At 72.6% G+C, this 55,965-nt stretch carries 56 protein-coding genes (2 of these 56 cut by a window edge); 18 read left to right on the top strand and 38 right to left on the bottom strand.

Annotated elements, in window-relative coordinates; translation table 11 throughout:
• The 11 genes from EV384_RS09045 to EV384_RS08995 form a co-directional block, all read right to left on the bottom strand.
• Positions 1–842 carry the 5' portion of a cation diffusion facilitator family transporter gene (locus EV384_RS09045; RefSeq protein ID WP_130331929.1) on the bottom strand. It extends 160 nt beyond the left edge of the window, so 842 of the gene's 1,002 nt are visible here — the first part of the coding sequence; the start codon lies at positions 840–842; its stop codon lies off the left edge, out of view.
• Entirely contained in the window at positions 839–2,035 is a 1,197-nt protein-coding gene (locus tag EV384_RS09040) for an SIS domain-containing protein (protein ID WP_130331927.1), read from the bottom strand. Before EV384_RS09040 ends, EV384_RS09045 begins: the two co-directional genes overlap by 4 nt.
• Positions 2,032–2,244 carry a Trm112 family protein gene (locus tag EV384_RS09035; protein ID WP_130331925.1) on the bottom strand — a complete coding sequence of 71 codons (213 nt, stop codon included), beginning with the start codon at positions 2,242–2,244 and terminating at the stop codon, positions 2,032–2,034. The genes EV384_RS09040 and EV384_RS09035 overlap by 4 nt, the downstream gene beginning before the upstream one ends.
• A 186-nt stretch (positions 2,245–2,430) precedes the next feature.
• A complete protein-coding gene (locus EV384_RS09030) occupies positions 2,431–3,417 on the bottom strand; it encodes a hypothetical protein (protein WP_130331923.1) in 987 nt (328 codons plus the stop codon).
• Positions 3,418–3,543: 126 nt separating this feature from the next.
• On the bottom strand, positions 3,544–4,230 hold the full coding sequence (gene nfi, locus EV384_RS09025) for a deoxyribonuclease V (RefSeq protein ID WP_130331921.1): 687 nt from the start codon (positions 4,228–4,230) through the stop codon (positions 3,544–3,546).
• Between the two features lie 48 nt (positions 4,231–4,278).
• Positions 4,279–4,929 carry a tetratricopeptide repeat protein gene (locus tag EV384_RS09020; protein WP_130331919.1) on the bottom strand — a complete coding sequence of 217 codons (651 nt, stop codon included), beginning with the start codon at positions 4,927–4,929 and terminating at the stop codon, positions 4,279–4,281.
• Between the two features lie 22 nt (positions 4,930–4,951).
• Positions 4,952–5,539, bottom strand: a complete 588-nt coding sequence (locus EV384_RS09015; protein WP_130331917.1) for a DinB family protein — start codon at positions 5,537–5,539, stop codon at positions 4,952–4,954.
• A 98-nt stretch (positions 5,540–5,637) separates the two neighbouring features.
• Positions 5,638–5,940, bottom strand: a complete 303-nt coding sequence (locus tag EV384_RS09010; RefSeq protein WP_130331915.1) for a hypothetical protein — start codon at positions 5,938–5,940, stop codon at positions 5,638–5,640.
• Positions 5,912–9,973: a toxin glutamine deamidase domain-containing protein gene (locus EV384_RS09005; protein WP_130331913.1), complete on the bottom strand. Its 4,062-nt coding sequence runs from the start codon at positions 9,971–9,973 to the stop codon at positions 5,912–5,914. The genes EV384_RS09010 and EV384_RS09005 overlap by 29 nt, the downstream gene beginning before the upstream one ends.
• An 18-nt stretch (positions 9,974–9,991) precedes the next feature.
• A complete protein-coding gene (locus tag EV384_RS09000; RefSeq protein ID WP_130331911.1) occupies positions 9,992–10,348 on the bottom strand; it encodes a hypothetical protein in 357 nt (118 codons plus the stop codon).
• 5 nt (positions 10,349–10,353) lie between these two features.
• Positions 10,354–10,767: a YbaB/EbfC family nucleoid-associated protein gene (locus EV384_RS08995; RefSeq protein ID WP_130331909.1), complete on the bottom strand. Its 414-nt coding sequence runs from the start codon at positions 10,765–10,767 to the stop codon at positions 10,354–10,356.
• An 80-nt stretch (positions 10,768–10,847) separates the two neighbouring features.
• On the opposite strand from EV384_RS08995, the gene EV384_RS08990 reads away from it, so the two are divergent.
• A complete protein-coding gene (locus EV384_RS08990; RefSeq protein ID WP_130331907.1) occupies positions 10,848–12,080 on the top strand; it encodes an SUKH-3 domain-containing protein in 1,233 nt (410 codons plus the stop codon).
• Positions 12,081–12,125: 45 nt separating this feature from the next.
• On the opposite strand, the gene EV384_RS08985 is transcribed toward EV384_RS08990, so the two are convergent.
• From EV384_RS08985 to EV384_RS08970, 4 genes are all read right to left on the bottom strand, one after another.
• Positions 12,126–12,350 (bottom strand): hypothetical protein, encoded by a 225-nt coding sequence (locus EV384_RS08985; RefSeq protein WP_130331905.1) that lies wholly within the window; start codon positions 12,348–12,350, stop codon positions 12,126–12,128.
• A gap of 188 nt (positions 12,351–12,538) precedes the next feature.
• Positions 12,539–12,811 carry a helix-turn-helix domain-containing protein gene (locus tag EV384_RS08980; protein WP_207232270.1) on the bottom strand — a complete coding sequence of 91 codons (273 nt, stop codon included), beginning with the start codon at positions 12,809–12,811 and terminating at the stop codon, positions 12,539–12,541.
• Between the two features lie 32 nt (positions 12,812–12,843).
• Complete coding sequence (locus EV384_RS08975; protein WP_242623989.1) at positions 12,844–13,149, bottom strand: type II toxin-antitoxin system RelE/ParE family toxin; 306 nt, start codon at positions 13,147–13,149, stop codon at positions 12,844–12,846.
• 75 nt (positions 13,150–13,224) lie between these two features.
• Positions 13,225–14,664, bottom strand: coding sequence for an aldehyde dehydrogenase family protein (locus EV384_RS08970; RefSeq protein ID WP_130331899.1), 1,440 nt, complete (start codon positions 14,662–14,664; stop codon positions 13,225–13,227).
• A gap of 142 nt (positions 14,665–14,806) precedes the next feature.
• Here EV384_RS08970 and EV384_RS08965 point away from each other — a divergent pair, with 142 nt between their 5' ends.
• Both EV384_RS08965 and gabT read left to right on the top strand, forming a co-directional pair.
• Entirely contained in the window at positions 14,807–16,243 is a 1,437-nt protein-coding gene (locus EV384_RS08965) for a gamma-aminobutyraldehyde dehydrogenase (protein WP_130331897.1), read from the top strand.
• A 69-nt stretch (positions 16,244–16,312) separates the two neighbouring features.
• Complete coding sequence (gene gabT, locus EV384_RS08960) at positions 16,313–17,584, top strand: 4-aminobutyrate--2-oxoglutarate transaminase (RefSeq protein WP_130331895.1); 1,272 nt, start codon at positions 16,313–16,315, stop codon at positions 17,582–17,584.
• A gap of 78 nt (positions 17,585–17,662) precedes the next feature.
• On the opposite strand, the gene EV384_RS08955 is transcribed toward gabT, so the two are convergent.
• Positions 17,663–18,154 (bottom strand): hypothetical protein, encoded by a 492-nt coding sequence (locus EV384_RS08955; RefSeq protein WP_130331893.1) that lies wholly within the window; start codon positions 18,152–18,154, stop codon positions 17,663–17,665.
• A gap of 113 nt (positions 18,155–18,267) precedes the next feature.
• Here EV384_RS08955 and EV384_RS08950 point away from each other — a divergent pair, with 113 nt between their 5' ends.
• The 3 genes from EV384_RS08950 to EV384_RS08940 are packed head-to-tail and all read left to right on the top strand — an operon-like array spanning position 18,268 to position 20,572.
• Positions 18,268–18,675 (top strand): GntR family transcriptional regulator, encoded by a 408-nt coding sequence (locus tag EV384_RS08950; protein ID WP_130340374.1) that lies wholly within the window; start codon positions 18,268–18,270, stop codon positions 18,673–18,675.
• Between the two features lie 20 nt (positions 18,676–18,695).
• Positions 18,696–19,586, top strand: a complete 891-nt coding sequence (locus EV384_RS08945) for an ABC transporter ATP-binding protein (RefSeq protein WP_130331891.1) — start codon at positions 18,696–18,698, stop codon at positions 19,584–19,586.
• Positions 19,583–20,572, top strand: coding sequence for a transporter (locus tag EV384_RS08940; protein WP_130331889.1), 990 nt, complete (start codon positions 19,583–19,585; stop codon positions 20,570–20,572). Before EV384_RS08945 ends, EV384_RS08940 begins: the two co-directional genes overlap by 4 nt.
• A gap of 143 nt (positions 20,573–20,715) precedes the next feature.
• On the opposite strand, the gene EV384_RS08935 is transcribed toward EV384_RS08940, so the two are convergent.
• The 3 genes from EV384_RS08935 to EV384_RS08925 all read right to left on the bottom strand — a co-directional run bounded on the left by EV384_RS08935 (position 20,716) and on the right by EV384_RS08925 (position 22,787).
• Complete coding sequence (locus EV384_RS08935) at positions 20,716–21,438, bottom strand: RlpA-like double-psi beta-barrel domain-containing protein (protein ID WP_130331887.1); 723 nt, start codon at positions 21,436–21,438, stop codon at positions 20,716–20,718.
• A gap of 148 nt (positions 21,439–21,586) precedes the next feature.
• Positions 21,587–22,447: an SCO6745 family protein gene (locus tag EV384_RS08930; protein WP_130331885.1), complete on the bottom strand. Its 861-nt coding sequence runs from the start codon at positions 22,445–22,447 to the stop codon at positions 21,587–21,589.
• Positions 22,448–22,568: 121 nt separating this feature from the next.
• Positions 22,569–22,787, bottom strand: coding sequence for a hypothetical protein (locus EV384_RS08925; RefSeq protein WP_130331883.1), 219 nt, complete (start codon positions 22,785–22,787; stop codon positions 22,569–22,571).
• Positions 22,788–22,922: 135 nt separating this feature from the next.
• On the opposite strand from EV384_RS08925, the gene EV384_RS08920 reads away from it, so the two are divergent.
• The 3 genes from EV384_RS08920 to EV384_RS08910 are packed head-to-tail and all read left to right on the top strand — an operon-like array spanning position 22,923 to position 26,149.
• Positions 22,923–24,206, top strand: a complete 1,284-nt coding sequence (locus EV384_RS08920) for a GAF domain-containing protein (RefSeq protein WP_130331881.1) — start codon at positions 22,923–22,925, stop codon at positions 24,204–24,206.
• Positions 24,207–24,245: 39 nt separating this feature from the next.
• Positions 24,246–25,751 (top strand): aldehyde dehydrogenase, encoded by a 1,506-nt coding sequence (gene adh / locus EV384_RS08915; protein WP_130331879.1) that lies wholly within the window; start codon positions 24,246–24,248, stop codon positions 25,749–25,751.
• A complete protein-coding gene (locus tag EV384_RS08910; protein WP_242623988.1) occupies positions 25,751–26,149 on the top strand; it encodes a DUF779 domain-containing protein in 399 nt (132 codons plus the stop codon). The genes adh and EV384_RS08910 overlap by 1 nt, the downstream gene beginning before the upstream one ends.
• A 96-nt stretch (positions 26,150–26,245) precedes the next feature.
• On the opposite strand, the gene speB is transcribed toward EV384_RS08910, so the two are convergent.
• The 7 genes from speB to EV384_RS08875 are packed head-to-tail and all read right to left on the bottom strand — an operon-like array spanning position 26,246 to position 33,952.
• Positions 26,246–27,259: an agmatinase gene (gene speB / locus EV384_RS08905; protein WP_130331877.1), complete on the bottom strand. Its 1,014-nt coding sequence runs from the start codon at positions 27,257–27,259 to the stop codon at positions 26,246–26,248.
• The gene (locus EV384_RS08900) at positions 27,256–28,458 is read right to left on the bottom strand and encodes a saccharopine dehydrogenase family protein (protein WP_130331875.1); all 1,203 of its coding nucleotides are present in this window, start codon (positions 28,456–28,458) and stop codon (positions 27,256–27,258) included. The genes speB and EV384_RS08900 overlap by 4 nt, the downstream gene beginning before the upstream one ends.
• Positions 28,458–29,879, bottom strand: a complete 1,422-nt coding sequence (locus EV384_RS08895) for an NAD(P)/FAD-dependent oxidoreductase (RefSeq protein ID WP_130331873.1) — start codon at positions 29,877–29,879, stop codon at positions 28,458–28,460. The genes EV384_RS08900 and EV384_RS08895 overlap by 1 nt, the downstream gene beginning before the upstream one ends.
• The gene (locus EV384_RS08890) at positions 29,876–30,703 is read right to left on the bottom strand and encodes an ABC transporter permease (protein WP_165439891.1); all 828 of its coding nucleotides are present in this window, start codon (positions 30,701–30,703) and stop codon (positions 29,876–29,878) included. The genes EV384_RS08895 and EV384_RS08890 overlap by 4 nt, the downstream gene beginning before the upstream one ends.
• Positions 30,703–31,614 carry an ABC transporter permease gene (locus tag EV384_RS08885; RefSeq protein ID WP_130331869.1) on the bottom strand — a complete coding sequence of 304 codons (912 nt, stop codon included), beginning with the start codon at positions 31,612–31,614 and terminating at the stop codon, positions 30,703–30,705. Before EV384_RS08885 ends, EV384_RS08890 begins: the two co-directional genes overlap by 1 nt.
• Positions 31,611–32,762, bottom strand: a complete 1,152-nt coding sequence (locus tag EV384_RS08880; RefSeq protein WP_130331867.1) for an ABC transporter ATP-binding protein — start codon at positions 32,760–32,762, stop codon at positions 31,611–31,613. The genes EV384_RS08885 and EV384_RS08880 overlap by 4 nt, the downstream gene beginning before the upstream one ends.
• A 5-nt stretch (positions 32,763–32,767) precedes the next feature.
• A complete protein-coding gene (locus tag EV384_RS08875; protein ID WP_130331865.1) occupies positions 32,768–33,952 on the bottom strand; it encodes a polyamine ABC transporter substrate-binding protein in 1,185 nt (394 codons plus the stop codon).
• 207 nt (positions 33,953–34,159) lie between these two features.
• Between EV384_RS08875 and EV384_RS08870 the strand changes: the two genes are divergently transcribed.
• From EV384_RS08870 to EV384_RS08855, 4 genes are all read left to right on the top strand, one after another.
• On the top strand, positions 34,160–34,672 hold the full coding sequence (locus tag EV384_RS08870) for an Lrp/AsnC family transcriptional regulator (RefSeq protein WP_130331863.1): 513 nt from the start codon (positions 34,160–34,162) through the stop codon (positions 34,670–34,672).
• 148 nt (positions 34,673–34,820) lie between these two features.
• Complete coding sequence (locus tag EV384_RS08865; protein WP_130331861.1) at positions 34,821–36,167, top strand: aspartate aminotransferase family protein; 1,347 nt, start codon at positions 34,821–34,823, stop codon at positions 36,165–36,167.
• Positions 36,152–36,955 (top strand): pyridoxamine 5'-phosphate oxidase family protein, encoded by an 804-nt coding sequence (locus EV384_RS08860; RefSeq protein ID WP_130331859.1) that lies wholly within the window; start codon positions 36,152–36,154, stop codon positions 36,953–36,955. Before EV384_RS08865 ends, EV384_RS08860 begins: the two co-directional genes overlap by 16 nt.
• Complete coding sequence (locus tag EV384_RS08855; RefSeq protein WP_207232269.1) at positions 36,955–38,331, top strand: NAD(P)/FAD-dependent oxidoreductase; 1,377 nt, start codon at positions 36,955–36,957, stop codon at positions 38,329–38,331. Before EV384_RS08860 ends, EV384_RS08855 begins: the two co-directional genes overlap by 1 nt.
• A 165-nt stretch (positions 38,332–38,496) precedes the next feature.
• Here the strand turns inward: EV384_RS08855 and EV384_RS08850 are convergent, their stop codons facing one another.
• On the bottom strand, positions 38,497–38,865 hold the full coding sequence (locus tag EV384_RS08850; RefSeq protein WP_130331855.1) for a DUF3499 domain-containing protein: 369 nt from the start codon (positions 38,863–38,865) through the stop codon (positions 38,497–38,499).
• A 154-nt stretch (positions 38,866–39,019) separates the two neighbouring features.
• Here EV384_RS08850 and EV384_RS08845 point away from each other — a divergent pair, with 154 nt between their 5' ends.
• Positions 39,020–39,469 carry a metallopeptidase family protein gene (locus EV384_RS08845; protein WP_088963879.1) on the top strand — a complete coding sequence of 150 codons (450 nt, stop codon included), beginning with the start codon at positions 39,020–39,022 and terminating at the stop codon, positions 39,467–39,469.
• 166 nt (positions 39,470–39,635) lie between these two features.
• Here the strand turns inward: EV384_RS08845 and EV384_RS08840 are convergent, their stop codons facing one another.
• The 6 genes from EV384_RS08840 to EV384_RS08815 all read right to left on the bottom strand — a co-directional run bounded on the left by EV384_RS08840 (position 39,636) and on the right by EV384_RS08815 (position 46,401).
• Positions 39,636–39,896, bottom strand: a complete 261-nt coding sequence (locus tag EV384_RS08840; protein WP_013284161.1) for a WhiB family transcriptional regulator — start codon at positions 39,894–39,896, stop codon at positions 39,636–39,638.
• 495 nt (positions 39,897–40,391) lie between these two features.
• Positions 40,392–40,730 carry a phospholipase gene (locus EV384_RS08835; RefSeq protein WP_130331853.1) on the bottom strand — a complete coding sequence of 113 codons (339 nt, stop codon included), beginning with the start codon at positions 40,728–40,730 and terminating at the stop codon, positions 40,392–40,394.
• Positions 40,731–40,741: 11 nt separating this feature from the next.
• On the bottom strand, positions 40,742–42,139 hold the full coding sequence (locus tag EV384_RS08830; protein WP_130331851.1) for a DUF4331 domain-containing protein: 1,398 nt from the start codon (positions 42,137–42,139) through the stop codon (positions 40,742–40,744).
• A 102-nt stretch (positions 42,140–42,241) separates the two neighbouring features.
• Complete coding sequence (locus EV384_RS08825) at positions 42,242–42,517, bottom strand: hypothetical protein (protein WP_130331849.1); 276 nt, start codon at positions 42,515–42,517, stop codon at positions 42,242–42,244.
• 170 nt (positions 42,518–42,687) lie between these two features.
• On the bottom strand, positions 42,688–45,219 hold the full coding sequence (locus EV384_RS08820; RefSeq protein WP_130331847.1) for a bifunctional FO biosynthesis protein CofGH: 2,532 nt from the start codon (positions 45,217–45,219) through the stop codon (positions 42,688–42,690).
• 210 nt (positions 45,220–45,429) lie between these two features.
• Positions 45,430–46,401 (bottom strand): hypothetical protein, encoded by a 972-nt coding sequence (locus EV384_RS08815; protein ID WP_130331845.1) that lies wholly within the window; start codon positions 46,399–46,401, stop codon positions 45,430–45,432.
• A gap of 99 nt (positions 46,402–46,500) precedes the next feature.
• On the opposite strand from EV384_RS08815, the gene cofD reads away from it, so the two are divergent.
• Complete coding sequence (cofD, locus tag EV384_RS08810; protein ID WP_130331843.1) at positions 46,501–47,502, top strand: 2-phospho-L-lactate transferase; 1,002 nt, start codon at positions 46,501–46,503, stop codon at positions 47,500–47,502.
• Positions 47,499–48,587, top strand: coding sequence for a coenzyme F420-0:L-glutamate ligase (locus EV384_RS08805; RefSeq protein ID WP_130331841.1), 1,089 nt, complete (start codon positions 47,499–47,501; stop codon positions 48,585–48,587). Before cofD ends, EV384_RS08805 begins: the two co-directional genes overlap by 4 nt.
• Before the next feature lie 58 nt (positions 48,588–48,645).
• On the opposite strand, the gene EV384_RS08800 is transcribed toward EV384_RS08805, so the two are convergent.
• Together EV384_RS08800 and EV384_RS08795 are read right to left on the bottom strand one after the other, a co-directional pair.
• Positions 48,646–49,650 (bottom strand): ArsR/SmtB family transcription factor, encoded by a 1,005-nt coding sequence (locus tag EV384_RS08800; RefSeq protein WP_130331839.1) that lies wholly within the window; start codon positions 49,648–49,650, stop codon positions 48,646–48,648.
• Positions 49,651–49,922: 272 nt separating this feature from the next.
• Positions 49,923–50,960, bottom strand: coding sequence for a hypothetical protein (locus EV384_RS08795; RefSeq protein ID WP_130331837.1), 1,038 nt, complete (start codon positions 50,958–50,960; stop codon positions 49,923–49,925).
• Between the two features lie 39 nt (positions 50,961–50,999).
• Here EV384_RS08795 and EV384_RS08790 point away from each other — a divergent pair, with 39 nt between their 5' ends.
• Positions 51,000–51,611 (top strand): NUDIX hydrolase, encoded by a 612-nt coding sequence (locus tag EV384_RS08790; protein WP_130331835.1) that lies wholly within the window; start codon positions 51,000–51,002, stop codon positions 51,609–51,611.
• A 57-nt stretch (positions 51,612–51,668) separates the two neighbouring features.
• On the opposite strand, the gene EV384_RS08785 is transcribed toward EV384_RS08790, so the two are convergent.
• Positions 51,669–52,760: a mannose-1-phosphate guanylyltransferase gene (locus tag EV384_RS08785; RefSeq protein WP_130331833.1), complete on the bottom strand. Its 1,092-nt coding sequence runs from the start codon at positions 52,758–52,760 to the stop codon at positions 51,669–51,671.
• 64 nt (positions 52,761–52,824) lie between these two features.
• Complete coding sequence (locus tag EV384_RS08780; protein ID WP_130331831.1) at positions 52,825–53,970, bottom strand: glycosyltransferase family 4 protein; 1,146 nt, start codon at positions 53,968–53,970, stop codon at positions 52,825–52,827.
• A gap of 151 nt (positions 53,971–54,121) precedes the next feature.
• Here EV384_RS08780 and EV384_RS08775 point away from each other — a divergent pair, with 151 nt between their 5' ends.
• Complete coding sequence (locus EV384_RS08775; RefSeq protein WP_130331829.1) at positions 54,122–54,811, top strand: TIGR03089 family protein; 690 nt, start codon at positions 54,122–54,124, stop codon at positions 54,809–54,811.
• Between the two features lie 104 nt (positions 54,812–54,915).
• On the opposite strand, the gene EV384_RS08770 is transcribed toward EV384_RS08775, so the two are convergent.
• A protein-coding gene (locus EV384_RS08770; RefSeq protein ID WP_130331827.1) for an acetoacetate--CoA ligase crosses the window boundary here: on the bottom strand, positions 54,916–55,965 show its 3' portion. It continues 939 nt past the right edge of the window; only the last 1,050 of its 1,989 coding nucleotides appear in the window; its start codon lies beyond the right edge, outside the window; it ends in the stop codon at positions 54,916–54,918.

The following is a 55,965-nucleotide window of genomic DNA, read 5'->3' as shown; positions in this document are numbered from 1 at the left end:
ACGGCGTTGATCCCCCGGGCCAGCGATTCGGCGCTGTCGCACGGCGAAACGGCGATCTTCGCGGCCACCATCAGCTCCTCCGGGCCGAGGTAGAGCGTCTTCATGTGGATGATCCGCTCGACCTCCGGACCGTCGGTGACGGCCTGCTCGATCTTCGCGAGGTCGTGCTGCTCGGCGCCCTCACCGAGCAGCAGGCTCTTGGTCTCGATGGCGAGCACGATCGCGATGGTGACCAGCAGGACACCGATCGCCGCCGTGCCGGCCGCGTCCCACATGCCGTCGCCGGTGATCAGGGTCATCCCGACGCCGACGAGCGCGAGGACCAGACCGATCAGCGCGCCGAAGTCCTCCAGCAGCACCACGGGAAGCTCGGGGGCCTTGGCCCGGCGGATGAACCGCACCCACGACTGGCTGCCCCGGATGAGGTTGGACTCCTTGATCGCGGTGCGGAAGGAGTAGGTCTCCATCCCGATCGCGATCACCAGGACGGTCACCGGCACCCACTGCCAGCTGGTGATCGGCTCCGGGTGCTGCGCCTTGTGGTACGCCTCGTAGAGGGCGAACAGGCCACCGACGCTGAACAGCACGATCGAGACGATGAACGCGTAGATGTAGCGCTCCCGGCCGTACCCGAACGGGTGCTGCGGGGTCGCTTCCCGCTTGGCCCGGCGGCCGCCGAGCAGCAGCAGGCCCTGGTTGCCCGAGTCGGCGACCGAGTGGATCGACTCGGCCAGCATCGACGAGGAGCCGGTCAGGATCCAGGCGATGAGCTTGGTGACGGCGATGCCGATGTTGGCCAGCAGGGCGGCGACGATCGCCTTCGTCCCGCCATTTGCGCTCACTGGTTTGCCAGCTCCTTCATCTCCGTGATGGCCGGGACGGCCATCGGGTCCAGCCCGTGTGCCAGGGCGAGGTAGACCGAGGCGAAGTCCGGCACCGCCATCAGCGAGGCGAGCCGTTCCAGCGCGGAGCCGCCCTCGGCGGTGACCACGTCGCAGCGCACGCCGCGCCGCTCGGCGAGGGTCTGCACGGCGTCGGCCCGCCGCTCCTCGACCGCGAGCGGCTCGTCGGAGTCGTCGTCGGCGTTGAGCCCGCCGTCGCGCAGCAGCACCAGCCGCAGCCGGGTGGCGTCGGGGTCGGGCTCGTCCGGGTCGGCGAAGATGTCCCGCTCTCCCTCGACCAGCCCGCCGAAGACGCCGTCGAGCAGGCCGACGCGGCCGCGACCGGCCTCGCCGAGCGCGCCGGTGACCACCGGGTAGCGGGCGTTGGCCGACAGCGTGTCGCCGAACCGGCGGGCGGCCACGGTGGCCAGCGGGGACGACCCCCAGACGATCGGGATCGAGCCGGCCAGGCCCAGGGCCAGGGACTTCGCCGGGTTGACGAAGGACTCGGCGGTGGGGCGGCACCGGTCGGCGTCCGCGTCGAGCCGGGCCGCGGTCTCGGCCAGGTCCGCCTCGTTGACCTTCACGAGCCCGAGCGTACGGGCGGCGAGCAGGACCGGCACGGTGAGCGCCCAGAGACTGGCCCGGGCCGGGGCACGCCGGGGCACCGGAATGAACGGCGCCCGGGCCCGCTCGGCCACCGACTGGAGCTGGGAGTCCGGGGCGCCGACGGCGACCAGCCGGGCGCCCCGCCGGTGCGCGGCCTCGGCGGCGCCGAGCGCCTCGGGGCTGCGGCCGGAGGCGCTGACCGCGATGACCACGTCCGCCGCGCCGACCCAGCCGGGCACTCCGGCGCTGCGGTGCGGGATGACCGGCACCGGGCAGCGCGGGCCCGCGACCGTGGCCAGCACGTCCCCGGTCCGCCCGGCGGTGCCGATGCCGGCGATGACGACCGCCCGCGGCCGTCCCTCGTCGGCGAGCAGGCCCAGGTTGGCCTCGGCGGCCAGCGCGGCCGACTCCCGCACCTGGGCGCCGGCCGAGGCGGTGAACCGGAGCATGCCGCCCGGGTCGTGCTCGGCGAGCGCGTCCGGATTGTCCAGCAGCGCCTCGTCTGCGTGCCGGCGCCCGCTGACCCCGGCCGTACCCTCCATCACCGCTGCGGCGCGGAGCCGCCGCGCGCGTCGTCCGCCGCGGGCCCGCCGCGCGCCTCGTCCAGCAGCAGCACCGGCACGTCGTCGCGGACCTCGAAGATCCGACCGCACTCGGTGCAGGTCAGGGTCTGGGCCTGCGCGTCGTAGTCGAGGGGGGCGTGATGCGTGTCCGGGCAGGCGAGAATCTCGAGCAACTGCGGGTCCAGGGCCACGGCGCGGCTCCTTCCACGTATGCGGTCTCACCGGTCGGCGGTGCCGGCCGGCGCACGCGATCTTATCGGCGAACCGCGCCGGACACCGCGCCACGGAACCAGATCATCCGCCGCCCGGCGCTGCGCTCCGCACCACACGCGGTCATCACGACTGAGCGTAACGGAGCGCGGCGGGCCCGTCCCGGCTCAGCCGGGCAGGCGGGGCATGAAGGTCGTGGCGTCGCCGCCGGCCGGCGCCGGCGGCTCGCCGCCGGGCTGCTGCCCGCCGGCCGGACCGCCGTAGACGTTGCCGGTGGGGCGGGGCGCCGGCGTACCGCCGTAGCCGCCGGGGGTTGCTGGCTGCTGCCCGTACACCTGGCCGCTCGGGGTGCCGTAGGTGGTGCCGCCGGAGCTGCGCGGCAGCGGAACCTCCTGGTAGCCGGCGGGCTGGTCGACCTGCTCCGCGCGGTTGCGGCGGACCAGCAGCACGATGAGGGCGATGCCGACGAGCACCAGCGCGATGCCGAAGAACATGATCGGGGAACCTCCGGAGGAGTTGTCGGCGGCGCTGCTCTGCCCGGCGGCCGGATCGAGCGCGGCGGCCGCGGCGCTCGGCGGCTCGGTCGGCTCGGCGCTCGGCGTCGGGCTGGGGCTCGGCGAGGGCTTCCGCGACGGCGTCGGGGAGGGCGCGGCCGCTGCCGCACCCACCACCCTGGACGAGTCCGAGGCGCGGCCGAGCAGCCGGCCGACCGCGTTCGTCGCCTCGCCCACGACGGTCAACCGACCGCCGGGCGCGCCGGCCAGGAAGGCGACCCGGTAACGGACCGTGATGCTCTTGCCCTTGCAGAGGGTCGGGTTGGCCGGCGAGGTACGGGCCGTGGCCACCGTGCCGCCACCACCCCCGACACCCACCGCCTGCCACTGCCCACCGATGTTCGCCTGCACCTGGACCTGGTCGGCCTGGATGCCGTCGAGTCGCAGCCCCAGCCCGGTCCGCAGCAGGACGCACCCGTCGGTGCGCTTGCGCACCTCGACCGCCACCGTGCCGGGCGATCCACCGACGGTGAAGCGGTCCGCCGAACGCACCTCCACCCGGTCGCCCTCGGCGAACGCCGGGGACGCCCCGACGGTCACCAGGCCACCCAGCAGCGCGCCCACCGTGGCCAGCCGCACCGCGTGCCGCCGAACCGACATGTCCACCTCACCGTTCCTCGCCCCGGCGGGGCCCCGCGGGTCAGGTTACTACCGGGCCAGGGTGGCGCCTGCTCATTGAGCGCCCCGGATGTGCGCGGCGCCACCCTGCCCCTCGGCCCGGTCCGGTCAGGTCGAGGCGGCGGCGAGGGCGTCGCGGCAGAGCCGGTCGGCCGTCCGGGTGGTCTCCGGCAGCCGGTAGCGCGGGGTCAGCGCCAGCACCCGGTCGACGGCGTTCGCCAGGCTCATCCGGTGGCCGACGCTGACGAAGACCGGCTTCACCCCGTCCCGGGTACGCAGCACCCGGCCGACCACCTCGCCGCCGTCCCGCAGCGGCGTCCAGGCGCCCCGACGTGGACCCGGCTCGTCCCATTCGCCGACCAGCGGCGTCTTGCCCACCCCGATCGCGGGCAGGCCGGTGACCACGCCGAGATGACAGGCCAGCCCGAACCGGCGCGGGTGGGCCAGCCCGTGCCCGTCGCAGACCAGCAGGTCAGGCCGGACGGGCAGCCGGTCCAGGGCGTCGAGCAGCGCGGGCAGCTCGCGGAAGGCGAAGAGCCCGGGCACGTACCCGAAGGCGGGCCGGCCGACGCTGACCGCCGAATCCACCACGGCCAACGTCCGGGCGTCCAGCACCGTGACGGCCGCCGCGAGCCGGTCGCCGCTCTCCGCGTACGCGACGTCGAGGCCGGCGACCGTCGCGGGCGCGGTCGGTCCCGGCCCGGCCAGGTCGGCCAGCGGCCGCAACTCCTCCTGTACGCGCAACGCCTCCGCGACGCTGCCGGGCGGCACGTACGGCACGCGGCCGGTCGTCACGGCCGCTCGGTGTCCCGGCGACCGGCGGCCAGGAGTGGTGTTTGGCACTCAGGCGGGGAGGAGGTCACCGCGGGCCTCGTCGACCCAGCGCAGGACGCCGTGCGCGCCGGCGGCCTCGGCGACCGCGGCGGCCTCGTCGATGAGGGCGAGCGCCTGCTCGGGTTGGTCGGCCTCGGCGGCGAGGTAGCCGAGCCCGACCAGGTTCGCGGCGACCCCGGCCTGGAAACCGATCTCCCGGCGCAGCCGGGTGGACTCCTCCATCAGCTGCCGGGCCCCGTCGAGCCGGCCGGCGGCCTGCTCGGTGAAGGCCAGATGCCGCAGCACGTACGACAGGGTCATCTTGTCGCCGGCCTCGGTCGCCAGCTCGCGGGCACGAGTGAAGGCCGGGGCCGCGGTGTCGTTGTCGCCGCGGATGACCTGGTGGAGGCAGCCCACCCAGAACAGCGCCTCGCCCTCCCCGCGCCCGTCGCCGAGCGCCCGGTACAGCTCGGCGGCCCGCTCGAATAGCCCCAGCTCGCGCGGGTCCTCGCCCTCTTCCTCCAGGAAGCGCGCGTGCAGCACCCGCCCGCGGGCGAGCGCGAGATCCGCCTCCACCGCGTCGAGCGTCCGCTCGGCGACGGCCAGCGCGGCACCGTCGCCGGCGAACACCGCGTTCTCGTAGAGCTCCCTGGCCCGCTCGATCCGGTCCTCGACGCCCATGCCCGCTCCCTGTCCTCGTCGGTTACTGACCCACTCGCCCGTCGATGCGCTCACGCAGCAGATCGGCGTGACCGCAGTGCCGGGCGTACTCCTCGATCATGTGCAGCAGCAGCTCACGCAGCGAGATCTCCTCCCCGTCCGACATCCGCGCCCGGACACCGAGATCCGCCGTCGCGGCGACCAACTCGTCGGCGAACGCGATCTCGGCCCGCCAGCTCCGCCACGCCTCCTCGACCACCGCCGGGTCCCCCACCGCGTCGTCGAACGCGCCGTCGCGCTCACCCTCCGGCGAGTAGAGCTTGGGCACGTCCTGGCCGGCCATCACCCGCCGGAACCAGCTCCGCTCGACCTCGGCGAGGTGCCGCACCAGGCCGAGGAGTGACATCTTCGACGGCCGTACGGACCGCCGGGCGAGCTGCTCGGCGTCGAGGTCGGCACACTTCAGTTCGAGGGTCAGCCGATAGTCGCGGAGGTACCCGACGAGCATCGACCGTTCATCGTGGTAGCCGCCCTCGGAGCGCGGATCGTCCTCCGGGCGGACGAACATGTTCGACCAGGCGAACTGGGGAGCGGGCTGGTCGGTCTCGGTGGTGGTACGCGCGTCAGACATGCCCGGACCCTCGCCGACGCTCCACCCTCCCGCAACGCATATACCCACGTACCTGATCACTCGACGGCGAGGCCGCGGTATCCACCGACGCTGCACCCTCAGGACCGATCGCCATCTGCCGGGCCCTCCCGTGTGAAGACCGACCGAATCGACACTTCGTCGGGCAGGGGAACTCCACCGGTCATGCCGGGAACCAGCCGGTCCGCCGTCTGGCGGTCGACCTCGTCGTACCTATCGAAGTTGCGATGGTCATCGAGAAAGCGGGCGGCAAGCCCTGGGTTGTAGGTCCACGCCCGGTGGCGGTGATCCCACACCATCGCATGTCCGTTCGTGGCGTCCACCACGAAGAGTCCCGCCGGTTCGCCGCGCTGGTCAGTGCGGTAGAGCACGTAATACGTCAACATTGGCTTCCCCCAGCCGACCGTAAATCTCCTGTGGGATTGGGAAGTCCTTCGCGGTGAGCCCGTACCCGCGAACGACGTCAGCGAAGGTACGCCCTTCCGCCCGGAGCTCCGTCAGATACTGCTGCCACACGGCGCCGTTCACCGAAATCCACTTGGCGAACGTCGCGTCCTTGGCCGGGAAGCGCAGCGACAGCTCCCATGGAACGTCGTCCGGCGTTCCGTGCGCGCGATTGATCGCCAGCATCCGCAGGAAGGCCTCGACGCGCTGCGACGGCGACTCGTCGAGGCGACGAAGGCGTTCGTAGGAGTGGTGGGTCTCGAGCCACGCAGCCCGAGAGGCCTCGCTGTGCAGTTGCAGCTCGAAGAGCTGGCCGCCCGGGGACCTGACCGTGCAGTTGAAACCGTAAAAGCGATTACCGGCGCGCCAGAAGTTCTTGCAGTCGACGTCCCGTACCGCGAAGCCGGCCGCACTGAGCTCCGCCAGCACACCTTCGACCGCCGCCTGGTACCGGTCGCCCCCGGGCGCGACGAACGCGAACCGCAACACGTCGTTGACCTGCCGTCCGAAGTCCTCGACCGGGACACCCACCGCGGCAGCCTCGTCCAGGAACTTGCGGGCCAGAGACGCCCGGCTCTTGACCCGGAACTCCTGGTCCCGAAGCTCAACAGGTCGCTCCAGCTGCAACCTGGCCGTCACCCGGTGCCCGATCGCGGTCAGCTCGCTCTGCACGCTGTCCGCCGCCGCCTCCGCACGCTCGACCAGGCCGTCGAGCGTCGACATCTCGCCCGGCGACAAGCTGTCCCGTAGGTGTGCGAACCCGTCAGCAGCCGCCGAGCCGGGAGGGATCGGGTCCTGCGCCCGGCTGGCGGAGGCATCCGCCTCCCAGAGCAGGTGGACGTGGTTGAAGTCCGGCACGTCGTCGACCGCGTCGCGCGGGGTCGGTGGTGGCACCGGTGGTCGCGACGGATCAGGTCGCGGCGGCGGGTCGGGCAGGACGCTGAACTCGCCGGGTGGTCGGCCGGCCAGCGGCATCGGACGACCGTCCCGGTCCAGGACCAGCGCGTCAATCCCGACCACGTTCACCAGGCCCACGGCACCGTCGTGCGTGTAGAGCGGGCGATCCCAGACGTGCCCGTTCTGCGGGTCGAGGTAGAGCACGGTGCCGTTCTGATTCAGTGCCACCCACGCATGCGAACCGCCGCCCTCCCAACTGGTGATGAGGAAGGCGTAACTGCCGTGCCCACCCAGGAGCAGATGCTCGTGGAGGTCGCGATAGCCGCTCTCGACCGCCTGCCTTGCCCCGAAGCCGGTCGCCGCGTCGGTCTCCCCGCACAGCTTCTGGAACCGGCCTCCGGTGACCTCCTCAACGCGTCGAGGGCCGTCCGCCTCACCGCCGACCGGGCGGCGGACGTCCCCCTCCAGATAGCCGTCGAAGGTACGTGGCGCGGAGACCCTGGGCCGGCCGTGCAGCCACGTGTCGTAGAGCGACAGGGTGCAGTCGAGGCAGTTGAGGCCCCGGGTGGCGTCGGCCTGCGGGCCGCCGTCGTTCGCGAGCTGGAACCAACCGCCGTACCGTGGGTCGGCGGTCCGCACGACGCTGCCATCCGGGTTGCGCGGCATTTGCCGTTCGAGGTCGGTCTGATGCAACGCGAGCGGCGGGCGCAGCCCACCCCGGACGCCGAATCGGCGGGAGCGGTCGATCGGCGGCGGATCGTCGTCTCCGGTCAGTGCCGACCGGTCGGGCGTCTCGACCGCACCGGGTGCGAGGTCGGCGACGTCGTCGTTGATCCGGTAGAAGTCCGCGTCGTCCTCGACCGTCAAGTGCGCGGGCACGACGGACCCGTTCAGCACCGTCTCCGCCATCTCCAGCGACTGGTGATAGAGACGCTCCCTGAGCCGCGCCTCTCCCCGGTGCTGATCCGCCATGTAGTGGTGACCCGATGACATCAACTCACGCGCCTGCCTGATGAGCCAGCGCGCGGCCTCATAGTGCTGGTCGGCAGCCTCGCGAAGCTCCTTGGCCAAATCGTGGCGCCGCTTGTCCTCGAACCACGCCCGCTGCGCCTCGAAGTAGCCCTGGTAGCGGCGTCTATCCAGGCCTTCGCGGTCGGCAGCGCGTTGAGCGACGAACTGCTCCGGCGTACGCGGGCGGGGCGGCAGCGGGTTGAACGGCCCCGGGAAAGCCGGAGAGGCGTCGTCCGTGTGCCGGGGTGGTCCGGGTGCCAACGCCTCCAGCATCGGAAATCGCGGTGATGGCGACGGCGACTGCTGCGGGACAGGCGGACCGGCGTCACGGCCTGACACGGCCGGGGCGGGCGTGGCGACGTGGGTTGGTCGCGACGCGGAGGTCGGCACGGCCGGCGTTGTCAAGGTGCCGACCGGGGAGCGGCCGGCCGTGGTGTTGCTGCCGCCGGTGCGAGGTGGCTCAGTGCCCACCGGCACGGCTCCGCCCGCCACCGGCTGTGACGCTGGTCCCGGCACCCCTGTGGACGGGAGGGCGACGGCGACGGGTGCCCGGTTCGGGCCCGCCAACGGCTCTGCCGTCACCGCGGATCGCAGCGGAGTGCTGTCGACACTCGTCCGCGGGTGCGCCGGGTCCGCATCAACGGACGCCGGGACCGTAGAAGCCAGGCCCGGGTCGACGGCGGCCGACGAGAGGGTCGGCGTCATCCCCGCCTCCGCCGTGACGGACGAGTGCGGGACCGCGACCGGCTCCACGGCGACCGAGGCGGACGCGACCAACGCCGGATGCGAAACAGCAGGGGCCGAAGCGCCCAGGACGGCGTGCCCGTCGACCGAAGGCGTCCCGACCATCGCGGCAGCGACCGGTCCGGAGCGCTGGTTCGGCACCTGCGACGAAACCGCTTCGCTCCCCGGGCCGGCACCGGCCGTCGGTGTCGCGGCGGCGGGTCGAACCGCGCTCTGACCGAGGGTGTCCAGCCCTGGCGAGTCCGGGCCGGGCGCGAGGGCAGCCGTACCGGTGAGGTCCGTCGGCGGCAGGCTCGTGCCGGCGAGGGCGGTCATCCGCCCGTCGAGCCGGTGCTGCAGCGCCCTGTCCGCCTGGCTGGTCGTCGCGCCACCGCCGCCGGCGACGGCCGCCCGCGTTAGGTCCTCCAGCGAGGCCCCCTGCCCGGTGACCAGGCCGGCGGCACCCTCGGCGAGGGTCTCGCCGGTCATCTCCCGACCGAAGTGCTCGCCGATCTCGGCGAACCGCCCGTTGGCGTGCCGGCCCAGGCCGGCTAGCGGCGCCACCGTGCCACCGGCGAAGCCACCGGCCGCCGACATACCGACATCGGCGACGTCCAGGCCGTGCCGACGACCGGTCGAGTTCTGGTACGCCTGGGCGGCGAGGCTGACCCCGGCCTCCTGTCCCGCCTCGACGAGCCCACCGAGCGCGGCCCGACGGGCGAAGCCGCGTACGCCGCTCTTGACGACCTCCTTCGCGGCCCGCTCGCTGGCCTCCTTGAGGCCCTCCTTCAGGGCCTTGCGGGCGAGCTGCGCCATGAGCCGCTTGAAGATCTGCTGCACCACCATCCTGGTGGTGGTGATCGCCACGCCGGCCGCTGGCGAGGCTGCGCCGACGGTGAGCACCGTCACGACCGCCAGCGAGAGCAGCTCGACGACCAGGATGCCCAGCTCTATCCAGACTTCGAGCTTGGCGCCCTCGATGTCGCAGCCGCACGACTCGACCAGCTGCCCGAGCTCGCCGGTGACCGCGAGTAGGACGGGCAAAGGCGCCTCGTCCCCCTCGGCCACCCGCCGCCACACGGTGTCAAAGGCCTCGGCCACCGCGCCGATGCCGCCGTAGCCGCTGCGCACCTCGGACGCCGCCGAGGTCGCGTCGTCGCGCGGTCCGGCCAGAACGGCGGCAACCCCGTACCACTGATCGGCGAGGTCCCAGACGGCGCGCTCGTTTCCCTCGGGCCATTCCACCCCGACGACCCAGTCCAGGGCCTCGTAGATCCAGCCGGGCAGGTCCCAGGGGCAGTAGTCGAGCGGGTGCGGGATCGGGCTGGGCAGCAGGCTCACGCGCGGATCCTCCGGAGGTCAGCGCCGGTGCCGCTGCGGGAACTGGTGCTGATCGGGGATGCGGTCGAGCTGGCGAGCGGTGGCCTCGTCGTTCTCCACGGTCGCGGCGACGGATCGGGCCACGTCGGCGCCGAGCCCCTCCAGGGAGCGACCGACCATCTCCCAGGCACGCAGCAGCGTCTCCTCGTAGCGGCGGTACTGCTTCTCGAACGCCGCGCCGATGTCGTCCCGACCCCAGGGCCGCTCGGCGCTCGCGTCCGCGATCGCGCCACCGGCCTGTCGCCGGGAGGCGCTGACCGCCTCGCCCGCGAGCGTCAGGTCCGCTCCGCCGCGCCGGGCGCGGTCAGGGTCGAGCCAGAGCTGTCCGTCGGTCACGGCGGTCACTCTGCAGACCGGAGGACGGTGTCGGCGCGGCTCAGCAGGGCAGTGAAATCGTTGGTACGGAGGAACTCCACCGACGGCGAGCCGGCCGGCAGATAGCCGGCGACCAGGTCCTGGGTCGCGGTGACGGCTGCGGCGGAGGCCCGGTGGATCGTCGTGGTGATCTTCCGACTCAACGCCCTGGCATCGCGGTCGTGAAAGACCGAGGGCTCGACCTCCACACTGATCAGTTCGCCCCGCGCGCCGACAATCGCGATCACCTGCCCGTCGTCGGAGCGCTCGGTCACCCGTAACTCGGCGAGCTTGACCTGAAGCTCGTCCAATCCGGACCGAATTCGCTGGTACTGGCCGTACACCTCGTCGAACCGCGCCCGTAGCGCGCGGTTGACGTCCCGGTCCACACTCTCGGTCAACGCCGCCCCTCTCCGTCACGGTCGGTAGGGCAGACCATACCGGGTGCCACGGAATCCGTGGGGTCCGGTAATTTCAGGCCGTGATCGAGCGTCAGCAAGCCGAGCAACTGGCCGCCGTGTGGGCGCAGCGGGACTCCGAACGACTGGGGTTTCCGTGCACGCCGGTGGTCGAGGAGTTCGATCTGGGCTACCTCATCACCTCGCAGGTCGCCACCGAGGCGCGCGCGCTCCCCGGCGACCTGCCGACGACCATCGTCGACAAGCAGACCGGGGATGTCTCCACCTGGCCGCGACTGCCGTTCCCCGCCGTCGAGCAGATGTACCGGCAACGTCGGCCGCCCGAGCCCCGCGCTCCCCGAACGGTGGACCCGGCCAGCCAGCTGCTCCGCGAGATAACCCGACTGCCCACGCCGGGCGCCGCCGCCCACCTCACCCTCGACGGTCGCGTCCACCGGGCCTTCGGCGCCAAGGGCGAGGTCGAGCTGCACCACCACCCGCTGGTCCGGGCGTACCTCGACGAGCTGCCACCCGGGCACCTGGTACGCGGCGGCGAGCGGCACGCCGAGATGATCGTCGTCTCTGACGTCCTGCATGAGTACGACCATCAGCGCGTTGCCGACGGTCTTTCCCAGGCCACCCTCGAAGAGGCGAAGACCTTGCTGGGCGCTGCCCGAGTCGAGGTCTTCCGCATCCGTGAGTCCAACGATCCGGCAGGTGGACCCGCCCAACTCCCCTGCGACTCGTGCATCAACTTCCTGGTGCATTTCAACGCGCTGCCCTGGTCGGACCTCGCGTATACCAGCGAGTGGCGTCCGGCGCCGCAGTCAGTCATGGACCCGGAGCGCTTCCCCGGCGAAGTCGGACAGGCGCTGATGGACGCGGGCTGGGAAGTAAGCATGTTCAATGCGGCGCTGGCGGCTGGTGCCATCGCGGAAACATGCGCGATCACCGGGCGGCATCACCGTCACGTGCCTTTTCCCGCGGCAGAGGAGGCTTTGAAGGCCTTTCCCACCATCCTGAGCCGCCGGCGTGGGCCCGGCCAGGAGGTATGGATCAACCGGTTCACGACCAATCCTCTGCGCAGCGCACACAGCGCCGACACGTTGGCCGACTTCGGGGCCGTCCTCGGCGTGCGGCTCTTCCCGCTGGGAAGCGAGCGCGGTGACAGCATCATCGCCGTCGACGAGCACGGCCGGATCTTCGCGCTCGACCAGGCCGGCGAATGGTTCCTTGGCCCGGACATCGACGCCGCCCTGACCACCCTGCTGCTCGGCCGGGCTCCCACCCTGGTACGCGACGACGGGACCTGGTGAGCCCCGGCCGCGAGGGCGACCGGGGCCGGACCAAAACGATCCGACTCAGGTGACCCGGCGGAGGTCTATCCAGAACGTCAGGTCGTGCGGCTGGTAGTCGACCACGTCGCTGGTGATCTCGTCGTCGCTCACGATGGCGTAAAACGTTCTCCTTCGGCCGCCGGCCGAGCCGATCCTGCACGCGACGGTCTCCGATTCGAACCCGCTCGCCGGATCGGCGCCGGATGCCGCCGAGCCACCCGAGCCGGTGATGCCCGCCACCGCGAGCACGGCGACCGTCCCAGCAGCCGGCGGGGCCGTGGGTGCGGCCTCCCGCGTGCCGAACGAGCCAGCCGCAGCTGGAGCGGGTCGAGGGACTCACTCCGTGCGTTGTTCGTGCTGTGCCCACGGCACCTTCGGTGAAGGATTGGGTGAGGCGGAGTCGAAAATTCTCGATCCGGCCACGGCTGTGATCCGCACTAGCTGAGGACGACCTGCTCGTCTCCGAAGTCCGCGACGATCTGCAGCTTGCCACCGAGGCCAGCCACGTATCGCGCGATGGTTCCGAACTCAGTGGTCGACAGCTCACCCTTCTCGATGGCCGAGACCCGAGCCTGGGAGACCTCCATCCGGCCGGCCAGCTCGGTCTGGCTCACGCCATGACGTTCGCGCACCTCCTTGAGGCGCTCGGCGCGTATCTCTCCGAGCATCCGCTCGGTGTGCTCGGCGACCTTGGCCTCATCCAGGTTCATGCGGGAGCGAGTATCCCGCCAACTGGGTGCCATCAGCGTTCCCCCTTCAACTTCCGCAGGTGTTCGGCGAACAGCTTGTCGGCCTCAAGGATGTTGGTCTCGTACCAGCCCTTCCAGTTGCCAGCCTTGTTCCCGGCGACCAACAGGATGGCCGCCCGGTTCGGATCGAAAGCAAACAAGATACGTATCTCGGTACTTCCCGACGAGCCCGGTCGGAGTTCCTTCATGTTCTTGTAGTCCGAACCCTTGACGCGGTCCACCAACGGCCGCCCCAAGGTCGGGCCCTCACGGGCAAGGATGTCAATGGCAGCCGCCACCTGGTTGGCGGTCTCACACACCCGAATTATAGCGCTTCTACAACGCCTGTGTTGTAGAACTTTCGAACCGGCTCTGCGCTGAGGGCAGGAGGATCACTACAACTCCACCCCGGTCAGGACCATGACGCGCGGCTCGGTGTAGTCGTCCATCGCGCTGCGCAGCCCCTCCCGTCCGACCCCGCTCCCCTTCACCCCGCCGTACGGCATCTGGTCGGCCCGGTACGACGGCACGTCCCCCACGATCACCCCGCCGACCTCCAGGCTGCGCGCGGCGGCGAACGCGGTCTGAAGGTTGTGCGTGAACACCCCCGCCTGCAACCCGTACGCGGAGTCGTTGACCGCGGCGAAGGCGGCCTGGTCGCTCCCGACCGGCCCGACCACCAGCACCGGCCCGAACACCTCCTCGGTGCACACCTTCGCGTCCGCCGGTACCCCGGAGAGCACGGTCGGCGGATAGGTCGCGCCCTCCCGCCGGCCACCCACCTCGATGGTGGCTCCGGCGGCAACGGCCTCGTCGACCCACGCCTCGACCCGCTCGGCGGCTTCGAGTGACACCAGCGGCCCGACGTCCGTCAGCGGATTCGACGGGTCGCCCGTCCGCAGCGCCTCCACCGAGGCGATCAGCCTCGGCAGGAAGCCGTCGTAGAGCCACTCGTGCACGTACACCCGCTGCACCGCGATGCAGGACTGCCCGGCCTGGTAGTTGGAGAAGGTCGCGATCCGGTGCGCGGCGAAGGTCAGGTCCTCGTCGGAGTTCCAGTCCTCGCAGATCACCGCCGCCGCGTTGCCGCCCAGCTCCAGGGTCACGTGCTTCTCCGGCGCCTGCCGGCGGATGGCTGCGCCGACCGGTCCCGAGCCGGTGAACGACACCACCGGCAGCCGCGGGTCGGCGACCAGTTCGGCGGCGCGCTCGTTGGGCAGCGGCAGCACCGAGAACATCCCCTCGGGCAGCTCGGTCTCGGCCAGGATCTCGCCGAGCAGCAGCGCCGAGAGCGGGGTGGCCGGGGCGGGCTTGACGATGATCGGGGCGCCGACCGCGATGGCCGGGGCGACCTTGTGCGCCACCAGGTTGAGCGGGAAGTTGAACGGCGCGATGCCCAGCACCGGCCCCTTCGGCACCCGCCGGACCAGGGCGATCCGCCCGGTGGCCGCCGGGTCGGTGTCGAGGCGTTGCAGCTCGCCGGAGAAGCGCCGGGCCTCCTCGGCCGCCCACCGGAACGTGGACACCGCGCGCCCGACCTCGGCCTTCGCCCACTTGACCGGCTTGCCGTTCTCGGCCGTGATCAGCGCCGCGACCTCGTCGGCCCGTTCGGCGAGCCGGCGGGAGACGTGGTCCAGGGCCGCCGCGCGGACGTGCGCGGGCAGGGCCGCGGCCTGCGCCGCCACCCCGGCCGCTGCCGCGACGGCGGCTTCGACCTGGTCGGCCGTGGCGAGCGTGGTACGCCCCACCGTCCGGCCGTCGTAGGGGTGGGTGACGGTCAGCTCGCCCTCGCCGTGAGCGGGGCGGCCGGCGACGAAGAAGGCTCTCGGCTCCACACCTCGGCAGCGTAGACGACGCAGGCCCGCGCGGAAACAGTTGCTCAAGGCCTTGTGGGCCGCGAATTCAGTAGCGAAGATGGCAGACAGATTGCGATTACCTCCGCTGACCTCACCCCCGGCCATCCCTCGGAGACTTCTGATGAGCGACCAGCAGCAGCTGCGCAACTTCGTCAACGGCGAGTACGTCGACGCGGTGGACGGCGGCTACGCCGACCTGATCGACCCCTGTACCGGCGAGGTCTTCGCCCAGGCGCCGGTCTCCGGTGCGGCGGACGTCGACGCGGCCATGAAGGCCGCCGCCACCGCCTTCGAGAGCTGGCGGGACACCACGCCCGGCGAGCGGCAGAAGGCCATGCTCAAGCTCGCCGACGCGGTGGAGGCCCGGGCCGCCGAGCTGGTCGACGCCGAGGTGCGCAACACCGGCAAGCCCCGCCAGCTCACCGCCGACGAGGAGCTGCCCCCGGCGGTGGACCAGTTCCGCTTCTTCGCCGGCGCCGCCCGCCTCCTCGAAGGCCGCTCGGCCGGCGAGTACATGGCCGGCCACACCTCCTACGTCCGACGCGAGCCGATCGGCGTCTGCGCGCAGGTGGCGCCCTGGAACTACCCGCTGATGATGGCGGTCTGGAAGATCGCCCCGGCCCTGGCGGCCGGCAACACGGTGGTGCTCAAGCCGTCGGACACCACGCCGGTGTCGACGCTGCTGCTGGCCGAGATCGCGTCGGAGTTCTTCCCGCCGGGCGTCTTCAACGTCGTCTGCGGTAACCGGGACACCGGTCGTGCCCTCGTGGCGCACCCGACCCCGCAGCTGGTGTCGATCACCGGCTCGACCCGCGCCGGCATGGAGGTCGCCTCCGCCGCCGCGCCGGACCTCAAGCGGACCCACCTGGAGCTGGGCGGCAAGGCCCCGGTGGTGGTATTCGACGACGCGGACATCGCGGCGGCGGCCGAGGCGATCGCGGTCGGCGGCTACTTCAACGCCGGCCAGGACTGCACCGCCGCCACCCGGGTGCTCGCCGGCCCCGGGATCTACGACGACTTCGTCGCCGCCCTCGCCGAGCAGGCCCGCAACACGAAGACCGGCGCGCCGGACGACGAGGACGTGCTCTACGGCCCGCTGAACAACGCCAACCAGCTCGCCCGGGTGCGCGGCTTCGTGGACCGGCTGCCGGACCACGCGAAGGTCGACACCGGCGGTTCGCAGGTCGGCGAACGCGGCTACTTCTACGCCCCGACGGTGGTCTCAGGGGTCCGGCAGGCCGACGAGATCATCCGGGACGAGGTGTTCGGCCCGGTCATCACGGTGCAGCGCTTCTCCGACGAGGACGAGGCGGTGCGCTGGGCCAACGGCGTCGACTACGGCCTGTCCGCCTCGGTTTGGACCAAGGACCACGGCCGGGCGATGCGGATGACCCGCCGGCTCGACTTCGGCTGCGTCTGGGTGAACACCCACATCCCGTTCGTCTCGGAGATGCCGCACGGCGGCTTCAAGCACTCCGGCCACGGCAAGGACCTCTCGGTCTACAGCCTGGAGGACTACACCCGGATCAAGCACGTCATGCACAACATCGAGGGCTGACCACCTGTGAGCGCGAGGAGCGAGCCGGGCTTGCGAGCCCCGCAGTCGCGAACGAAAGAAGGCTGAGCCTTGACTTCTTCTGAGGAGCTGCACAAGCGGCGCGGGGCTGCGGTCGCGCGTGGCGTCGGCAGTGTCATTCCGTCCTACGTGGACCGCGCCGGCGGCGGCACCATCACCGACGTCGACGGGCGGGAGTGGATCGACTTCGCCGCCGGCATCGCGGTCACCAACGTGGGCAACTCCGCCCCGAAGGTGGTAGAGGCGGTGAAGGCACAGGTCGAGCGCTTCACCCACACCTGCTTCATGGTCGCCCCCTACGAGTCGTACGTGGCGGTCTGCGAGCAGCTCAACGCGCTGACCCCGGGGAGCTTCGAGAAGCGCTCGGCGCTCTTCAACTCCGGCGCCGAGGCGGTGGAGAACGCCGTCAAGATCGCCCGGCACGCGACCGGGCGGCCGGCGGTGGTGGTCTTCGACCACGCGTACCACGGCCGGACCAACCTGACCATGGCGCTGACCGCGAAGAACATGCCGTACAAGCACCGGTTCGGGCCGTTCGCCGGCGAGATCTACCGGGTGCCGATGTCGTACCCGCTGCGCGACGGCGGCCTGGACGGCGCCACGGCGGCCGCACGGGCGATCGAGATGGTGGAGAAGCAGGTCGGCGCGGAGAACGTCGCCACGCTGCTGATCGAGCCGATCCAGGGCGAGGGCGGCTTCGTCGTACCGGCGGAGGGGTTCCTGCCGGCGCTGCGCGAGTGGGCGACATCCACCGGGGTGGTCTTCATCGCCGATGAGATCCAGACCGGGTTCTGCCGGACCGGCGAATGGTTCGCCTGCCAGCACGAGGGCGTCGAGCCGGACCTGGTCACCCTGGCCAAGGGCATCGCCGGCGGCCTGCCCCTCGCCGCGGTGACCGGGCGGGCGGAGCTGATGGACGCGGTGCACGTCGGCGGCCTCGGCGGCACGTACGGCGGAAACCCGATCGCCTGCGCCGCCGCGCTCGCCGCCATCGAGACCATGCACGAGCTGGACCTGGCCGCGGCGGCCCGGCGGATCGAGTCGGTGATGGGCGACCGGCTGCGCGCCATCGCCGCGCGCGACCCACGGGTCGCCGAGGTACGTGGCCGAGGCGCGATGCTCGCCGTGGAGCTGGTGCAGCCCGGCACCCTGACCCCGGACCCGGCCGCCACGGCGGCGGTCTCGGCGGCCTGCCACGCCGCCGGCCTGCTCACCCTCACCTGCGGCACGTACGGCAACGTGCTCCGCTTCCTGCCCCCGCTGGTCATCTCCGACGACGAGCTGGCCCGGGGGCTGGACATCCTGGACGCCGCCTTCGACTGACCGGCCCACCCAGCCGTCAGCCCTCGGCCCGTGGGACACCGTGGGTGTCACCTCCAGGAGGTGCCCACGGTGTCCCGCTCACCGCCGTCGCGGTCTGCGTCCGGCGGGTGGGTGCGCTCGCACCCACCCGCCAGTCAGACGCAGATCCAGCAGTACGCCGCCGCGTCGACGATCGCCTGACGGGGCCACCCGCCGCAGCTCTCCGACGAGCTGGGCGACAATTTCCAGCTCCGGCTCACCCATCCACTCCTCGGCAGTGGCCCAGCCCGCGGCGACCGCATCGATCCGGTCGTCCGGCAGCGCCGCCAGTTCGGTGACGAACTCCGACACGAGCCGGATCAGGTAGGGCCCCTCGTCGTCGTTGCCGTCGACCCGCTCTCCGCCGGCATGGAGGCCCGTGCGTGGTGAGCCGAGATGGCCGTGACGCATCACTTCCCAGAGCGCGCCGACCAGCACGAACGGTTCGAGGAACTTGGGCCGGAGCGGCCTCAGCTCGTCGCCCGGCCCGGCGTCCACGGTGGTGAGTGCCTGCCCGGGGGTGGCCGCGAAGTAGTCGGCGAGGATGCCCACGACCGGACGGTACGTCCTCCCCCTGACACGGCAGGTCGTTGACAGAACTCTCCTCTTCCGCCGATGCTGTCTTACAGTCTTACTGTCGTAGGACAATAGAAGGGTTGCCACGGTTGATCGAGTTCGTGCTGGACGGCCGGTCCAAGGTGAACACCTACGTGCAGCTGATCCAGCAGGTCAAACAAGCCCTGCGGGTCGGCCTGCTGTCGCCGGGCGACCAGCTGCCGAAGGTCCGGGACGTCGCGCAGTCGCTGGCGATCAACCCGAACACGGTGCTGAAGGCGTACCGGGAGCTGGAGATCGAGGGTCTGGTCGGTGGCCGGCCGGGGGTGGGCACGTTCGTCCGGCGCACCCTGGCCGGCGCGTCCCTGCCCAACCAGGCCGAGCTGCGCGAAGACCTGGTCGCGTGGCTGCACCGGGCGCAGGCCGCCGGCCTCACGGCCGAGGACGTCGTCGCCCTGGTAGAGACCACGCTACGAGCCACCCTCGCCGACGACGCCCCGCAGAAGGAGCCCGCGTGAGCGGAACGAGAGGACAGAGGATGGACATGGTCTTGGAGGCCGACCGGCTGGGCAAGCGGTACGGCAGCGCCTGGGCGTTGCGGGACTGTTCGCTGCACCTGCCGGCCGGCCGGATCGCCGCGCTGGTCGGGCCGAACGGTGCGGGCAAGAGCACGCTGCTGCACCTGGCCGTCGGCCTGCTCAAACCCGACGCGGGCGCGGTGCGGGTGTTCGGCAGGTCGCCGTACGGTGACACGGAGGGCCTGGCCGACATCGGGTTCGTCGCCCAGGACACCCCGCTGTACCGGGACTTCACCGCCGCCGAACTGGTCACCGCCGGCGGCAAGCTCAACCGGCGGTGGGACGCGGGGCTGGCCCGTACCCGGCTGGCTCAGCTCGGCATACCGCCGGACCGGCCGGTCGGCAAACTCTCCGGCGGGCAACGAGCCCAGGTGGCACTCGCCCTGGCGCTGGCCAAACGGCCCCGGCTGCTGCTGCTCGACGAACCGGTCGCCAGCCTGGACCCGCTGGCCCGCCGCGAGTTCCTCCAGTCACTGATGGGCAGCGTCGCCGAGTCCGAGACCACGGTCCTGCTCTCCTCGCACCTGCTGGCCGACCTGGAACGGGTCTGCGACTACCTGATCGTGCTCAACGCCGCCCAGGTGCAGCTCGCCGGCGCGGTCGACGACCTGGTCGCCTCGCATCGGCAGCTGGTCGGCCCGCGGCACGACGGTGGCCCGATCGGCGGCGTCGCCGCAGTGGTCCGCGCCAGCCACACCGACCGGCAATCCACGCTGCTGGTCCGCACCGACGGCCCGGTCACCGATCCCGCCTGGACGGTGCGCGACGTCGGCCTGGAGGACGTCGTCCTGGCCTACCTGGCCGACGGCGCCACGCAGACCAGTCACAGCGAGTGGGGGGTGCCGGCATGATCTGGCTGACCTGGCGGCAACACCGCAAGCAGGCGTTCTTCACTCTGCTGGGGTTCGCGGCACTCGCCGCCCTGATGGTGCCGATCGGCCTGTCGATGCGGCACACCTTCGCCGACCTCGGGCTGGCGGAGTGCGTACGCCAACTGAGCGACCCGGACGTGGCCGCGGCGACCCGGGACAGCTGCGACGCGGGCTTCCGCCGCTTCACCAACCAGTACGGCAGCCTCAACCTGGTGGCCGTACTGCTGATCACCCTGCCGGTGCTGGTCGGCCTGTTCTGGGGCGCCCCGCTGGTCGCCCGGGAGGTGGAGCACGGCACGCACCGCTTCGTCTGGACCCAGGGCGTCGGCCGGACCCGCTGGACGCTGGTGAAGTTCGGGCTGGTCGGCGCTGCCGTGGTGGCCCTCGCGGTCTGCTACGGGCTGGGCATGTCCTGGTGGGTCGACCCGCTGACCCACGCCGCCCGGGAGGGCCGGCTCGGCGTGATCGTCTTCGACCTGCAAGGCGTAGTCCCGATCGGCTATACCCTCTTCGCCGTGGCGCTCGGCATCTTCACCGGCACGGTGTGGAAGCGGATGTTGCCCGCCATGGGCATCACCCTGGCCGGGTTCATCGGCGTACGGGCGGCGGTGGCGATCCTGGCCCGACCGCACTACCAGCCCGCCCGGACCCTCACCTTCCCGATCGAGGGGACCGCGGAGCCGTTGACGGAGCGCGGCGACTGGATCCTCTCCATGGGCATCCGCAACGCCGACGGGACGATGGTGGCGGCAGACACCCGGATCATGTGCCCGCCGGGTGGGAAGGGACCGGACGGCCGGGCCTGCGGTGCCGAGCTGGGCCTCGGCCCGGGTGCGTACAACTGGCAGCTGTACCAGCCAGCGGGCCGGTTCTGGCTGTTCCAGGGCATCGAGACCGGCATCTTCGTTGCCCTCGCCGCGCTCCTGCTCTACCTGGCCGTCCGTCGCATCCGCCGCATCGCCTGACAACCGCCAACGCTCCTCGGTGGAACACCATGGGCGCCCCGGCACCCCGGAGACACCCATGGTGTTCCACCGACCGCCCGGGCCGACGCGCCGTCACGTCGGCGGGCGCCTCGACACCGAGCGGCAATCGTGCGACGGCGTGGTCAGCGGAGCAGCTCCACCACGTTGCGACGGACCAGGTTCTTGCCCGGCTCGCGGATCAGCTCCATCGCGGCGGCGTTGAGCAGCACGCAACTGCCCGACGGGCCGGTCACCGCCACGGTCACCACCTTGCCGTTGTCCAGGTTGGTCACCCGCAGCCGGGTGCCGACCGGGAACCGTCCGCTGGTCGCGGCGGGCGCGCCGCCCTCGGCGAAGAACGTGATCGCCCCGGTGCAGACGCTCTGCCCGGCCGGTGCGCTCACCCCGCCGCCGGGCCCGGGGGCGCCGGGCTGCGCATTGCCCGGCCGGGTGTGGCCGCCGGCCTGCGCGCCGCCGCCCGGCCGCGCCGGCCCGCCGGCAGGGGCCCCGCCACCACCGTCCAGGCGCTCCACCAGGTTGCGCCGGATGACGTTCTTGCCCGGCTCGCGGACCAGCTCCATCGCGGCGGCGTTGAGCAGCACACAACTGCCCGACGGGCCGGTCACCGTCACCGTCGCCGCCTTGCCGTTGTCCAGGTTGGTCACCCGCAGCCGGGTCCCCACCGGGAACCGGTCGCTGGTCGCCGCCGGCGCCCCGCCCTCGGCCGAGAACGTCACCGACCCCTGGCAGGCGCTCGGCCGGGCGGGCGTGGTGTCGGCGAAGCCGAACCCGGTCCCGACCGCCACCACCGCCGAGGCGACCACCGCCACCCCCGCCGCCAGAACGTGCTTCCGCTGCACCTTCACCGTGTCTCCCGTCGTCCGGTGATCTCCGTACGCCGCCTGGTACGGCGTGGGAGCGCTACCCGGTTCAGCGGTTCTGGCAGGAAGGCTTTCCGAAGGGGCGATCGGCGACTGAGAGCGACATCCAGCGGTACGTGTCGTCACCGGCCCCTCATTGGGCCCGCCCGATCCCCAGGGTGCTCTGCCTCGGCAGCATCCCGGAGGCGACCACCGCCTGGGTGACCGGGGCGACCAACTGGGCGAGCCGGCCCGCCGCCGGGCCGAGGGCCCGCCATGGCGCGGTGGCCAGCTCGTCGGTACGCCGCTCCACCTCGTCGCGGAGCTGGCGCCCGGCATCGGTGGCCAGGCCGGCGGCGTCCACCAGGCCCCGGCCGGCGAGCCGGTCCCGGGCGGCGGCCCACTCCTCGTCGGTCCAGCGCCGGCTGGCGAAGACCTCGACCGGCGCGGCGCCGACGGCGGCGAAGGAGACCAGCGCCTCGGTCGGGTCGAGGCCGGCGGTGCGCAGCGCCGCCACGTGTCCGTCGCCGCGGTGCTCGCGGAGGATGGTGGCGGCCTGCCAGAGCGCCAGGTGCGGGGCGTCGGGCCAGGGCAGGTCGGCGTTGGCGGCGGCCAGCGGGCGCCCGGCCAGGTCGGCGGCCTCGGCGGCGCGGCGGGCCAGCGCGGCGGCCTCGGCCAGCTCCGGCGAGTCGACCCGGTCGCCGAGCAGGGCGCGCAGTGCCCGGTCCACCCCGGACAGTCGCGCGTCGAGCACCTTCGCCGGGTCGGCGACGGACCAGATCGCCGGGACGTACTCGGCGACCATGCGGGGGCTGAAGCTGTAGTAGGTGGCCGTGACCAGCTGGGGCCCGGCCGCGCCGAGCGGGGCGGAGCGCAGGGCGAAGTAGCCCGGCCAGCGCTCGCCGGTCGCCAGGCCGAGGTTCGCGGCCTCCTCGGTGAGCTCCGGCGCGTAGTAGACCAGCGCGTGCACCGGCTCGATCAGCTGCCACATCCTGCGGACCATCGTCGCGTCCATGTCACCCTCCCCGGGTCGGTCATCTTGTCAGCGTCAAGTTTGCCGGAGGGGTGGGAACTTGTCAATGTAAAGTTCCGGGGAGAGGCGTGGGCCCGGCACGGACCGGGCCCACGCGGAAGAGTCAGATGTCGTTGTGCCAGCCGCGGTTGATTTCACCGGCGGGTCGCGGCTCCCCCTTGGCCACCACCCGCCAGAAGCGGTCCGGCTCGGCGTGGTCGCGCAGCGAGACCTCGGCGCCGACCCGCACCCGGCGGTCGTCGCGCACCCAGGCCACCAGGTGGCGGTCGTCGCTGACCAGCTGGAGCTGCACCATCATCCGTTCCCGCGTCCCGACCATCACGACCGCCCTTCCCGTGCCACCACGCCACCGCGCCCCGCGGGGCGGGACCCAGCATGAAGGGGTGTCGATCGATCGGGCAACCGGTATTGGCGATCAGGGGTGAGGTGGGTCACCATGGGCGCGAGGAGGTCGCCCATGGCTGACCCGTGGCTCGCCCTGGAATTCGGCGCCGATCCGGCTGAGCGGATCGCGCAGGTCGGCGCCGCCCACGAAGCCTTCCTCACCGGCGGCGCCGAACCGCAACTGGTGCGGGAGGTGGTCCGGCACTCGTGGCGCCGCTCGGCCCAGGCGCTCCTCGACCCGGAGGCCACCGCCCCGGTCGACCTCACCGACGACGCGTTGGAGAGCTACCGCGCCGCCCACCCCCTCGCCCGGGTGCTGCCGCTCTTCCGGGATCTGCTCGGCGGCATCGCCCAGGACGGCGCCCACCTGATGGCGGTCTGCGACGCGTACGGGCGACTGCTCTGGGTGGAGGGGCATCCGGGGGTGCTCCGGCACGCCGAGCGGATGAACTTCGTCCCCGGCGCCCGGTGGGACGAGGCGCACGCCGGCACCAACGCGCCCGGCACCGCCCTCGCCGTCGACCACAGTGTGCAGATCTTCGCCACCGAGCACTTCGTCCGGCCGGTGCAGCGCTGGACCTGCGCCGCCGCCCCCATCCACGACCCGGCCACCGGACGGCTGCTCGGCGCCGTCGACATCACCGGCGGCGACCACCTGGCCAACCCGCAGAGCCTCGCCCTGGTCCGGGCCACCGCCCGGGCCGCCGAGGCGGTCCTCGCCCAACCCCTCGATCCGGACGTGGTCACCGTCAGCGCGCTCGGCCGGGACGAGGCGGAGCTGCGCGTCGGCGGTCGTCGGATCCGGCTCGGCCGCCGGCACAGCGAGCTGCTGGTGCTGCTCATCGACCACCCCGAGGGGCGCACCGGCGAACAGCTCGGCCTGGACCTCTACGGCGACGACCGGCTGCACCCGGTCACCCTGCGCGCCGAACTGTCCCGGCTGCGCCGGGCGCTCGGCCCGGAGCTGCTCGACTCCCGGCCGTACCGGCTGCGCGGGACCGTGCACGCCGACTTCCGTACCGTCACCGAGCTGCTCGACCGGGGCGACCCGGCGGGGGCGCTCCAGGCGTACGGCGGGCCGTTGCTGCCCGGGTCGGACGCGCCGGGAGTGACGCGATTGCGCCGGCTCATCGACGGGCAGCTCCGCGCGGCCGTGCTGGCGACCGCGGACCCGGCGCTGCTCGCGGCCTGGACCGCGACGCCCGCCGGGTCCGACGACCTCACCGCCTGGCAGGCCCTGGCGCGGGCGTTGCCGCCGGGCGCGCCACGCCGGCCCCTCGCGGTGGCGCGCGCCAACCAGCTCTCCCTGGAGTACGACCTGCCGCGCGCAACGTTCCTGCAACGTCCGCGAAACTAACGTCCCCGCCGTCACCCGAGACGGACGGCGGAGGTACCCATGGCGCGCTACGACGCCCCAACCCACTGGCAGTCCCGTTACGACCACTTCATCGGCGGCGAGTACGTCAAGCCGCACGGCGGCCAGTACTTCGAGAACCCGACCCCGGTCACCGGCCAGACCTTCTGCGAGGTGGCCCGCGGCACCGCCGAGGACGTCGAGAAGGCCCTCGACGCCGCGCACGGCGCCGCCGACGCCTGGGGACGCACCTCGGTCGCCGAGCGGGCGCTCATCCTCAACAGGATCGCCGACCGGATGCAGGACAATCTGGAATCCCTCGCCGTCGCCGAGACCTGGGAGAACGGCAAGCCGGTACGCGAGACCCTCGCCGCCGACATCCCCCTGGCGATCGACCACTTCCGCTACTTCGCGGGGGCGATCCGGGCCCAGGAGGGCTCGCTCGGCGAGATCGACGACGACACCGTGGCGTACCACTTCCACGAGCCGCTCGGCGTGGTCGGGCAGATCATCCCGTGGAACTTCCCGATCCTGATGGCCACCTGGAAGCTCGCCCCGGCGCTCGCCGCCGGCAACGCGGTGGTGCTCAAGCCGGCCGAGCAGACCCCGGCGTCCATCCACTACCTGCTGTCGCTGATCGCCGACCTGCTCCCGCCCGGCGTGGTCAACGTGGTCAACGGCTTCGGCGTCGAGGCGGGCAAGCCGCTCGCGTCCTCGCCGCGGGTGGCGAAGGTGGCGTTCACCGGCGAGACCACCACCGGGCGGCTGATCATGCAGTACGCCAGCGAGAACATCAAGCCGGTCACCCTGGAGCTGGGCGGCAAGAGCCCGAACATCTTCTTCGACGACGTCAGCGCCCGCTCCGACGACTTCCTGGACAAGGCCCTCGAGGGCTTCACCATGTTCGCCCTCAACCAGGGCGAGGTCTGCACCTGCCCGTCCCGGGCCCTCATCCAGCAGGGGCACTACTCGGACTTCCTGGCCGCAGCGGTCTCCCGGACCGGCGCGATCAAGCAGGGGCACCCGCTGGACACCGACACGATGATCGGCGCGCAGGCCTCCAACGACCAGCTTGAGAAGATCCTCTCCTACCTGGACATCGGGCGGCAGGAGGGCGCCCGGGTGCTGACCGGTGGTGAGCGGGCCGACCTGGGCGGGGAGCTCTCCGGCGGGTACTACGTGCAGCCGACCGTCTTCGAGGGCGACAACTCGATGCGGATCTTCCAGGAGGAGATCTTCGGCCCGGTCGTCTCGGTGACCTCCTTCGCCGATCTCGACGACGCGGTGAAGATCGCCAACGACACGCTGTACGGCCTCGGGGCGGGCGTCTGGACCCGGGACATGAACACCGCGTACCGGGCCGGACGGTCGATCCAGGCCGGGCGGGTCTGGACGAACTGCTACCACGCGTACCCGGCGCACGCCGCGTTCGGCGGGTACAAGCAGTCCGGCATCGGCCGGGAGAACCACAAGATGATGCTGGAGCACTACCAGCAGACCAAGAACCTGCTGGTCAGCTACTCCACCAAGAAGCTCGGCTTCTTCTGATGGGTGCCGTCTCCGACGGTGCCGCGGCGCCCGGTTCGCCGGGCGCCGCGGCGCCGGCGCCCGTGGCGGTCACGCCCGCCGCGGCCGACCTGATCCGGTCGCTGCGCGGGCGGCACGGGCCGCTGATGTTCCACCAGTCCGGCGGCTGCTGCGACGGCAGCGCCCCGATGTGCTACCCGGCCGGCGAGTTCCGCACCGGCGGCTCGGACGTCCTCCTCGCGGCGCTCGCCGTGGACGGCGTCCCCGAGCCCGTCGAGTTCTGGATGTCGAGATCCCAGTGGGACCTCTGGAAACACACCAGGCTCACCGTCGACGTCGTCCCCGGCCGAGGCAGCGGCTTCTCCCTGGAGGCCCCCGACGGCGTGAGATTCCTGATCCGCTCCCACCTCGCGCCCTGACCGACCCGACGCACCCGCGATCTTGCACTTAGGGCCCGCGATCTGCGCAGTTTGCCGGTAAAGCGGGGCACAAAGTGCAAGATCGCCGGGGGGGGGTTAGCGGGCGTCGAGGAGGGGTTGGCGCGGGTTCCAGGGTGGGCCGCCGGCGGCGTCGCGGCGGCGGCGGGCGATTGCGGACAGGGCCTCGAGGACCACGCGGTTGCCGAGGTAGGCGGTGATGTCGGCGTGGTCGTAGGGCGGGGCCACCTCGACCACGTCGACGCCCACCACCGGCAGCTCGTAGCAGACCCGGCGGACCGCGTCGAGGAGTTGGCGGGAGGTGAGGCCGCCCGGCTCGGGGGTGCCGGTGCCGGGGGCCATGCCGGGGTCGACCACGTCGACGTCGACGGAGAGGAAGACCCCCTCGCACTCGTCGGTGGCGATCGCGAAGGCTTCCGACAGGCACTCGTCGAGCCCGCGGGCGACCACCTCGGTCATCTCGTACGACCGCATCCGCTGCTCCGCCATCCAGGACAGCGTCTCCGGGCCGGGCCAGTAGCCGCGCAGCCCGATCTGGAGGAAGCGGTCGCCGCGTACCGCGCCGGACTCGATGAGCCGGCGCATCGGCTGGCCGTGCCCGTGCAGCGAGCCGAACTCGATGTCCCCGGTGTCGGCGTGCGCGTCGAAGTGCACCAGCGACACCCGGCCGAGCCCGTGCTGCCGGGCCACCCCGGTGGCGTCGGGCAGGGCGATGGAATGGTCGCCGCCGAGCACGATCGGGATCGCCCCCGCGGCGGCGACGGCGTGCACGGCCGTCTCCAGGGACGACAGGGACCGCTCGATGTCGCCGGAGAACATCTCGACGTCACCGGCGTCGTACACCCGCAGGTCGCGCAGGGCGTCGACGCGGAATGCCAGGGACGGACGGGAGCCGTCGTGCGGCAGGTAGCAGGCCTGCCGGATGGCGGACGGGCCGAACCGGGTGCCCGGCCGGTGCGAGGTGCCCCCGTCGAAGGGCGCGCCGACGATGACCACGTCCGCGTCCGCGTACGTCACCGGCTCCTCGAGGGTGCAGGGCGGCACGCCGAGGAACGTGATGTCGGGGCCGAACATCGGGCCGTAGCGGGTCACCGCTCCTCCATCCCCCACGGCGAGCCGTAGTCGGTCAGCAGGTCCAGGAAGGGTACCGGCGGCAGCGCCTCCGGGCCGAGCACGCCGGCTCCGGACCAGGCGCCGGTGGCGAGCAGTTCCAGGGCGACGACCGGGTTGACGGCCGTCTGCCAGACCACCGCCTGGTGGCCGTACTCCTTCATCGACCACCCGTTGTCGACGACGTGGTAGAGGTACACCTTCCGGGGCCGGCCGTCGACCCCGGTGCCGGTGACGTACGTGCCGGCGCAGGTCTTGCCGCGCATCCGGTCGCCGAGGGTCGCGGGGTCGGGCAGGCAGGCGGCCACCACGTCGCGCGGCGACACCGAAGCGCCGCCCACCCGGACCGGAGCGGTCGAGTCCAGGCCCAGCTTGTGCAGGGTCTTCAGCACCTCGATGAACTCGTCGCCGAGGCCGTACTTGAAGGTGACGCGCTTCGCCTTCACCCAGCGCGGGATCAGCAGCACCTCCTCGTGCTCCACGTTGACGCACTCGACGGGGCCGATCCCCTCGGGGAAGTCGAAGACCTCCGGCTCGCTGAACGGCGGCGTGGTGTACCAGCCCCGGTCGGCCTCCCAGATCACCGGCGGGTTGAGGCACTCCTCGATGGTCGTCCAGATGGAGAACGACGGCGCGAAGTCGTACCCGTCGACGGTGAGGTTCGCGCCGTCGCGGACCCCGATCTCGTCGATCTCGCTGAACAGCTCGTCGGCGGCGTAGCGGGCGAAGACGTCCGACAGGCCGGGCTCGATGCCGATGCCGCAGAGCGCCAGCCGTCCCGCCGCCGACCACTCGCCGGAGCGGGCGAACTGGTCGTCGCCGAGCCTCACGCCGGTCTCCGCGTACGGCTGGGACGGGTGCGGGTGGGACAGGGACATCGCCATGTCCAGGTAGTCGGCCCCGGCGGCGAACGCGCCGTCGAAGATGGGCATGACGAAGCGCGGGTCGACTGCGTTGAGCACGTGGGTGATCCGGTGCTCCCGGCAGAGCGCGGCGACCGCGTCCGCCGAGGCGGCGTCGACCTGGGCGGCGACGAAGCGGCCGTCGTGCTCGGCGATCGCCCGGGAGGCACGGCCCAGGTCGTAGTCGGCGACCACGATGGTCTCGAAGAAGGAGCGGCGCGCGGCGATGGCGACGGCGGCGGAGCCGACGCCACCGGCGCCGACGAGCAGGATGCGCATCAGGAATCAAACCCCAAACCAAGATGATCGAGCGTACGGAGCCAGAGGTTGCGCCGGCCCTCGCGCGCGTCGGCGCGGGCGAGCGACCAGCGGGTGAGATTGATGCCGGTGGCGCGGAACGGCTCCGGCGGGAACGGCAGCGGTTTGCTGCGCACCAGGTCGAGCCGGGTCAGCGGGGTCTCCTCGCCGCCGAGCAGGTCGAGCATCACCCGGGCGCCGAACCGGGTCGCCCCGACGCCGAGCCCGGTGAACCCCGCGGTGTACGCCAGTCGGCCCTCGTAGGCGGTGCCGAAGAACGGGCAGAACCGGGTGCAGGTGTCGATGACCCCGCCCCAGCGGTGGCTGAAGCGGAGGCCTTCCAACTGCGGGAAGGTGGTGTGGAAGTGCTCGGCGAGGGCGGTGAAGGTGGCCGTCCGCTGTTCCAGCTCGGGCGCGATCCGGTTGCCGTAGTGGTAGACCGCGTCGTACCCGCCGAAGAGGATCCGGCCGTCGGTGGTGATCCGGTAGTAGTGGAACTGGTTGCCGGTGTCGGCGAGCCCCTGCCGGTTCTCCCAGCCGATGGCCTTCCGCTGCTCGGGCGTCAGTGGCTCGGTCATCAGCGCGTAGTCGTACACCGGGACCAGCCAGGCCCGCAGCCGGCGCAGCAGCGGCGGGAACGCGTTGGTGGCGAGCGCGACCTGCCGGGCGCGAACGCTCCCCGGGGCGGCGTCGGCGGCGCCGGCCGTGGCGAGCCGCAGCGCCGCGCCGTCGCGGCGCAGGCCGGTGACCCGGGTGTGCTCGTGGATCCGCACGCCGAGGTCCAGGCAGGCCCGACGCAGCCCCCAGGCCAGCTTCGCCGGGTCGAGCATGGCCACCCGGTCCCGGTCCCACATCCCGCCGAGGTACGTCGGTGAGTCCACCTCGGCGCGGACCTCGTCCCGTTCGAGCAGGCGGACGTCGTGGCCGTACCTACGCGCCAGTTCGGCGTCCTCGGCGAGCCCGGCGAGCTGGTACGGCTCGACGGCCACCGCCAGCTCGCCGGTGCGTTCGAAGTCGCAGTCGATGCCGTACTTGGCGACCGTGGCGGCGATGCCGTCCAGGTTCTCCCGGCCGAGCCGTTCCAGCTCGTCGATCTCGCCGGGGAAGCGGTCGACGCCGTTGGCCAGCCCGTGGGTGAGCGAGGCGGCGCAGAAGCCGCCGTTGCGCCCGGACGCCGCCCAGCCGCAGGTGCCGGCGTCGACCAGGAGCACGTCGCGGGCCGGGTCGGTCTGCTTGGCGAGCAGGGCGGTCCAGACCCCGGCGTACCCGCCGCCGACGACCAGCAGGTCGGCGGTGTGCGTACCGGTGAGCGGCGGCAGCGGGTCGGGGCGTTCCGGGCGGTCGAGCCAGTACGGCACGGGCGCCGCGTCGGCCAGCGCCCGGCCGGTATGCGGGAGTTTCATGACAAACGCTTCGCCCGCCGGCCACGCAGCGAGCTGACGCCGACCAGCAGCAGCGCGATCACGAACATCGCCGTGCCGATGACATTCACCTGCGGCGGGATGCCACGCTGCGCGGCGCCCCAGACGTACATCGGGAAGGTGACGGTGGTGCCGGCGTTGAAGTTCGTGATGATGAAGTCGTCGAAGCTGAGCGAGAAGGCGAGCAGCGCGGCGGCCACGATGCCGGGCAGCACCAGCGGCAGGGTGATCCGCCGGAAGGTCTGCCACTCGCTGGCGTAGAGGTCCATCGCGGCCTCCTCCAGCCGCCGGTCCATGCCGGCGAGGCGGGCCTTCACGGTGACCACCACGAACGACACGCAGAACATCACGTGCGCGATGACGATGGTCCAGAACCCCTGCGGGATGCCGAAGCCGAAGGTGGCCCGGAGCTGGCCGTCCGACCAGACGAAGAGGGCGAGCAGCGAGGTGCCCATCACCAGTTCCGGGGTGGCCATCGGCAGGAAGATCAGCACGTTGATCCCGGAGCGGCCGGTGAACCGGTGCCGGACCAGGGCGAACGCCATCAGCGTGCCGAGCACCGTGGAGACCACGGTGGCGATGAAGCCGATCTGCACGCTGCGGACCACGGCATCGCACATGTCCGACGTGGCGCAGGGGTGCGTCCAGTTGTCGAGGGTGAACTCGTGGAAGTCGTAGGAGAGCCGGCTGGAGGGGCGGTTGAAGGAGAGGCCGGCCACCACGAGGATCGGCAGCGAGAGGTAGCCGAGGACCAGCAGGGCGACGCCCATCACCCACCGGTCGGCCAACCAACGCGAGATTCTCATCAGAGCACCTCCTCCGTGCCGGCCTTGAGCAGGTAGAGGAAGACCACCGCGAGAATCGCCGCCATCAGCAGGAACGACAGGGCCGCGCCCTGCGGGTAGTCCAGCCGGACCAGGAACGCCGAGTCGATGACGTTGCCGATCATGTATTCGTTCGGGGTGCCGAGCAGTTCGGCGTTGATGTAGTCACCGGTGGCCGGGATGAAGAAGAGCAGCGTGCCGGCGATCAGGCCGGGCATCGACAGCGGCAGGGTGACCTTCTGGAACGCGCGCAGCGGGCTGGCGTAGAGGTCGCTCGCCGCCTCGAGCAGCCGGTAGTCCAGCCGCTCCAGGCTCGCGTACAGCGGCAGCACCAGGAAGGGGAGGAAGTTGTACGTCAGGCCGAGCACCACCGCGGTCGGGGTGGCCAGCAGCCGGCCGTCCGGTCCGAGCAGGTGCACGTCGCGCAGCAGCCCGACCACCCAGCCGTTGTCCGACAGGATGGTCTTCCAGGCCAGCGTACGGACCAGGAAGCTGGTGAACATCGGCGCGACCACGGCGACCAGCAGCAGGTTCTTCCACCGGCCGGCCTTCTGCGCGATCGCGTACGCCAGCGGATAGCCCATCAGCAGGGCCAGCACCAGCGCGATCGCCGAGTAGATGAACGACCGGGCGAACTGCGGCCAGTACGCCTGCAGGGCGTCCCAGTAGTTGCCGATCTCCAGGGCCGGCGCGTACCCGGTGGCGAGCGAGTCGTTCCGGTCGTAGAGGCTGGCGGCGGCGAGTTGGAGCAGCGGCAGGGCGAAGAAGATCAGCAGCCAGGCCGCGCCCGGCAGCAGCAGCAGGTACGGCAGCAGCCGGTACCGCCCGCGCCGGGGCGCCGGCGGTGGCGCCGACTGCCCCGACCCGGCCGGTACGTGCGCGAGGGCGGTCATGGCAGGACACCCACCGGCTCATCGAGCAGCGGGGTGGTGCGGTCGTCCTCGCCCGGCTCCCTGGGGAGCAGGAAGGCGTGCCGCGGATCCCAGTACGCCACCACGGGGGTGCCGACCGGGAGCTGGCCGCCGAGGCCGCTGTTGGCGGAGAACGCCGACAGCTCGCTGCCCCAGGCGGTCTTCACCAGGTACTGGGTGCTCACCCCGACGTAGGAGGCGTCGGTCACCACGCCGCCGACGTGCTGGTGGCCGGCCGGCACCTGGGCGGCGGTTCCGACCAGGTGCAGCTTCTCGGGGCGTACCCCGAGGAAGACCGGCCCCCGGTCGAGGCGGGCCCGCGCGGCGGGCACCGAGAAGCGCCCGCCGTGCGCGGAGACCAGGACGTCGCCGCCGTTCGTCCCGCCGGCCTCGCCGGCGAGCAGGTTGGACTGGCCGAGGAAGTTCGCCACGAACGCGGTGGCCGGGAACTCGTAGATGTCGGCGGGGGCGCCGAGCTGCTCGATCTTCCCGGCGTTCATCACCGCGACGGTGTCGGCCATGGTCATGGCCTCCTCCTGGTCGTGGGTGACGTGGACGAAGGTGATGCCGACCTCGGTCTGGATCCGCTTCAGCTCGATCTGCATCTGCCGGCGCAGCTTGAGGTCGAGCGCGCCGAGCGGCTCGTCCAGCAGCAGCACCTGCGGGTGGTTGATCAGGGCGCGGGCCAGCGCGACCCGCTGCTGCTGCCCGCCGGAGAGCTGGGCGGGCCGCCGATCGCCGTACCCTTCGAGCTGCACCAGCGCGAGCATCCGCCGAACCTGGTCGGAGACCTGACGGATGCCGCGCCGGCGCAGCCCGAAGGCCACGTTGTCGGCGACGTTCAGGTGCGGGAAGAGCGCGTAGCTCTGGAACACGGTGTTCACCGGCCGCTTGTACGGCCGCAGCCGGGCGATGTCCCGGTCACCGAGCAGCACCTGCCCACTGGTCGGCTCCTCCAGCCCGGCGATCATCCGCAGGGTGGTGGTCTTGCCGCAGCCGGAGGCGCCGAGCAGGGCGAAGAACGAGCCCTGCGGGATGGTCAGGCTGAGGTCGTCGACCGCGGTGAAGATGCCGAACCGCTTGGTCAGGTTGGCCAGCCGCAGATCGCCGGCCGGTGTCTCGTGTCCCATCGTTCTCACGCTCCGATGACCTGCTGGAACTTGGCCTCGTAGTCCTTCTCCTGCTTCTCGTCCAGGGCCATGAAGACCTTGGACTTCGACAGCATCGCCTCGTCCGGGAAGATCAGCGGGTTGGCGGCCAGCTCCGGGTCGATCTTCTCCATCTCGGCCTGCGCGCCCTTGACCGGGCAGATGTAGTTCACGTACGCGGCGAGCTTCGCGGCCACCACCGGGTCGTAGTAGTAGTTCATCAGCTCTTCGGCGTTGGCCTTGTGGGTGGCCTTGTTCGGCACGAGCATGTTGTCCGACCAGAGCATCACGCCGGAGTCGGGCACCACGAACTTGATCTTCTCGTCCTCGAAGCCGAGCTGGATCACGTCGCCGGACCAGCCGATGCAGGCGGCGATGTCGCCCTTGGCCAGGTCCGGGGCGTAGTCGTTGCCGGTGAACTTGCGGATCTGCTTGGATTCCACGGCCTTCTTGAGCTTGTTCAGCGCGTCGTCGAACTGCGCGGCGGTGAAGTTCGCCGGGTCGTGGCCGTTGGACTGGAGCAGCAGACCCATGGTGTCCCGCATCTCGGAGAGGGCGGTCACCTTGCCCTTGAGGTCGGGGCGGGTGAGCAGGTCGTCGACCGTCTTGATCTCCTTGGCCACCTTGGCGTTGTAGGCGAGGCCGGCGAGGCCGGACTGCCACGGGATGGCCTGCTGGCTGTCCGGGTCGAAGGAGCGGTTGCGCAGCGAGGGGAGCAGGTTGGCCTCGACGTTGGGCATCTTGGCCTTGTCCAGCTTCTGGATCCAGCCGAGCCGGATCATCCGGGCCGCCATCCAGTCGGTGAGGACCATGATGTCCCGCCCGGTGGTCTGACAGCCGGCGAGCTGGTTCTGCACCTTGCCGAAGAACTCGTTGTTGTCGTTGACGTCCTCGGTGTAGGTCACCTGGATGCCGGACTTGGCGATGAACGCGTCGAGCGACGGGCGCTTCGACTCGTCCTTCTCGTCGACGTCCATGTACTGCGGCCAGTTCGAGAAGGCCAGCTTCTTCTCCGTGGCGGAGAGGTCATCGCTCTTGCAGCCGGTCTCGGTCTGCTGAGCGCCCTTCGTGCCGCAACCGGTCAGCGCACCGGCAGTGGCCAGCAGCGCTGCCGAGCCGAGGGTGCCGGTGAGCAGACCACGCCGGGACAGGGGCCGGAGGGGACTACGCATGTGACGACTCCTAGGGGGTCATCGTCGGCGGCGGGACGGGGGAGGCACGCCGGCGGGAGGGTCAGTGGCGATGGACGACTGATCCTGACATGGAGTGACCTTCCTTACAAGGGATTCCGTTGCGGGAATAGCCGTGGGCGACGAAATACGCCAGACTGCGGCGGGGCACTACGCTCAGCCCCAAGGAATCGGACATGGGGAGCGGCGATGAACAACCGGCACCTGGAGACTGGCAACGGCTCGCGTCGCGTCACCGTGCGCGAGGGAGCCAGTCACGTTCTGCTCGACGACGTGGCGAAGCAGATCATCGAGCAGCTTCAGGAGGACGGCCGCCGCCCGTACGCGAGCATCGGCAAGGCGGTCGGCCTCTCCGAGGCGGCGGTCCGCCAGCGGGTGCAGCGCCTGCTCGATGCCGGAGTCATGCAGATCGTCGCGGTGACCGACCCGCTCCAGCTCGGCTTCCCCCGGCAGGCCATGATCGGGCTGCGCACCGACGGCGACCTGGAGACCGTGGCCGACCGGCTCGCCGGGTTCGAGGAGATCGACTACGTGGTCATCACGGCCGGCTCGTTCGACCTGCTGGTCGAGGTGGTCTGCCGCAACGACGCCCACCTGCTGGAGATCCTGCAGAAGCTGCGCGCCGTCGAGGGCGTGCTGGCGACCGAGGCGTTCGTCTACCTCAAGCTCCGCAAGCAGACCTACACCTGGGGTACGGCCTGATACGGATTCCGTCGCAGTAGGCAACTACTTTCGCTGAATCCGTTGCGCTAGGCCCTTGGCACTTGCGTTATCGGCATCCGCTGTGCGATAACCGTTGGCAGAGCGCCGGTGATCACCCCTGACCGGCCCGAGACCCGATGGGGCTGACATGGCCAACGCCACCGACCACCTCTGGATGCACTTCACCCGGATGGCCAGCTACTCCGACGGCGAGGTGCCGACCATCGTGCGCGGCGAGGGCGCGTACGTCTGGGACTCCCGCGGCCGCCGCTACCTGGACGGACTCGCCGGGCTCTTCGTCGTCAACGCCGGCCACGGCCGCACCGAGCTGGCCGAGGCGGCCGCCAAGCAGGCCGCCGAGCTGGCCTACTTCCCGCTCTGGTCGTACGCCCACCCCAAGGCGGTGGAGCTGGCCGAGAAGATCGCCTCCCTCGCCCCCGGCGACCTGAACCGGGTCTTCTTCACCACCGGAGGCTCGGAGGCTGTCGAGGCGGCGTGGAAGCTGGCCCGGGCCTACTTCAAGCGCACCGGCCAGCCGAACAAGCACAAGGTGGTCAGCCGCTACATCGCGTACCACGGCACCTCGATGGGCGCGCTGTCGATCACCGGCCTGCCCGGCATCAAGAGCGACTTCGAGCCGCTGGTTCCCGGCGGCATCAAGGTGCCGAACACCAACTTCTACCGCGCCCCCGAGCACGGCGACTCCCCCGAGGCGTTCGGCCGCTGGGCCGCCGAGGAGATCGGCCGCGCCATCGAGCGGGAAGGGCCGGACACCGTCGCCGCGGTCTTCCTGGAGCCGGTGCAGAACTCCGGCGGCTGCTTCCCCCCGCCGCCCGGCTACTTCGAGCGGGTCCGGGAGATCTGCGACGCGTACGACGTGCTGCTCGTGAGCGACGAGGTGATCTGCTCCTGGGGCCGGCTGGGTGAGTACTTCGGCGCCACCCGGTACGGCTACCAGCCGGACATCATCACCACCGCCAAGGGCATCACCTCCGGGTACGCCCCGCTCGGCGCGATGATCGCCAGCGAGCGGCTGATGGAGCCGTTCCTCACCGAGACCGGCATGTTCGCGCACGGGGTGACCTTCGGCGGCCACCCGGTCTCCTGCGCGGTGGCCCTGGCCAACCTGGAGGTCTTCGCCCGCGAGGACCTGGTCGGGCACGTCCGGGCCAACGAGGACGCCTTCCGGTCCACCCTGGAGAAGCTCCACGATCTGCCGATCGTCGGCGACGTCCGGGGCGACGGCTACTTCTACGGCATCGAGCTGGTCAAGGACAAGGCGACCAAGGCGACCTTCGACGAGGCCGAGTCCGAGCGGCTGCTGCGCGGCTTCCTCTCCACCGCACTCTTCCAGGCCGGCCTCTACTGCCGCGCCGACGACCGGGGCGACCCGGTGGTGCAGCTCGCCCCGCCGCTGATCGCCGAGCAGCAGCAGTTCGACGAGATCGAGCAGATCCTGCGCGGCGTGCTGACCGAGGCATGGTCGCGCCTCTGACCGGCGGGCCAGGGTCGGACGGGGCCGGTTCCCGGGATACCGGGGACCGGCCCCGCACCGTAGCCCCAGCCGCCGCGCTTTCCGCCGGGGACCGGACCGACGGCGCCGGGACCGCGGCCCCGGCCGCCGCGCATTCCGCCGGGGACCGGACCGACGGCGCCCGGGCCGTCGGTGGCACCTCCCGCACCCGGGTCCGGCGGCTGCCCGAACTCGCGGTCCACGACCGCGCCGCCCTGCACGCCGTCCTCGACGCCGGCCGGGTCGGGCACCTGGCCATCGTCGACGGCGACCAGCCGTACGCGCTGCCGGTGGCGTACGCCCGCGACGGGGACCGGGTGCTGGTGCACGGCTCCACCGGCAGCCGGCTCTTCCGGCACCTCGCCGCTGGCGCGCCGGCCTGCCTGACCGTCACCCTGCTCGACGGCCTGGTGCTGGCCCGCAGCGCCTTCGCGTCCTCGATGAACTACCGCTGCGCGATGGTGCTCGGCACGCCGACCGCGCTGGACAGCGCGGAGAAGCTGGCCGCGCTGGAACGCCTTTCCGAGCACCTGCTGCCCGGCCGGGGGGCGGTGATCCGGCCACCCTCGGCGAAGGAGCTGGCCGCCACGCTGGTGCTCGCGCTGCCGCTCGACGAGTGCTCGGTGAAGGTCAGCGCCGGACCGCCCGACGACTCCGAGGACGACCTCGACCGGCCGGTCTGGGCCGGCGTGGTGCCGGTCGTCGAGGCGTACGGAGATCCGCAGCCCGACCCGCGGCTGCGCCACGACCTGCCCCCACCGGAGTGGTGATGCGCTACCAGGATCTGTCGTACTGGCTGTCCAGCGTGGACGAGCCGCTGTCCCCGCGCCCCGCCCTGCCCGGCGACGCCGACGCGGACGTGGTGATCGTCGGAGCCGGCTACACCGGGCTGTGGACGGCGTACTACCTGGCGGCGGCCGACCCGACGCTGCGGATCACCGTGCTGGAGAAGGAGATCGCCGGGTACGGCGCCTCCGGACGCAACGGCGGCTGGTGCTCCGCGCTCTTCCCGACCTCGCTGCCCGCGCTGGCCCGCCGGCACGGGCGGGACCGGGCCCTGGCCATGCAGCGGGCCATGCAGGAGACCGTCCGCGAGGTCGGCAGGGTGGTCGCCGCCGAGGGCATCGACTGCGACTGGCAGCCGGGCGGGACGGTGGTGCTGGCCCGCTCCGCGGCCCAGCTCGGCCGGGCCCGGGCCGCGGTCGACGAGGCCCGGGAGTACGGCCTCTCCGACGAGGACCTGGTGCTCCTCGACGCCGACCAGGCCACCGCGCGGTGCGCCGCCGACGGGGTGCTCGGTGGGACGTACACCCCGCACTGTGCCGCCGTGCAGCCGGCCCGGCTGGTCCGCGGGCTGGCCCGGGCGGTCGAGCGCCGTGGGGTGACCATCTTCGAGCGGACGCCGGTGACGGCGGTCCGGGCCGGCGCGGCGGTGACGCCCGCCGGGGTGGTCCGGGCGCCGGTGGTGGTCCGGGCGACCGAGGGCTTCACCCCCGCCCTGCCGGGGCAGCGCCGGACCGTCGCGCCGGTCTACTCGCTGATGGTCGCCACCGAGCCGCTGGCGGAGGAGACCTGGGCCCGGATCGGGCTGGCCGAGCGGGAGACCTTCTCCGACTACCGGCACGTCATCATCTACGGCCAGCGGACCGCCGACGGTCGACTGGCCTTCGGCGGGCGGGGTGCCCCGTACCACTTCGGCTCCCGCACCGCCCCCGGCTACGACCGGGAGCCGCGGGTCTTCGCCGCGTTGCGCCGGGTGCTCGGCGAGCTCTTCCCGGTGCTCGGGCCGGAGGTGCCGGTGACGCAGACCTGGGGCGGGCCGCTCGGCGTGGCCCGGGACTGGGCCGCCTCCGTCGGCCTCGACCGGGCGTCCGGGCTGGCCTGGGCCGGCGGGTACGTCGGCGACGGCGTCGGCACCAGCAACCTCGCCGGGCGTACCCTCGCCGACCTGATCCGGGGCGCGGAGAGCGACCTGACCGCGCTCCCCTGGGTCAACCACCGCTCCCCCCGCTGGGAGCCCGAGCCGCTGCGCTGGCTGGCGGTCAACGCCGGCCTCAGGCTGATGTTCTCCGCCGACGAGGCCGAACTCCGCACCAACCGCCCGTCCCGCCGCGCCGCCGCCTTCTCCCGCCTCCTCGGCCACTGACGACCCACCCACCCACCCAACCCCGCCCCCCAACCCCGCCCCCTGCCCCCCGCCCACGCACCGGCGCCTCGCCCCGGTTGACCATGAAGTTATTGCCACGACACGCCGTCGGTCCTGCCAACAACTTCATGATCAACGCGGACACCCGCGGGGGCCGGGGGGGGGTTAGTGGGTGGGGGGGATTACGCGGAGGTGGCCGCGGCGGCCGGTCGGGGGGTTCTGGTGGAGGTCGTGGTCGTCCGCGGGGGGACGGGGCGGCGCCGGGCGGGCGGCCTCGCGGACGGCCTCGGCCAGGGCGACCAGGTCATCGGTGGTGGGCGGCGGCGGCTCGAACTCGCCCTCGTGCCGGACCACGTCCCAGCCGCGCGGGGCGGTCAGGTTGCGGGCGTGCGGCTCACAGAGGTCGTACGTGTGCGGCTCGGCGAAGGCCGCGAGCGGGCCCACCACGGCTGTCGACTCGTTGTAGACATAGGTCAATGTGGCGACCGCTTGCCGGGGGCAGCCGTTACGGGAGCAGCGCCGTGGTGACCTCACGGCGGCAGGGTATCCCCATTACCGGGTCCGGCGCACCGCTTCGCGGTGCGACACGCCCGTCACGGTGATCACAATTCCACCGATCGGCGCATCGGCACGCCGCACCAGCGGCGCAGCGGCGGACCGGCCGGCGGCGGGGGCTACCCTCTTCCTCATGACGAGCCCGGAACACCGCCGCCCCGGCTCCGGCCGGCGCACCCACCGCGACCGGCACGGTCGAGGGCTGCGCGGGCGGCTGGTGCCGGCCACCGTGCCGCTGGCGCGGACCAAGGCGGAGGTCTTCGACGACCTGGTGCTGGACACGGTGGAGACGCTGGAGCGCCGCTTCGCCAAGGAGCTGGCCGGCGTCGAGTTCGCGGTCGAGGACGTCCCGCCGGACCTGAACGTCTACGACTCCGACGTGCTGGAGGACGGCGAGGTGCCGCTCGCCCGGCTGCTGCCGGGCCGCCCCGGGCGGCAGGAAGTGCCGCCGCGGATCGTGCTCTACCGGCGGCCGCTGGAGTTCCGGGCGATGGACCGCGAGGACCTCGCCGACCTGGTCCACGACGTGATCATCGAGCAGGTGGCGAACCTGCTCGGGGTAGACCCCGACGAACTGGCCTAAGGCCCGGCCCCCGCCGCAGCCGGCAGACCGGGCCGCCGACCCGCGGCACCGGCCGCCGCGACCCCCGTCGCGTCGCCGGCACCCGCCGTCGTCGCCCGGACCGACCCCCGCCGGCCGAGCTGTCGTCCCGAGCCGGGCGGCCCCCACCGCCCCGGCCCGGCACGTCTCAGGCGGCGACCCGCCGCTTGAGCTTGCGCCGCTCCCGCTCGGAGAGCCCACCCCAGATCCCGAACCGCTCGTCGTGGCCGAGAGCGTATTCGAGGCACTCCGTCTTGACTTCGCAACGCGAGCAGATGCGCTTCGCCTCGCGGGTCGAGCCGCCCTTCTCGGGAAAGAACGCCTCCGGGTCGGTCTGCGAGCAGAGCGCCCGCTCCTGCCACTCCGGCGCGTTTCCGAGCAGGTCGGCCACCTCGAGCTGGCCGTCCATACAGATGCCTCCTTGTCGCGCACCGGCGTCATCGCCGCTGCAACCCCCCACGCGAAAGGCGTGCTTGTCCGTCCGGTCACATTTTGTTGCGTTCCGCGCGAACAACCCCATTCAAATTACACGCGTGTAATGCGTGCGCCGTCAAGCCGAACTTGATAATGGAGTCGCCCTCCCGACACGTTCCGGACGACTGACCGAGCCGCCCGAGCCTCGCAACCTGCCCTATCGATTCAGACCCCGGACGAGTAACGCCCTCTCCGGCGAGTTGCCCGGCTTTTCTGCCGTGGCGCGCCGGGCGACGACACCGCCGGAGACCCCCGGTGGAGGTTCCGGCGGGCCGTACCCGGGCGGCCGGCGCGGCAGCGTCCAAGATCAGCATTGTGGTGGGGCAAAGGTTAACCCGAGTCCGCCCGGACCGCCCGTCGAGCGGGAATGGCCGACAGCGCCCCGTCCACAGCATGGGACGGGGCGCGGCGGCCGGAGGAGGTCGGAGGATCAGCCCGCCCCCGGTGGAGAGCTGGTTGGCCAGACGAATTCGGCGATCGCCCCACCGGTGACGGAGATCGCTCCGGCCGGTGTCCGATCGTCCCACCAGACGGTATAGAGACCCGCCTCCAGATCCGGGAAGACGGCACCGTGGAACACCCCGTCCCGGACGTGACGTTCCCGCACCGCCGAGTGCGTACGCCGCTCCTCGTCGTCCCGGCTGATCTCGATCTCCCGGCCGTGCAGCTCGCGTCCGGTGTAGATGATCAGCGCGCCGGAGTTCCCGCCGAGGTTCAGCACGACGCTGCCGCTGCCCGTCGGCCCGTAGGCGTGGTGGTGCTCGTGCACGGCCCGCTCCTTCAGGACTTCGCCGCCGGCGGGTTGTTGAACCCGTCGTACGGGGTGCCGAGGAACGGGAAGTCGCCCAGGAACGGGGCGCTCACGTCGGCGGCGCTCAACCCAGGGGTGACCGCCGCCGCGGCGGCGTCCGGCTTGAACGCCTTGTCCACCAGCGGCACGGTGACCCCGGCGACGGCCCGCAGCGCGATGCTCACCACGTCGTCGCCGACCCGGCGGCCGTTCGGGAAGCCGGCCAGGTCGCCGCCGAGCACGCCGAACCGGTCCGGCTTGCGGCTCGGCTTGATCGCCGTGTTCAGTCGCAGCATGTCGGCCTGGACGTCGCCGGTCGAGTTGGTGAAGCCGTCGATCAGGCCGGCGGGAATGCCGGTCAGCAGAATCGCCACCAGGTCCGCTCGCGGCTTCTTCGACTTGTTCAGCGCGTCCAGGTTGGGGAAGACGCCCGGGTAGAGCACGGGCAGCAGCCCGGCCAGCTCCGGCTGCTCGACGAACCGGGCGAACCGCTTGTCCTCCGCGGGCGGCAACGTGTTCCACAGGTCCTTCTCGGACATCGGCACGACGACCTCGTTGAACAGTGGATTGCCGAGCCGGGAGACCTGGGTGAACGGACCGGCGGCGGTGTCCGCGGCGACCCGGTCGCCGAGCACCCGCACCTGCTGGCGCGATGCGGACGTCCACACCCCGATCGTCGAGGCCCGGTCGGCGGCGCCGTACCGGGCGGCCTTACGGCGGACCCGGCTCAGCGGCACCTGCACCGCGATGCTGTGCACGTTCATCCGGTCCAGCGCGTTGACCGGCTCCCCCTCGGCCTTGAAGATCTTCTTCCCGGCCACGTGCAGCTGCTGGAACGGCCGCAGCGTACCGAGGTCGAAGATCGCGCCGAGGTCGACGAAGAAGCCGTCCGCCCGCTGCCCGGCGAAGACCTTCTCCCCGGTGGAGAGGCGGTACGTGGCCTGCCGGACCAGGTCGTGGTACTTCGGGGTGGAGAGCGGGCCGACGTTGCACGGCGGGCAGGGCAGCTTGTGCGCGAGCACGCGCTCCTTGCCGTCGGCCACCCGGGTCAGCCGGTAGAACTGCCGCCGGTTCCAGTTCTTGCTCTCCAGCGACTCGATCGGCCCGGTGTTGTAGAGAAAGCTGTTCGGATTCGTGATCTCGGTGCTGAATTCGAACCGGTACGTCACATCGGGATAGCCGTCGCCATCGTTGTCGATATGAATCTCGTACCGCACGTCGTCACCGAACTCGAAGAAGTTCGGACCGCCCGAGGGGAGCTGCAACGGCACGTAGTTGGCGATCAACGTGACCGTGTCCGGATGATCGGGACTGACGAACGCGTACAGGTCGGAGCTGTCGGCGACCGGATCCTTGGCTATCTCCGGGGCTTCGCGGTGGGAGGACATGGCGGACCACACCTTTGCGTCTGGGAAGCGATGGTCGAACGGGATCACCGGCGCCGAGAGCCTGCGCCGGGAGTGGCCGCGCCGCCGGACGGCGCGGGCGGGTCAGCGTCGGGCGGCGCGCCGCAACCGGTCCGCCAGGGCGCGGTCGCGTACCTCGATCCGGGTCGTGCCGACGAAGACGTCCATGGTCCCGGAGGCCGCGTCGCGGAGGTGGACCACGATCGGGTCGTCCCGGCGGCCCGCGGACGGGGTGTTCTGTGCGGCCGACAGGCCCGGCACGGTGAGGGCGGCGGCGCCGAGGGTGGCGCTCGCCGCGGCGGTCAACGTCTGCCGGCGGGTCAGTCGCGGCCAGGGCCGCTTCCGCTGATCAGTGGTCATGGGCAACCTTTCCGGGCCGGCGCGTCAGCGCCCGCGGTGATCGGGAGCCCCGGGCGCTCCGCCGAGGCGGACGCCGCCGGGCACCCCCGGTGGGGGCTGCCGGCGGCGGTCCTCGCCGCAACCGCCGCCGGCATCCGGTGGTACGGCCGGCGGCGGGGAAAGGTTCGACGCTACGCGCGGGCGTGACCGTACGCGGTCGTCCGCTTGCGGGCCGGCCGCCCCGCCGCCGCCGCGATCGCCCGCAGCTGCTCCTCGGTACGCGCCGAGCCGTTGCCCGAGCCCGCCATCCGGGAGATGGTCTCCTCCATCAGCGTGCCGCCCAGGTCGTTGCAGCCGCCCCGGAGCATCGCCACGGTGCCCTCGTCGCCCAGCTTCACCCAGGAGCACTGGATGTTGTCGATCCGACCGTGCAGCAGCAGCCGGGCCATCGCGTGCACCACCCGGTTCTCCCGCCAGGTCGGGCCGGGCCGGGCGATGCCGGCCAGGTAGATCGGCGCGTTGGTGTGCACGAACGGCAGCGCCACGAACTCGGTGAAGCCGCCGGTGCGATCCTGCACCCCGGCCAGCACCCGGAAGTGGGCGAGCCACTGGCCCGGGTGGTCGACGTGGCCGTACATCATCGTGGAGCTGGACCGGATGCCCAGCTCGTGGGCCGTGCTCACCACCTCGACCCAGGCGGCGGCCGGCAGTTTGCCCTTGGTGAGCACCCAGCGCACCTCGTCGTCGAGGATCTCCGCGGCGGTGCCCGGGATGGTGTCCAGGCCGGCCTCCCGGAGCTGGACCAGCCACTCCTTCACCGGTACGCCGGCCTTCGCGGCGGCCGTGACGATCTCCATCGGGGAGAAGGCGTGCACGTGCATCCCCGGCACGCGCGCCTTGATCGCCCGGACCAGGTCGGCGTAGCCGGTGACCGGGAGCTTCGGATCGATCCCGCCCTGGAGGCAGACCTCGCTGGCGCCGACGGCCCACGCCTCCTCGGCCCGGTCGGCGACCTGCTCCAGCGACAGCCGGAACGCGTCCGCGTCGCTCTCCCGCTGGGCGAAGGCGCAGAACCGGCAGCCGACGTAGCAGACGTTGCTGAAGTTGATGTTGCGGTTGACCACGTAGGTGACCTCGTCGCCGACCACGTCCCGCCGCACCTCGTCGGCGCGCCGGCAGAGCTCGTCCAGCGCCGGGCCGTCGGCGGCGAAGAGCGCCAGCGCCGCGTCCGCGTGCCGCGGCTCCAGCAGCGCCGCCGGGTCGTCGGCGGCCAACCGCAGCCCGGTACGCAGATCGTGGTCGCCCGCGCCGCCGGTCGCCCCGGCGCGGGCGCCGGCCAGGCTGGCGTCGGCCTTGCCGGCCACCTCCGACCAGTCACCGTAGACGCTGTCGAAGTCGCCGCGCCGGTCGTCGGTACGCCCGGCGGTGTCGATGGTCACGTGCAGGTCGGTCCGGCCGCCGAACACCTCCTCCGGCTCCTGCCACGGGCGGCCCACCGGGCGGGCCGACTCGACCGCGAGGCCGGTCGCCGGATCCGCCAGCGCGGTCACGTGCGGCAGCAGGCGCGGATCCAGCCAGGGGTCGCCGGCCCGGACGTACTCGGGGTAGACGGTGAGCCGTTCCCGCAGCGTGAAGCCCGCCGCAGCGGTGTGCCGGGCCAGCTCGTCGAGTTGCGGCCAGGGGCGCTCCGGGTTGACGTGGTCCGGGGTCACCGGGGACACCCCGCCCCAGTCGTCGATGCCGGCGCGCAGGAGGAGGTCGTACTCGCCCTCGATCAGGTTCGGCGGGGCCTGGATCCGGGCCCGCGGCCCGAGCAGCACCCGGGCCACCGCAACCGTGGCGGCCAGGTCGTGCAGCTCGGCGTCGGGCATGCCGCGCATCGCGGTGTCCGGCTTGGCGCGGAAGTTCTGCACGATCACCTCCTGGAGGTGGCCGTACTCCCGCTGCGCGCGGCGGATCGCGAAGAGCGCGTCGACCCGCTCGGCGGGGGTCTCCCCGATGCCGATGAGGATGCCGGTGGTGAACGGCACCCCCACCCGGCCGGCGTCGTCGAGCACCCGGAGCCGGACCGCCGGCTCCTTGTCCGGCGAGCCGAAATGCGGGCCGCCCGGCTCCGACCAGAGCCGGGTCGCCGTGGTCTCCAGCATCATCCCCATGCTCGGCGCGACCGGCTTGAGCCGTTGCAACTCCGACCAGGACAGGACGCCCGGGTTCAGGTGCGGCAGCAGTCCGGTCTCCTCCAGCACCGCCACCGCGCAGGCGCGCAGGTAGTCCAGGGTGGAGTCGTAGCCGCGCTCGTCCAGCCACTGCCGCGCCGCCGGCCAGCGCTCCTCGGGGCGGTCGCCGAGCGTGAAGAGCGCCTCCTTGCAGCCCTGCGCCGCGCCCTCGCGGGCGATCGCCAGCACCTCGTCCCGGTCGAGGAACGCGGCCGGCAGCCGATGCGGCACCGTGGCGAAGGTGCAGTAGTGGCAGCGGTCCCGGCAGAGCCGGGTCAGCGGGACGAAGACCTTCTTGGAGAAGGTGACCACACCGGGACGGCCGGCCTCGCGCAGCCCGGCGTCGCGGATGTCGCCGGCGATCCGGAGCAGCTCGTCCAGCGCGGCGCCCCGGGCGGTCAGCAGCGCGGTCGCCTCGTCGAGGTCCAGCGCCCGCCCGGTCGCGGCCCGCCGCAGCGCCCGCTGCACGCTCGCCGCGGTCGGGGCGGAGTCGGTGCGATCAACCATCCGCTCAGCCTATGCGCTGACCCTCGGCGGCCCCGACCGCACGCCCGGACCCCACCCCGGACGCCGCCAGCCGGCGGCTCGCCTGACGAGCCGCGCGTCAACGGAAAGAGTGGCCTCCCGGCGTGCGGAGGCCACTCCTCCGGTGCGGTGTGCGGTCCTGTCGGGCGGTCGTAGCGCGGGGGCCGGCCGCGCGGCTCCTCCGGGCGTGGGTCAGCGCGGCTGGTTCGGGTCGTCCCGGTGGTAGCGCTGGGTGTGGTCGTCGTACCGGGTCGGCTGGCCGAACTCCGCGGGCTGCCGCGGGATGGCCTGAGTCGGGTCGGCCGACGGCGGCTGGCCGAACGGCGGCGCCGAGTGCGGGGCGTTGCCGTACGGCGGGGCGGTGTTGAACGGCGGCGCCGACGGGTTCGGCTGACCGTACTGGCCGGGCTGCGGGTAGCCGCCGGGCTGGTTCGGCGCCGGGTAGCCGCCGGGCTGGTTCGGCCCCGGGTAGCCGCCGGGCTGGTTCGGCCCCGGGTAGCCGCCGGGCTGGTTCGGCCCCGGGTAGCCGCCGGGCTGGTTCGGCGCCGGGTAGCCGCCGGGCGACGGGTAGCCGCCCTGGCCGGGGGCCGGGTAACCGCCGGCCTGGCCGGGGTCGCCGCCCTGCTGCGGCCAGCCGGGCTGCCCCTGGCCGTGGACGCCGGGCTGCGGCTTGGGCTTGGGCGTGTAGTACAGGGTGCGCCAGACCTTGAAGACGACGTACCCGGCGACGGCGAAGATCGCCAGCCAGGCGGCCCGGGTCAGCAGCCCGAGCAGGGCGTCGAGCACCTCCGCCTCGGCGAGCCGGCCGACGAGCCAGATCAGGAAGGTCAGCGCGCCGAAGAACGCGCCGAACGCGTACTCGCCGAGGGCGACCTGGGTGATCAGCTTGGCCTTGGGCAGCACCGGCCGGACGTGGGTGGCGAGCAGCACGGCCAGCACCGGCAGCACGGTCGACTCGACGCCGACGAAGATGAAGAAGGTAAACCCGGCCCGGCCGCTGAAGGTGCTGTAGTCGTCCGTCGGCACCAGCAGCCGGAAGAGGCCGACGAAGAGGAGCACGGCGTTCGCGCCGAGCAGGACGAGCGCGGCCAGTTCGCGCAGTGGCTTGGTCAGCTGGCTAGCCTGCGACGCGTCGGTGGACGCGGGCTCGGCGGGGCTGGTCACGAACTCCCCCTGGGGACGAAAACGGACAGTTGCCGACCTGAGCCTAGTCTCCCCGGCCACCGGCCGATCGACGGCGGCGCGTGCGTAAGGATGGACGGCATGCGCATCGTGGTTCTGACCGGCGGGATCGGCGGCGCCCGGTTCCTGCTCGGCGTCCGGACGTACGCCCGAGAGGTGGGGGCCGAGGTGACCGCCGTGGTCAACGTCGGCGACGATCTGTTGCTGCACGGCCTGAAGGTCTGCCCCGACCTGGACAGCGTGATGTACACGCTGGGCGGTGGCGCCGACCCGGAGCGGGGCTGGGGCCGGGTGGGCGAGACCTGGACGGTCAAGGCGGAGCTGGCGGCGTACGGCGCGGAGCCGAGCTGGTTCGGCCTCGGCGACAAGGACATCGCGACGCACCTGGTGCGGACGACGATGCTCAACGCCGGGTACCCGCTCTCCGCGGTGACCCAGGCGCTGGCCACCCGGTGGGAGCCGGGCCTGACCATGCTGCCGGCCACCGACGACCGGCTGGAGACCCACGTGGTGGTGAGCGGGAGGAGCGAGCCTGCGAGCCCCGCGGTCGCGAACAGCGCCGGCGCTGTGGATGGCGACCAGGGCCAGCGGGCGATCCACTTCCAGGAGTGGTGGGTGCGGTACCGGGCGGAGATCCCGACGCACCGGTTCGTCTTCGTCGGCGCGGAGACCGCGAAGCCGGCGCCGGGGGTGCTGGCGGCGATCGGCTCCGCCGACGTGGTGCTGATCGCGCCGAGCAACCCGGTGGTGAGCATCGCGCCGATCCTGGCCGTACCGGGGCTGCGCGAAGCGGTCACCGACGGGCCGGCGCCGGTGGTGGGCGTGTCGCCGATCATCGGCGGGGCGCCGGTGCGCGGCATGGCCGACCGCTGCCTGGACGTGCTCGGCGTGGAGTGCAGCGCGGCCGGGGTGGGCGGCCTCTACGGCGGGCGGCCGGCGGGCGGGCTGCTCGACGGCTGGCTGGTCGCGCCGGAGGACGAGGGCACGCTGGTGCCGGGGGTGACCGTCCGGACGGCGCCGCTCCGGATGACCGACGAGACGGCGACGGTGGCGATGGTCCGCGCCGCATTGGAGCTGGTGTGAGGCTGGAGATCCTGCCGGTGCCGGGCATCGGCGACGTGACCGAGGGCGACGACCTGGCGGCGATGATCGCCACCGCGGCGCCGTGGCTGCGCGACGGCGACGTGCTGGTGGTGACCAGCAAGATCGTGTCGAAGGCGGAGGGCCGGCTGGTCGACGTGCCGGCGGACGGCCCCGAGCGGCTCGCCGCCCGGGACGAGGTGCTCGCCGCCGAGACGACCCGGGTGGTCGCCACCCGCGGGGCGACCCGGATCGTGCAGACCCACCACGGCTTCGTGATGGCCTCCGCCGGGATCGACGCCTCGAACGTCGACAAGACCCGGCTGGTGCTGCTCCCGGAGGACCCGGACGCCTCGGCCCGGGCGCTGCGCGCGGCGCTGCGGGACCGCTACGACCTCGACGTCGCGGTGATCATCAGCGACACGATGGGCCGGCCGTGGCGCAACGGGCTCACCGACGTGGCGCTCGGCGTGGCCGGGATGTCGGCCATCCGCGACCACCGGGGCGAGATCGACCCGTACGGCAACGAGCTGCAACTGACCCAGATGGCCGTGGTCGACGAGCTGGCCGGCGCCGGCGAGTTGATCAAGGGTAAGTGCGACCAGGTGCCGGTCGCGGTGGTCCGGGGCTACCTCGGCGCGGCCCGGCCCGATGACGGCGACGGCGCGCGGGCACTGGTCCGGGACGCCGAGATGGACCTCTTCTCGCTGGGCACCGCCGAGGCGCAGGCCGCCGGGCTGCGCGCCGCGGCCACCCTGGCCGACGGGCCCGGGCCGACGCCGGCCGACCCGGCCGCGGTCGACCGGGCCGTCGCCGCGGTCGCCGACGTGGTGGCGCCCGGCACGGTCTTCACCCACGTCACCGACGAGGAGGTACGCGCCGGTCTGGTGGCCACCGTGCCGGGCTGGCCGGCGCAGGCCACCGGCCTGGTTCTCGGGGCCCCGCCGGCCCCGGTCGACCAGCCGGACCTGGTGCGCTTCGGCGCCGACCTGCAACGGCTGCGGACCGCGCTGGCCGCGGAGGGGATCTCCTCCGCGCTCCTGCCGCCGCCCGACGGCAGCACCGCCAGCGGCGCCCTCGCCGTCTGACCACCGACCCGCCACGCCGGCGACCGGGGGCTTGGCTCCCCGGGCCGCCCCGGCGACGTCAGGCGTCGAGCATGGCCCGGCCGAGCGGGGTCAGCGTGTGCAGCACGGTGTTGCGGTCCCGGTGGCTGACCAGCAGCCCGGCGTTGCGCAGCACGGCGGTGTGCTGGCTGGCCGCGGCGGGCGAGATGTTCAGCCGGCGGGCCACCTCGCCGGTGGTGCAGCCGTCGTCGGTCGCCGCCAGCACGGCGGCGCGGGTCCGCCCGAGCAGGGCCGCCAGGGCCTGGCTGTTCCCGTCGCCCGGTGCCGGACCGGCGCCCCGGCCGGGCTCCGGGGCGAGCCCGCCGAGCCGGTCGACCGGGTAGACCAGCACCGGCGGCAGGGTCGGGTCGAGCAGCGCTACCGGGGTCCGGGCGCAGAAGAAGGACGGGACCAGCAGCAGCCCGCGACCGTCCAGGTACAGCTCCCGGGTGTCCGGGTAGTCGAGCACCTCGAGCATTCCCGCCTCCCAGCGCATGCTCGGGCGCAGGCTGGCCAGCAGCCCCTCCACGCCGCCGTCGAGCAGGGCCCGGGCCCGCCGCGCCCGGTCGGCCTCCACCGCCGCCCGGATCCGGGACCAGTACGGCGCGATGGCCAGCTCCTGGTACCGCGCCATCGAGTCGGTGAGGTGGCGCAGCACCTCGGGCTCGCCCCGGGCCAGCGCGGACGCCGAGGAGGGCAGCGGGGTCTCCCCGGACAGCAGGGTGAGGTCCCGGCGCAGCAGGTCGACCGGGGTGCCCCGGACCGCGTCCAACCCCGCCTCGAAGCCCGCCAGGCTCTCGTACGGGGTGAGGAAGTCGGGGAAGTAGCCGCGGGGCGGGTTCAGCGCGAAGAGCAGGCGGAGACGGTCGGCGGCGCTGTCGGTACGCAGGGTCCGGGCCACGCTGCGTCGCCAGTTCGCCATCAGCGGGTCCCGGCTGCGGCCCTGCAACAGGTGCAGGCTGAGGACTAGTTCCCAGACCGGGTCCGCGGCGGGGGCCACCCTGGTCCGCAGAATGTCCTCGCTCGTGAAAAAGATCTTCAGCATGGAGCGCTCCCGGGGGCGGGGCAGAGGGAGTGCCCGCCGACCATCTGCACTGTACCCGCCGGTACTTATCTCCATCTTTAAGCGTGAGCTGAAAAACCTCGACGTGACCGGGCCCGATTGGGCATGCTTCCCCTTGCCCGTGGGGGCCGGAATGTCACCGGCGCCGGGGCGACCGGGGGCCGGGGAAAACGGCGACCGGGCGGCACCACGAGGGTCTGCGGCCCATGCTCCGCAGAGGTGTCACCCGGTCGCCCACCGGCTCGACCCGGGTGTCAGTCTGTCCAGAGCGCGACCCGATGGTCCTCGTCGGTGACGTACCAGCAGCGTCCCGCCAGCTCGGCCAGCCCCTCCACGTGGTGGAACGGCGCCAGCTCGGCGACCACCTTCCCGGCCACCCGCGCGTCCGGCGTGACGTCGAGCCGGAAGCTCACGTGCCGCGAGGTCACCGCGCCGCCCTCCGGATGGTCGTCGAGCAGCAGCGAGCCCTTGCCCAGCGCGTCGAGCGACCCGATCACCGCCGCGTACCCGCCGTCGGCGGTGGGCGCGATCGCCCGGAAGCCGGCCAGCGCGCCCGGCGGGGTCACCCCGGTCAGCGCGTACGCCCCGACGGCCCGCGGCCAGGCCGGGTCAGCGGCGAACATCCCGGCCACCCCGGCCAGCTCCACCAGGATCGGCTCGCCCTCGGCGGTCACCGGGAACCGGAGCCCCAGCAGCACCGTGCCGGCCGGCGTGAAGGCGGCCGCCTCGACGTTGAGCGGCAGGTCGTCCTCGGCGAGCCGGCTCACCCAGCTCTTCGCCCGGGCGGTGCCCCGGGCCAGGGTCTCCACGATGAACCGGTGCCGGACCCGGTCGCCCGGCGGCAGCGGGGTCAGCGGCGCGGCGGCGAGCGCGTCGTTGACCGCCCGGTGCAGCCGGAACCGGTTGCGCACCACGTGCACGGGCAGCGTCCCGGTCGCGGCGTCGTCCTCCCGGAACCGGGCCACGAACGCCCGGCGGGGCCGCAGCGGGCCGGCCTTCGAGCCGAAGTGCGAGCCGAAGACGTACACCCAGCCGTCGTGGTGGGCGAGCGCCTCACCGTCCTCGGTCCGGCCGTTCTCGCCGCCGGCGTCGGCGGCGACGTGGTGCGCCACCCACTCGCCGTCCTCGCGTTCGAGCAGCAGGGCCAGGCAGCGTTCCACCGGGCCCTCGTCCAGAACGGTCCAGAAGCCGCGCCGGGCGTGGTGCGCGCGGAGCAACGCCGGCGAGCGGACCGGCAGCAGGTCACTGGCCTCGTTGCCGGCCACGACGAACTCGACGAGTCGCAGGGTCACCGGGCCAGGGTACGGAGACCGCGCTCGTAGAGTGTCGGGATGCCCGACATCCTCCCCGTCACCGGTCCCACCGTCCCGCCGCCCGCCGCCGAGGCCCACGCCGACCTGCACGCCGACGCCTCCGCCGTGCTGGCCGGCTGGCGACCGACCGGTCCGGCGGCGGGTGCGGCGCGGGACCGCACGCTGGAGCTGCTGACGGCGGGGCCGGTGGCGATGAGCCGGAGCCACCGCCCCGGGCACGTCACCGCCAGCGCGCTGGTGCTCGATCCCACCGGCGGTCGGGTGCTGCTCTGCCTGCACGGCAAGTTCCGCAAGTGGGTGCAGCTCGGCGGGCACTGCGAGCCCGGCGACCGGACCCTGGCGGGCGCCGCGCTCCGCGAGGCGACCGAGGAGTCCGGGATCACCGGCCTGACGGTCGACCCGGTCCCGATCGACGTGGACATCCACCCGGTGAGCTGCCAGGGCGGCTCGCTGCACTACGACGTCCGGTTCGCGGTCTTCGCCCCGGCCGGGGCCACCGAGCGGGTCAGCGCCGAGTCGGAGGCGCTGGGCTGGTTCCCGCCGGACCGGCTGCCCGAGCCGCTGGCCGACGGGACGGTCCAGCTCGTCGCGCCGGCCCTGGCCGCTCTGCGGGGTCGTACCGCCCGCTGAGCCGGCCTCCGCTCACCCGGAGCGGCCGGGCCGCGCGACGCGGTCGACCCGCCGGGGTCAGACGTAGCCCTCCTCGCCGCGCTCCTTCAGCTCGTCGACCAGCTTCTTGACGTCCTGGGCCCGGTCGCGGGGGCAGACCAGCACCGCGTCCGGGGTGTCCACCACGATCAGGTCGTGCAGGCCGAGGACGGCCACCAGCCGGCCCGACTGCGGCACCACCACCAGGTCCCGGCTGTCGTGCAGCAGCACGCCCGGCTTGCCGTCGATGCCGAGCACCACGTTGCCGTCCGGGTCGGCGGGCAGCACCTCGCCGAGGGTGTGGAAGTCGCCGACGTCGTTCCAGCCGAAGTCGCCGGGCACGGTGGCCACCCGGCCGGCCGTCGCCGCGCCCTCCATCACCGCGTAGTCCACGGAGATCTTCGGCAGGGTCGGCCAGACGGTGCCGAGGATGTCGTCCTGCTCCGGGGTGCCCCAGGCGGCCGCGATCGCGGTGATCCCGGCGTGCAGCGCCGGCTGCTGCCGGGCCAGCTCGGCCAGGAAGACGTCCACCCGCCAGACGAACATGCTGGCGTTCCAGAGGTACCGCCCGGAGCGGACGTACCCCTCGGCCACCTCGGCGGCCGGCTTCTCCTTGAACTCGGTGACCGGACGCAGTGGACCGTCACCCGTCGGATCACCGGTCTCCAGGTAGCCGTAGCCGGTCTCCGGCCGGGTCGGGGTGATCCCCACCGTCATCAGCAGCCCCCGCTCGGCGCCGCCGATCGCCTGGCGCACCGTCTCCGCCCAGCGGGCCGGGTCACCGATCAGGTGGTCCGCGGCGAACGAGCCCATCACCGCCTCGGGGTCGCGCAGCGCGATCACCGCGGCGGCCAGGGCGATCGCCGCGCAGGAGTCGCGCGGCGAGGGCTCTACGAGGATGTTCTCCTCGGGCAGGCCGGCCAGTTGTCGAGCCACCGCCGCGACGTGCGCGGCACCGGTGACCACCAACGTCCGCTCGGGTGTGGTCAGCGGCGCGAGCCGGTCCACCGTAGCCTGGAGCAGCGAGGCCGGGGTGCCGGTCAGCGGGTGGAGGAACTTGGGGTGGCCGGCGCGGGACAGCGGCCACAACCTCGTGCCGCTGCCACCCGCCGGGATGACGGCGTAGAACATCAGCACATCATGCCCGAACCGTCATGCTACGGACGCCCGGTCGGCCGTACCGGCAGCCGACGCTTCAGGAACGGGCCCGGCTCCACGCCGCGATGTGCACCTCGGCGCTGGACTCCCAGGTGAACTCCTTGGCCCGGTCGAAACCGGCCTTGGCCAGGGAGAGCCGGCGGTGCTCGTCGTCCAGCAGGGCGGCCAGGTCGGTGGCGATCTGGGCCGGGTCCTCGCTGGTGTAGGCCACCGCGTCGCCGCCCACCTCCGGCAGCGAGAGCCGGGGCGTGGTGAGCACCGGCGCGGCGCAGGCCATCGCCTCCAGGATCGGCAGGCCGAAACCCTCGCCGTACGACGGGTAGGCGGCGACCAGGGCGCCGCCGAGGAAGCCGGGCAGGTCGGCGTAGCGCAGGTAGCCCGGGCGGAGCAGCCGCAGGTGGGACGGGACCTCGGCCACCGCGCGGTCGATGTCGTCGTCGTGCCCCTGGCCGCCGGCGATGACCAGGGCCGGCGGGTCGGCCCGGTCGGCCACCGCGCGGGCCCAGCCGCGGATCAGGTTGGGTACGTTCTTGCGCGGCTCCTTGGCCCCGAGGAACGCGATGTAGCTGCTGCTGCCCAGCCCCAGCCGGGCCCGGACCCGGGCCTTCTCCTCCTCGCTCGGGGCGTGGAAGGCGGCCTGGTCGACACCGTGGTACGCCACGTCGATCCGGGTCGGGTCGGCGTCGAGCAGCCGGATCAGCTCATCCCGGGTGGCCTTGCTCGGCACGATCACCCGGTCGGCCCGGCGCAGCGACGTCTTGATCGCGCTGCGGAAGAACGTCCGGCGGGACTTGTCGTAATGCTCCGGCTCGGTGAAGAAGGTCGCGTCGTGCACGGTGACCGTGACCGGGCAGCCGGCTCGCAGCGGACAGGTGTAGAACGGCGAGTGCAGGACCTCCGCGCCCACCTGCTGGGCGAGCAGCGGCAGGCCGGTCTGCTCCCAGGCGAGCCGGGCGGGACGGTGCGCGACCGCCGCCGGTGCGGGGACGACCTCTGCCCCGGGCAGCATCCGGGTGTAGCGCTCCAGGTCGGTGCGGAGGCTCACCACGGCCAGGTCCACGCCGGAGCCGCAGACCTTGCCGAGGGCGCCGAGCAGGCCATCGACGTATCTACCGACGCCGCCACGGTCGGCGGGGACACTCGTGGCGTCGATGAGCACGCGGGGCGGGCGACCGGCGGTCACGGGGCGACTCCTCAGGCTGGCGGTTCTGTGGTGAACAACACTGTCGGCAAGCCTACGCCGGGGCGGTGCCCCGACGCTGACTGCGACCCGACGGTACGCCGACTTGTCATCGACATCGAATACGGGCGGGGACCGCGTATCGTTCGCGCCGATGGCCGACAACATTGCCCGGGTCTTCGCCGACGCGATCGCGACCGATCCGACCCGTCCCCTGCTGACCTGGTACGACGACGCGACCGGCGAGCGGACCGAACTGTCCGGCGCGACGCTCGCGAACTGGGTGGCCAAGACGGCCAACCTGCTCGTTGACGAGGCGGCCCTCGCCCCCGGCGACACGGCCGGGGTGCTGCTGCCGCCGCACTGGCAGACCGCCGCGGTGCTGCTCGGCTGCTGGTCGGCGAAGTTGACGGTGGTCGACACGCCGGGTGCCGTGGACGTGCTCTTCGCCGCGGCCGACCGGGCCGCCGAGGCGGCGGCCTGGTCGGCCGGCGAGCGGTACGCCCTCGCGCTCGCCCCGTTCGCTGCCCCGCTGCGGCAGGTGCCGCCCGGCTTCGCCGACTACGTCGTCGAGGTACGCGGCCACGGCGACCACTTCACCCCGTACCCGAAGGGCGGCGAGGCGGACGCGGACCTGCTGGCGCGCGCGGAGGCCCGGGCGACGGAGCTGGGGATCACCCCCGGCGACCGCCTGCTGATCGACGCGGCCGTCCACCCCGACCCGGTCGACTGGCTCCTGGCCCCGCTGACCCGACCTGCCAGCATCGTCCTCTGCGGCAACCTCGACCCGTCCCGCCTCGACTCCCGCGCGACCACGGAAAAGGCCACCCGCACCCTGACCTGACCCCCTCCAGCGCGCCGATCTTGCAGTTCGGGCCCTCACGATGGGCGTTGTGCCCCCTTCGCCGGGGCGACAAGTGCAAGATCGACGCGGGTGAGGGTGGGGTGTCAGGCGCGGGTGGGGTTGTCGGTGGAGGTGCGGCGCTGGGCGAAGGCGGCGAAGGCCGTCAGGGACTCCGGGTTGGCCAGGGCGCCCTTGGCGGCGGCGCTGTCGACGGGGGTGCCGGTGAGGATCTTCTTGACCGGGACCTCCAGCTTCTTCGCCGAGAGGGTGCGCGGGACGGCGCGGACCTGGTGGATCTCGTCGGGGATGTGCCGGGGCGACAGGGCGGTCCGCAGCTCGCGGCAGATCTTCTTCCGCAACGCGTCGTCGAGCTCCAGGCCCTCGGCCAGCACCACGAAGAGCAGCAGCTCCCCCGCGCCGCCCTCGTCGTCCTCCAGGTGCACCACCACCGAGTCGACGACCTCGTCCAGCCCCTCGACCACCGAGTAGAACTCGGCGGTGCCGAGGCGGACTCCTCCCCGGTTCAGGGTGGCGTCCGAGCGGCCGGTGATCACGCAGCCGCCGCGCTCGTTGATCGTGATCCAGTCACCGTGCCGCCAGACGCCCGGGTAGACCTCGAAGTACGCCTCCCGGTAGCGGACGCCGTCCGGGTCGTTCCAGAAGCCCACCGGCATGCTCGGCATCGGCGCGGTGATCACCAGCTCGCCCAGCTCCCCGATGACCGGGGTGCCGTCGGCCGAGCGGGCCTCCACCTTCGCGCCCAGCGCCCGGCAGGTGATCTCCCCGGCGTGCACCGGCAGCAGCGGCACGCCGCCGACGAAGCCGGTGCAGACGTCCGTGCCGCCGGAGAGGGACTGCAGCTGGAGGCGGTCGCCGACGTTCTCGTACACCCAGGTGAAGCCCTCGGCGGGCAGCGGCGCGCCGGTCGAGCCGACCCCGCGCAGCGCGGCGAGGTCGGCGATCGCCCTCGGCACCAGGTTGGCCTTGCGGCAGGCCAGCAGGAACGGCGCCGAGGTGCCGAAGTACGTGGTGCCGGTCTCGTCCGCCAGCCGCCACAGCGCGCCCAGGTCGGGGTGGCCCGGGTTGCCGTCGAAGAGCACGATGGTCGCGCCCACCGCCGGCCCGGAGACCAGGAAGTTCCACATCATCCAGCC

It is taken from the genome of Micromonospora kangleipakensis, assembly GCF_004217615.1.
Classification (GTDB): domain Bacteria; phylum Actinomycetota; class Actinomycetes; order Mycobacteriales; family Micromonosporaceae; genus Micromonospora; species Micromonospora kangleipakensis.
The sequence above is the reverse complement of the archived record's forward strand: the minus strand, read 5'-3'. Positions and strand labels throughout refer to the sequence as shown.

Excerpts from the sequence above, each read along its gene's own strand:
- EV384_RS08825 (WP_130331849.1), bottom strand. The coding sequence starts at position 42,517 with ATGACCACTGATCAGCGGAAGCGGCCCTGGCCGCGACTGACCCGCCGG.
- EV384_RS08800 (WP_130331839.1), bottom strand. The coding sequence starts at position 49,650 with ATGCTGAAGATCTTTTTCACGAGCGAGGACATTCTGCGGACCAGGGTG.
- EV384_RS08890 (WP_165439891.1), bottom strand. The coding sequence starts at position 30,703 with ATGAGAATCTCGCGTTGGTTGGCCGACCGGTGGGTGATGGGCGTCGCC.
- EV384_RS08980 (WP_207232270.1), bottom strand. The coding sequence starts at position 12,811 with ATGAACCTGGATGAGGCCAAGGTCGCCGAGCACACCGAGCGGATGCTC.
- EV384_RS08940 (WP_130331889.1), top strand. The coding sequence starts at position 19,583 with ATGATCTGGCTGACCTGGCGGCAACACCGCAAGCAGGCGTTCTTCACT.
- adh (WP_130331879.1), top strand. The coding sequence starts at position 24,246 with ATGGCGCGCTACGACGCCCCAACCCACTGGCAGTCCCGTTACGACCAC.
- EV384_RS08785 (WP_130331833.1), bottom strand. The coding sequence starts at position 52,760 with ATGTTCTACGCCGTCATCCCGGCGGGTGGCAGCGGCACGAGGTTGTGG.
- EV384_RS08775 (WP_130331829.1), top strand. The coding sequence starts at position 54,122 with ATGGCCGACAACATTGCCCGGGTCTTCGCCGACGCGATCGCGACCGAT.
- EV384_RS08945 (WP_130331891.1), top strand. The coding sequence starts at position 18,696 with ATGGACATGGTCTTGGAGGCCGACCGGCTGGGCAAGCGGTACGGCAGC.
- EV384_RS08830 (WP_130331851.1), bottom strand. The coding sequence starts at position 42,139 with ATGTCCTCCCACCGCGAAGCCCCGGAGATAGCCAAGGATCCGGTCGCC.
- EV384_RS08845 (WP_088963879.1), top strand. The coding sequence starts at position 39,020 with ATGACGAGCCCGGAACACCGCCGCCCCGGCTCCGGCCGGCGCACCCAC.
- cofD (WP_130331843.1), top strand. The coding sequence starts at position 46,501 with ATGCGCATCGTGGTTCTGACCGGCGGGATCGGCGGCGCCCGGTTCCTG.
- EV384_RS08965 (WP_130331897.1), top strand. The coding sequence starts at position 14,807 with ATGAGCGACCAGCAGCAGCTGCGCAACTTCGTCAACGGCGAGTACGTC.
- EV384_RS08885 (WP_130331869.1), bottom strand. The coding sequence starts at position 31,614 with ATGACCGCCCTCGCGCACGTACCGGCCGGGTCGGGGCAGTCGGCGCCA.
- EV384_RS08840 (WP_013284161.1), bottom strand. The coding sequence starts at position 39,896 with ATGGACGGCCAGCTCGAGGTGGCCGACCTGCTCGGAAACGCGCCGGAG.
- EV384_RS08910 (WP_242623988.1), top strand. The coding sequence starts at position 25,751 with ATGGGTGCCGTCTCCGACGGTGCCGCGGCGCCCGGTTCGCCGGGCGCC.
- EV384_RS08880 (WP_130331867.1), bottom strand. The coding sequence starts at position 32,762 with ATGGGACACGAGACACCGGCCGGCGATCTGCGGCTGGCCAACCTGACC.
- EV384_RS08790 (WP_130331835.1), top strand. The coding sequence starts at position 51,000 with ATGCCCGACATCCTCCCCGTCACCGGTCCCACCGTCCCGCCGCCCGCC.
- EV384_RS08930 (WP_130331885.1), bottom strand. The coding sequence starts at position 22,447 with ATGGACGCGACGATGGTCCGCAGGATGTGGCAGCTGATCGAGCCGGTG.
- EV384_RS08870 (WP_130331863.1), top strand. The coding sequence starts at position 34,160 with ATGAACAACCGGCACCTGGAGACTGGCAACGGCTCGCGTCGCGTCACC.
- EV384_RS08860 (WP_130331859.1), top strand. The coding sequence starts at position 36,152 with ATGGTCGCGCCTCTGACCGGCGGGCCAGGGTCGGACGGGGCCGGTTCC.
- EV384_RS08820 (WP_130331847.1), bottom strand. The coding sequence starts at position 45,219 with ATGGTTGATCGCACCGACTCCGCCCCGACCGCGGCGAGCGTGCAGCGG.
- EV384_RS08895 (WP_130331873.1), bottom strand. The coding sequence starts at position 29,879 with ATGAAACTCCCGCATACCGGCCGGGCGCTGGCCGACGCGGCGCCCGTG.
- EV384_RS09030 (WP_130331923.1), bottom strand. The coding sequence starts at position 3,417 with ATGTCGGTTCGGCGGCACGCGGTGCGGCTGGCCACGGTGGGCGCGCTG.
- EV384_RS08865 (WP_130331861.1), top strand. The coding sequence starts at position 34,821 with ATGGCCAACGCCACCGACCACCTCTGGATGCACTTCACCCGGATGGCC.
- EV384_RS09020 (WP_130331919.1), bottom strand. The coding sequence starts at position 4,929 with ATGGGCGTCGAGGACCGGATCGAGCGGGCCAGGGAGCTCTACGAGAAC.
- EV384_RS08855 (WP_207232269.1), top strand. The coding sequence starts at position 36,955 with ATGCGCTACCAGGATCTGTCGTACTGGCTGTCCAGCGTGGACGAGCCG.
- EV384_RS08875 (WP_130331865.1), bottom strand. The coding sequence starts at position 33,952 with ATGCGTAGTCCCCTCCGGCCCCTGTCCCGGCGTGGTCTGCTCACCGGC.
- EV384_RS08920 (WP_130331881.1), top strand. The coding sequence starts at position 22,923 with ATGGCTGACCCGTGGCTCGCCCTGGAATTCGGCGCCGATCCGGCTGAG.
- EV384_RS08900 (WP_130331875.1), bottom strand. The coding sequence starts at position 28,458 with ATGCGCATCCTGCTCGTCGGCGCCGGTGGCGTCGGCTCCGCCGCCGTC.
- EV384_RS09015 (WP_130331917.1), bottom strand. The coding sequence starts at position 5,539 with ATGTCTGACGCGCGTACCACCACCGAGACCGACCAGCCCGCTCCCCAG.